The organism is Streptomyces sp. NPDC042638, from assembly GCF_040647235.1.
GTDB classification, from domain to species: domain Bacteria; phylum Actinomycetota; class Actinomycetes; order Streptomycetales; family Streptomycetaceae; genus Streptomyces; species Streptomyces rameus.
Genome location: NZ_JBEZBT010000044.1, coordinates 1 through 57,671 on the forward strand (window position 1 = coordinate 1; position 57,671 = coordinate 57,671).

Annotated in this window: 45 protein-coding genes and 2 pseudogenes (1 of these 47 running past the window's edge); 19 read left to right on the forward strand and 28 right to left on the reverse strand. The window is 72.2% G+C overall.

Features of this window, described 5'->3' with window-relative positions; all coding sequences use genetic code 11:
* Positions 1–238: 238 nt before the first annotated feature.
* From AB0B40_RS28290 to AB0B40_RS28305, 4 genes and pseudogenes are all read right to left on the reverse strand, one after another.
* Entirely contained in the window at positions 239–1,321 is a 1,083-nt protein-coding gene (locus AB0B40_RS28290; RefSeq protein WP_362266241.1) for a CapA family protein, read from the reverse strand.
* A gap of 753 nt (positions 1,322–2,074) precedes the next feature.
* Positions 2,075–2,667: pseudogene (locus AB0B40_RS28295) on the reverse strand (extracellular solute-binding protein); the annotation flags it as partial.
* A 66-nt stretch (positions 2,668–2,733) separates the two neighbouring features.
* Positions 2,734–3,501 carry a polysaccharide deacetylase family protein gene (locus tag AB0B40_RS28300; protein WP_345059244.1) on the reverse strand — a complete coding sequence of 256 codons (768 nt, stop codon included), beginning with the start codon at positions 3,499–3,501 and terminating at the stop codon, positions 2,734–2,736.
* A gap of 496 nt (positions 3,502–3,997) precedes the next feature.
* Positions 3,998–4,153: a DUF6131 family protein gene (locus tag AB0B40_RS28305; RefSeq protein WP_189301413.1), complete on the reverse strand. Its 156-nt coding sequence runs from the start codon at positions 4,151–4,153 to the stop codon at positions 3,998–4,000.
* A gap of 533 nt (positions 4,154–4,686) precedes the next feature.
* On the opposite strand from AB0B40_RS28305, the gene AB0B40_RS28310 reads away from it, so the two are divergent.
* Complete coding sequence (locus AB0B40_RS28310) at positions 4,687–5,562, forward strand: SGNH/GDSL hydrolase family protein (RefSeq protein ID WP_362266243.1); 876 nt, start codon at positions 4,687–4,689, stop codon at positions 5,560–5,562.
* Between the two features lie 27 nt (positions 5,563–5,589).
* Here the strand turns inward: AB0B40_RS28310 and AB0B40_RS28315 are convergent, their stop codons facing one another.
* Together AB0B40_RS28315 and uppS are read right to left on the reverse strand one after the other, a co-directional pair.
* Positions 5,590–7,092 carry an oxygenase MpaB family protein gene (locus AB0B40_RS28315; protein ID WP_362266245.1) on the reverse strand — a complete coding sequence of 501 codons (1,503 nt, stop codon included), beginning with the start codon at positions 7,090–7,092 and terminating at the stop codon, positions 5,590–5,592.
* Positions 7,089–7,886, reverse strand: coding sequence for a polyprenyl diphosphate synthase (uppS, locus tag AB0B40_RS28320; protein ID WP_362266247.1), 798 nt, complete (start codon positions 7,884–7,886; stop codon positions 7,089–7,091). Before uppS ends, AB0B40_RS28315 begins: the two co-directional genes overlap by 4 nt.
* Before the next feature lie 645 nt (positions 7,887–8,531).
* Here uppS and AB0B40_RS28325 point away from each other — a divergent pair.
* On the forward strand, positions 8,532–9,014 hold the full coding sequence (locus AB0B40_RS28325; RefSeq protein WP_345059256.1) for a carboxymuconolactone decarboxylase family protein: 483 nt from the start codon (positions 8,532–8,534) through the stop codon (positions 9,012–9,014).
* Between the two features lie 144 nt (positions 9,015–9,158).
* Here AB0B40_RS28325 and AB0B40_RS28330 read toward each other — a convergent pair whose 3' ends face one another.
* From AB0B40_RS28330 to AB0B40_RS28355, 6 genes are all read right to left on the reverse strand, one after another.
* Positions 9,159–10,040, reverse strand: coding sequence for a DMT family transporter (locus AB0B40_RS28330; protein ID WP_362266249.1), 882 nt, complete (start codon positions 10,038–10,040; stop codon positions 9,159–9,161).
* Positions 10,041–10,172: 132 nt separating this feature from the next.
* Entirely contained in the window at positions 10,173–11,921 is a 1,749-nt protein-coding gene (locus tag AB0B40_RS28335; RefSeq protein ID WP_362266251.1) for a glycosyl hydrolase family 18 protein, read from the reverse strand.
* A 306-nt stretch (positions 11,922–12,227) separates the two neighbouring features.
* Positions 12,228–12,503 carry a DUF4190 domain-containing protein gene (locus tag AB0B40_RS28340; protein WP_362266253.1) on the reverse strand — a complete coding sequence of 92 codons (276 nt, stop codon included), beginning with the start codon at positions 12,501–12,503 and terminating at the stop codon, positions 12,228–12,230.
* 2 nt (positions 12,504–12,505) lie between these two features.
* A complete protein-coding gene (locus tag AB0B40_RS28345) occupies positions 12,506–12,670 on the reverse strand; it encodes a hypothetical protein (RefSeq protein WP_345059264.1) in 165 nt (54 codons plus the stop codon).
* Positions 12,671–12,953: 283 nt separating this feature from the next.
* Complete coding sequence (locus tag AB0B40_RS28350; RefSeq protein WP_362266255.1) at positions 12,954–13,235, reverse strand: hypothetical protein; 282 nt, start codon at positions 13,233–13,235, stop codon at positions 12,954–12,956.
* Positions 13,236–13,607: 372 nt separating this feature from the next.
* Positions 13,608–14,258, reverse strand: a complete 651-nt coding sequence (locus tag AB0B40_RS28355) for an NAD(P)H-dependent oxidoreductase (RefSeq protein WP_345059268.1) — start codon at positions 14,256–14,258, stop codon at positions 13,608–13,610.
* A gap of 144 nt (positions 14,259–14,402) precedes the next feature.
* On the opposite strand from AB0B40_RS28355, the gene AB0B40_RS28360 reads away from it, so the two are divergent.
* The gene (locus tag AB0B40_RS28360) at positions 14,403–14,822 is read left to right on the forward strand and encodes a helix-turn-helix domain-containing protein (RefSeq protein WP_362266257.1); all 420 of its coding nucleotides are present in this window, start codon (positions 14,403–14,405) and stop codon (positions 14,820–14,822) included.
* Positions 14,823–14,952: 130 nt separating this feature from the next.
* On the opposite strand, the gene AB0B40_RS28365 is transcribed toward AB0B40_RS28360, so the two are convergent.
* A complete protein-coding gene (locus AB0B40_RS28365; RefSeq protein ID WP_345059272.1) occupies positions 14,953–16,431 on the reverse strand; it encodes a glutamate--cysteine ligase in 1,479 nt (492 codons plus the stop codon).
* Between the two features lie 407 nt (positions 16,432–16,838).
* Here AB0B40_RS28365 and AB0B40_RS28370 point away from each other — a divergent pair, with 407 nt between their 5' ends.
* Positions 16,839–17,954, forward strand: coding sequence for a LacI family DNA-binding transcriptional regulator (locus tag AB0B40_RS28370; protein ID WP_345059274.1), 1,116 nt, complete (start codon positions 16,839–16,841; stop codon positions 17,952–17,954).
* A gap of 28 nt (positions 17,955–17,982) precedes the next feature.
* Here the strand turns inward: AB0B40_RS28370 and AB0B40_RS28375 are convergent, their stop codons facing one another.
* The 4 genes and pseudogenes from AB0B40_RS28375 to AB0B40_RS28390 all read right to left on the reverse strand — a co-directional run bounded on the left by AB0B40_RS28375 (position 17,983) and on the right by AB0B40_RS28390 (position 22,977).
* Positions 17,983–18,693, reverse strand: coding sequence for a sulfite exporter TauE/SafE family protein (locus AB0B40_RS28375; RefSeq protein ID WP_345059276.1), 711 nt, complete (start codon positions 18,691–18,693; stop codon positions 17,983–17,985).
* A 293-nt stretch (positions 18,694–18,986) separates the two neighbouring features.
* Positions 18,987–20,357, reverse strand: a pseudogene (locus AB0B40_RS28380) (amidohydrolase family protein); the annotation flags it as partial.
* Positions 20,358–20,410: 53 nt separating this feature from the next.
* A complete protein-coding gene (locus AB0B40_RS28385) occupies positions 20,411–21,874 on the reverse strand; it encodes a solute carrier family 23 protein (RefSeq protein WP_362266259.1) in 1,464 nt (487 codons plus the stop codon).
* Positions 21,875–22,179: 305 nt separating this feature from the next.
* Positions 22,180–22,977: an SAM-dependent methyltransferase gene (locus tag AB0B40_RS28390; protein WP_362266261.1), complete on the reverse strand. Its 798-nt coding sequence runs from the start codon at positions 22,975–22,977 to the stop codon at positions 22,180–22,182.
* 853 nt (positions 22,978–23,830) lie between these two features.
* Between AB0B40_RS28390 and AB0B40_RS28395 the strand changes: the two genes are divergently transcribed.
* Positions 23,831–24,535, forward strand: a complete 705-nt coding sequence (locus tag AB0B40_RS28395) for an SDR family oxidoreductase (protein ID WP_345059280.1) — start codon at positions 23,831–23,833, stop codon at positions 24,533–24,535.
* Between the two features lie 39 nt (positions 24,536–24,574).
* Here AB0B40_RS28395 and AB0B40_RS28400 read toward each other — a convergent pair whose 3' ends face one another.
* The 4 genes from AB0B40_RS28400 to AB0B40_RS28415 all read right to left on the reverse strand — a co-directional run bounded on the left by AB0B40_RS28400 (position 24,575) and on the right by AB0B40_RS28415 (position 34,857).
* On the reverse strand, positions 24,575–29,224 hold the full coding sequence (locus AB0B40_RS28400; protein ID WP_362266263.1) for a hypothetical protein: 4,650 nt from the start codon (positions 29,222–29,224) through the stop codon (positions 24,575–24,577).
* 52 nt (positions 29,225–29,276) lie between these two features.
* Positions 29,277–31,556, reverse strand: a complete 2,280-nt coding sequence (locus AB0B40_RS28405) for a hypothetical protein (protein WP_362266265.1) — start codon at positions 31,554–31,556, stop codon at positions 29,277–29,279.
* 1,090 nt (positions 31,557–32,646) lie between these two features.
* Entirely contained in the window at positions 32,647–33,684 is a 1,038-nt protein-coding gene (locus tag AB0B40_RS28410) for a hypothetical protein (RefSeq protein ID WP_345059286.1), read from the reverse strand.
* A 387-nt stretch (positions 33,685–34,071) separates the two neighbouring features.
* Entirely contained in the window at positions 34,072–34,857 is a 786-nt protein-coding gene (locus AB0B40_RS28415; protein ID WP_362266267.1) for an SDR family oxidoreductase, read from the reverse strand.
* Between the two features lie 160 nt (positions 34,858–35,017).
* Here AB0B40_RS28415 and AB0B40_RS28420 point away from each other — a divergent pair, with 160 nt between their 5' ends.
* Together AB0B40_RS28420 and AB0B40_RS28425 are read left to right on the forward strand one after the other, a co-directional pair.
* Complete coding sequence (locus tag AB0B40_RS28420; protein WP_345059290.1) at positions 35,018–35,671, forward strand: TetR family transcriptional regulator; 654 nt, start codon at positions 35,018–35,020, stop codon at positions 35,669–35,671.
* Positions 35,672–35,983: 312 nt separating this feature from the next.
* The gene (locus tag AB0B40_RS28425; RefSeq protein ID WP_345059292.1) at positions 35,984–37,435 is read left to right on the forward strand and encodes a WGR domain-containing protein; all 1,452 of its coding nucleotides are present in this window, start codon (positions 35,984–35,986) and stop codon (positions 37,433–37,435) included.
* Positions 37,436–37,505: 70 nt separating this feature from the next.
* Here the strand turns inward: AB0B40_RS28425 and AB0B40_RS28430 are convergent, their stop codons facing one another.
* The 3 genes from AB0B40_RS28430 to AB0B40_RS28440 all read right to left on the reverse strand — a co-directional run bounded on the left by AB0B40_RS28430 (position 37,506) and on the right by AB0B40_RS28440 (position 40,520).
* Entirely contained in the window at positions 37,506–38,228 is a 723-nt protein-coding gene (locus tag AB0B40_RS28430; protein ID WP_345059294.1) for a peptidase E, read from the reverse strand.
* A 112-nt stretch (positions 38,229–38,340) separates the two neighbouring features.
* Positions 38,341–39,924: a glycerol-3-phosphate dehydrogenase/oxidase gene (locus tag AB0B40_RS28435; RefSeq protein ID WP_362266269.1), complete on the reverse strand. Its 1,584-nt coding sequence runs from the start codon at positions 39,922–39,924 to the stop codon at positions 38,341–38,343.
* Positions 39,921–40,520, reverse strand: a complete 600-nt coding sequence (locus tag AB0B40_RS28440; RefSeq protein WP_345059298.1) for a TetR/AcrR family transcriptional regulator — start codon at positions 40,518–40,520, stop codon at positions 39,921–39,923. Before AB0B40_RS28440 ends, AB0B40_RS28435 begins: the two co-directional genes overlap by 4 nt.
* 106 nt (positions 40,521–40,626) lie before the next feature.
* Between AB0B40_RS28440 and AB0B40_RS28445 the strand changes: the two genes are divergently transcribed.
* The 5 genes from AB0B40_RS28445 to AB0B40_RS28465 all read left to right on the forward strand — a co-directional run bounded on the left by AB0B40_RS28445 (position 40,627) and on the right by AB0B40_RS28465 (position 47,568).
* Entirely contained in the window at positions 40,627–42,219 is a 1,593-nt protein-coding gene (locus AB0B40_RS28445; RefSeq protein WP_362266271.1) for an FAD-binding oxidoreductase, read from the forward strand.
* 33 nt (positions 42,220–42,252) lie between these two features.
* On the forward strand, positions 42,253–43,134 hold the full coding sequence (locus AB0B40_RS28450) for a diacylglycerol kinase family protein (protein ID WP_362266273.1): 882 nt from the start codon (positions 42,253–42,255) through the stop codon (positions 43,132–43,134).
* A gap of 116 nt (positions 43,135–43,250) precedes the next feature.
* Entirely contained in the window at positions 43,251–43,619 is a 369-nt protein-coding gene (locus AB0B40_RS28455) for an NUDIX domain-containing protein (protein WP_345059304.1), read from the forward strand.
* Between the two features lie 333 nt (positions 43,620–43,952).
* Positions 43,953–44,915 carry a Dyp-type peroxidase gene (locus tag AB0B40_RS28460; RefSeq protein WP_362266275.1) on the forward strand — a complete coding sequence of 321 codons (963 nt, stop codon included), beginning with the start codon at positions 43,953–43,955 and terminating at the stop codon, positions 44,913–44,915.
* A 109-nt stretch (positions 44,916–45,024) separates the two neighbouring features.
* Complete coding sequence (locus tag AB0B40_RS28465) at positions 45,025–47,568, forward strand: ATP-dependent Clp protease ATP-binding subunit (RefSeq protein ID WP_362266277.1); 2,544 nt, start codon at positions 45,025–45,027, stop codon at positions 47,566–47,568.
* 47 nt (positions 47,569–47,615) lie between these two features.
* On the opposite strand, the gene AB0B40_RS28470 is transcribed toward AB0B40_RS28465, so the two are convergent.
* Entirely contained in the window at positions 47,616–48,098 is a 483-nt protein-coding gene (locus AB0B40_RS28470) for a GreA/GreB family elongation factor (RefSeq protein ID WP_345059311.1), read from the reverse strand.
* 157 nt (positions 48,099–48,255) lie between these two features.
* Here AB0B40_RS28470 and AB0B40_RS28475 point away from each other — a divergent pair, with 157 nt between their 5' ends.
* Entirely contained in the window at positions 48,256–48,399 is a 144-nt protein-coding gene (locus tag AB0B40_RS28475; protein WP_345059313.1) for a hypothetical protein, read from the forward strand.
* Positions 48,400–48,415: 16 nt separating this feature from the next.
* Here the strand turns inward: AB0B40_RS28475 and AB0B40_RS28480 are convergent, their stop codons facing one another.
* Positions 48,416–48,787: an STAS domain-containing protein gene (locus tag AB0B40_RS28480; RefSeq protein WP_345059314.1), complete on the reverse strand. Its 372-nt coding sequence runs from the start codon at positions 48,785–48,787 to the stop codon at positions 48,416–48,418.
* A gap of 307 nt (positions 48,788–49,094) precedes the next feature.
* Between AB0B40_RS28480 and AB0B40_RS28485 the strand changes: the two genes are divergently transcribed.
* Positions 49,095–50,030 carry an urea transporter gene (locus AB0B40_RS28485; RefSeq protein ID WP_362266279.1) on the forward strand — a complete coding sequence of 312 codons (936 nt, stop codon included), beginning with the start codon at positions 49,095–49,097 and terminating at the stop codon, positions 50,028–50,030.
* Between the two features lie 185 nt (positions 50,031–50,215).
* Positions 50,216–51,934, forward strand: a complete 1,719-nt coding sequence (locus AB0B40_RS28490; protein ID WP_362266281.1) for an LCP family protein — start codon at positions 50,216–50,218, stop codon at positions 51,932–51,934.
* Positions 51,935–51,958: 24 nt separating this feature from the next.
* Here the strand turns inward: AB0B40_RS28490 and AB0B40_RS28495 are convergent, their stop codons facing one another.
* Positions 51,959–52,738, reverse strand: coding sequence for a DUF1206 domain-containing protein (locus AB0B40_RS28495; protein WP_362266283.1), 780 nt, complete (start codon positions 52,736–52,738; stop codon positions 51,959–51,961).
* A 255-nt stretch (positions 52,739–52,993) separates the two neighbouring features.
* Here AB0B40_RS28495 and AB0B40_RS28500 point away from each other — a divergent pair, with 255 nt between their 5' ends.
* The 3 genes from AB0B40_RS28500 (at position 52,994) to AB0B40_RS28510 (ending at position 55,514) form a co-directional block, all read left to right on the forward strand.
* Positions 52,994–53,665, forward strand: coding sequence for a HEAT repeat domain-containing protein (locus tag AB0B40_RS28500; RefSeq protein ID WP_362266285.1), 672 nt, complete (start codon positions 52,994–52,996; stop codon positions 53,663–53,665).
* A gap of 3 nt (positions 53,666–53,668) precedes the next feature.
* Positions 53,669–54,676, forward strand: a complete 1,008-nt coding sequence (locus tag AB0B40_RS28505) for a HEAT repeat domain-containing protein (RefSeq protein WP_345059325.1) — start codon at positions 53,669–53,671, stop codon at positions 54,674–54,676.
* Between the two features lie 175 nt (positions 54,677–54,851).
* Complete coding sequence (locus AB0B40_RS28510; RefSeq protein WP_362266288.1) at positions 54,852–55,514, forward strand: ScbR family autoregulator-binding transcription factor; 663 nt, start codon at positions 54,852–54,854, stop codon at positions 55,512–55,514.
* A gap of 298 nt (positions 55,515–55,812) precedes the next feature.
* Here AB0B40_RS28510 and AB0B40_RS28515 read toward each other — a convergent pair whose 3' ends face one another.
* Positions 55,813–56,634 (reverse strand): DUF1684 domain-containing protein, encoded by an 822-nt coding sequence (locus AB0B40_RS28515; protein ID WP_362266290.1) that lies wholly within the window; start codon positions 56,632–56,634, stop codon positions 55,813–55,815.
* Positions 56,635–56,958: 324 nt separating this feature from the next.
* On the opposite strand from AB0B40_RS28515, the gene AB0B40_RS28520 reads away from it, so the two are divergent.
* Positions 56,959–57,671: the beginning of an MMPL family transporter gene (locus AB0B40_RS28520; RefSeq protein ID WP_362266291.1), read on the forward strand. It continues 1,480 nt past the right edge of the window; 713 of the gene's 2,193 nt are visible here — the first part of the coding sequence; its start codon is at positions 56,959–56,961; its stop codon lies beyond the right edge, outside the window.

Consider the following 57,671-nt stretch of genomic DNA (forward strand, 5'->3'; position numbering starts at 1 on the left):
TCGACGGCCGGCTCACCGCCGGACGACGTTGAACAAAACCGACCGAGTTCCACCGATCGCTACACAGACCCGCCGGCGGCTCTGCTGGTGCTGCGAGGTCCAAGCGGGTGAGATGTCCCAGGCCCCCGGAGATCAACCAAAGGAAGCGACGGCTTACCGGCGATCGAATACCGTGGCCCTCCAACTGGAGCGCACGCACTCGTGTGGGGACTGCCAGGTCTCCGCCCGGCGGAGCCCTTTACGGGCGCTGAATCGTACCGTCCGCCGAGACGTGGGCGGCATGCGAGCCGAAGTCCTCCTCCGACACGCTTGATACAAGGTCGATTGCCTCCCCGCCCGGCTCCGGCGTGCCAGGCTCCACGATCTGGGTCGGGCGCAGCTGTCCGGACACGTAGGAGCCGTCGGCGCGGAGAGTGACCTGTAGCACGCCGCTGGTTGAGAGGGTGCCGCCGAGGCCGAGCACCTCGTAGGCGGCGAAGTTGCCCAGGCTGTAGGCGATCAGTCGGCCCTTGTAGAACTCCATTCCCCGCATCACGTGTGGGCCGCTGCCCACCACGAGGTCGGCGCCGGCGTCGATCACCGCATGGCTGAAGCGGTAGCTGTCGCCGCGGTCCTCGCCGAGGAAGTACTCGGTGCCGGGCTCTACGTGGGTGCGGTCCGAGCCCTCCGCGCCGGCGTGCATAGTGACGATCACAAGGTCCGCCATCCGCGCGGCGCGGGCGGTGAGCCGCTTTGCGGCAGGAATGTCCGTGAGGTCGTTCGCCCCTCGGTCGGGGGCGAACCCGATCAGTGCGACCCGGATGCCGTGTACCCGCTGGGTGGTGATCTGGCCCAGACGGCCGGTGAACGGCAGGTTCACGGATCGCAGGGCGGCGAACGTCTCGCGCCGCCCCTCCGCCCCGAAGTCGTCGATGTGATTATTCGCCACGTTCATGACAGTGAAGCCGGCCTTCTTGAACCAGCGGCCGTAGGACGGCGGAGTGCGGAACGCGAAGCAGTTCGGGCTGTCGTTGTCGTCGCACTTGCTGGGCCCGCCGGTGGTGAGTGTGCCCTCCAGGTTCCCGAGCACCACATCACCGGCGAGCAGGTCGTCGACAGAGTCGAAGAACGAGGCGCCGCCATCCGGCGGCAGGGCATCCGGCAGCGAGCCCATCACGACGTCCCCCACGGAAGTGATCCGCACGTTGCCTGTGGGGCGCGGCGGCGGCGCCGGTGCACCGGACGCCTTGATCTTGGTCGTGCGTAGCGGGACATCGGCGGAACCGAGAGAGGCTGCGCCCTCTGATCCGACACGGAACACGAACGCCGCGATGACCAACACGCCGGTCCCAGCGAGACCGAAGGCGAAAGGGAGGTGACGGCGTACCGCCGTCTGCCGCTCGCGCCGCTGCTGAGGGCGATGTCCGCCGGACCTGATCATCGTCTCATGCTACGAAGCGGGCGCCCAAGCTTACGCGCAGTGCGCTCCAACGGCGTGTCCCCTACGCCGTTGCCGCACGCGCTCGACGCCGTCTGCGCCGCCTCAGCGTCACGGCCGTCAGCCTGGCCGCAGAAGACACGGGTGTAGAGGCCTCATGCGTGAACCGGCTGCCGGTCCGGCGCAAGCAGACGTCAAGAGGGCAAGGAATTGCTGTCGTCCGGAAGGCGGCGGCCGATGTACGTTCCATGGCAGATGCGAGAGTTGTGGTGGGCAGCTGCCGCGGGCGCGATCGCTGCCGGTGCAGAGCCAGTGCGCACGTTTGCCCGAGCGTTATGGTCATGGGGCCGCCGGGACGGCGATGACTTCCAGGTCGGGTGCCTGGGGCGGGTCGGCGACAGACCGGTAGGCGCGTACCCCGGCGATCGCTCCGGCCCCGGAGGCACGACGAACAGCCGCCCTGTGGAGGAACCGTTGTGGAGGCTCAGTAGGATCGCGAGCCCGCCCCTCGGCGTGCGGCCCGCTCCGATCACCGCGACGGCACCCGGCTGCAGCGGAGGCTGCAGACTGACGACGTCGGCGACCCGGGCTCGGGCCTCCACGGCACTGGAATACGATTTTATCCTCGTTGAGTCGGACGGTGCAGCGGACTTCGAGTCCGCTGCCGGAGGCCAGTGCGCCGCCGTTGGCCCAGATGAACGGCATCGCGCCGTAGATGTAGGCGCCGCCGACGGCGAGGCCGTACAGATCGGGCTCGGCGGCCCGGATCCTCTTCGCGGTGGCGGTCAGTCCGGCCTGCGACGTCGCTACGCGCAGGCCGAGTTCGCGCTGGACGTCGGTCCGGTAGTACAGCGCCCGGATGCCGACGAAGTACGGCGCCCTGTACACCCTGCCGTCCACGAGTCCGCCGTCCCGCACATAGCCGGCGGTGTCGGTGTTGCCGTACTCGATGACGTCGGGTGCGGACCCCGGGTCGTCGAAGGCGGTCTTGACCCGCTGGGCGCGGGTCTCCACCGGGATGTACTCGACGGTGACGTGGGAGCCTTCGTGGGCTTTGCCGAAGTCGGCGAGGACAGCGTCGACGACGCGCTGCTTGGGCTGGTTGTCGACCTCCTGGAAGAGCCAGACGCGCAGGGTGCCGGTCTTCTCGTCCTCTCGGAGGGGGAGTTGCCGGAGGTCCGGGGCGCGCAGGCGGCGGCCGGGGCGGCGGCGAGCGCGATGAGTCCCGCACGGCGGACGGACAGGTTCATGGAGGGTTCCTCGCATGAGCGTTGCGGCATGCGCAATGACGGTTTCACTGCGTCCGCGGACGTGCGTCAGCGCACCGGGAAACCGAACGCGTACCCCTGCTGCTTCAGCCAGGGCAGCAGGGTGTGCAGCGCCTCCACCGTCTGGGAGCGGTCGCCGCCCGCGTCGTGGAAGAGGATCGTGGGACCGTTGGTCAGCTCGCCTTCGACGGTCGAGATGATCGCGGCGCTTCCCGGCCGCTCGAAGTCCTTGGAGTCGACGTTCCAGCCCAGGGGCCGCATTCCGTGCGAGGCCGCCAGCTTCCGGCTGTAGGGGGTGAAGGCACCGCCCGGAGCCCGGTAGTACATCGGCCGCACACCGCCCGACGCCTTGGTTATCTGCCGTTCCGCGTCGATGATCTGCTGCGACTGGTAGGCCTCGGGCTTCTTGTCCATGGCGGTGTCGTGCGACACCGTGTGGTCGCACAGCCGGTGACCGGCGGCCACCACCTGCCTGACCAGACCGGGGTGGGCCTCCGCCTGGGGGCCGACCATGCAGAAGGTCGCCTTCACGCCGTTGTCCCGCAGCACTTGGAGCACCTGCGGGGTCCAGGTCGGGTCCGGGCCGTCGTCGATGGTGATGTTGACCGCGTGCGCGCCCCGGTCGGAGGCGTGCACGATCTCCACGGACACCGGCGCCGCCTTCGGCGCGGTGGGCCGGGTGGACTCACCTGGTGCCGCCCCGCCGCTCTGCCCTGCCTGCGCCGTCCACACCGAGGTGGCGGCGGCCACCGCCGTGACTCCGAGCGCCGCAGCGACCACCCGGCCGTACCATCCCCGCCCGCCATGCCGCGCCATGTCCGTCCGCCCCCTGCTGTGTTGGTGGGTTCCCGTGCACCTGGCAGGACGGCGGGGTCGGAGCACGGGATCCGTCTGTTACGGATCACGGACAATTCCGGGGCGCTTCCGCGACAGTCGCGCTCCCGGGCGGGTCCGGAAACGGCGTTACAGACGTGGGGGGGTGGGGGAAACGGCGCGTCATGCGGGTGAAATACGGCGACACCCGCCGGTCGGGGGCGGAGCCGTACCCGGTGTGGGCCGGCCCGGAGTGACGGAAAGGGACAGCGCAGGCTGGTCGGCACCATCGGCGGCGGCACGTACCACCGTTCGGCCTCCCCCTCGATGCGCGGCGGCAAGGGCGTCTGTCAGCGGCACCTGCGCCTGACCGCACCCCGTGCCCGCAGGTGAACCGCGGCCCGCCGGAATCCGCCGACGGGCTACTGGCCCCCGTCCCCTTCCGGCCCACCCGCGAGGCGGGTGGGCCGGAAGGGGTCATTTGTCGCGGCCGGCTGCCTCACCAGTAATGGCGACGACCGGCGACCGCGTGCCCCATGGATCCCATGATCCACAGGATGGCTCCCACCACCAGCAGGATCACGCCGATGGTCCACAGGATCGAGATACCCGTGACGAAGCCGATGATGAGCAGGATGATGCCGAGGGCGATCATGACGTGCCTCCAGCTGGTAGTGGTGCTCCTGACCTACGAGTGCCCCCAATGCGGCCGGAATCGCATCCGGGGCACGAAAAACTTCGCGAATCGCAGCCGTCCGTGTTTCAAGAAGTTCGGTCCGCATTGTTGACTCGTCGTTTCGGCGGCCTCACATTACTTAGCGGTAGAACCCCGCGGTAATCCCGCGGCGGGTCTCTCGTCGCCGTCGTGCGTGCGCGGTCCGCCACGCCCCGCCGGCTCGCACGCCCCACGCGCACCGCCTACGCACGCCGGACCGCCTTCGCGCATCGGACGGTCCTCGCACGTGGGACCGCCTTCGCGCATCGGACGGTCCTCGCACGCCGGACCGCCTTCGCGCATCGGACGGTCCCCGCACGCCGGACCGCCTGCGCACGCCGGACGGTCCTCGTACGTCCCTGCCCCGACGGAGCCGTCTCGCTGTGGCGATGCCGCGCGCCCCGTGACACCGCGCCCGTGACGCCGCCATGCCCGTTCGTCCGTCCCGTGTCCCGCCCCGACGAGGGAGAGCCATGCCCGTTCCTGCCCTGCGCCGTGTCCTCGCCGCGACGTCCGCGGCCGTCGGTGCGCTGGTCCTCGGTCTCACCGCGGTCCCCGCCCAGGCCACCACCGCCCGTCTGGACTACGCGGCGCTGGGGGACAGTTACAGCGCCGCCTCGGGTGTCCTGCCTGTGGACCTGAGCAGCCCGCTCTGCCTGCGCTCCACCGCGAACTACCCCCGCGTCATCGCCTCCCGGACGGCGGCGCGGCTGACGGACGTCACCTGCGGTGCCGCCCAGACCAAGGACGTCACCGAGGCCCAGTATCCCGGCGTCGCCCCTCAGGCCGACGCGGTCACCGCCGACACCGACCTGGTGACCCTGACGATCGGCGGCAACGACAACGGCACCTTCATCAACGCCGTGACCGCCTGCGGCACCGCGGGCGTCCTCAGCGGGGGTCAGGGCAGTCCCTGCAAGGACAAGTACGGGACGTCCTTCGACGACCAGATCGACACCGACACCTATCCGGCGCTGAGGACCGCGCTCGGCAGCGTCCGCGCCAAGGCCCCGCACGCCCGGGTCGCGGTGCTCGGCTACCCGTGGATCACGCCCGCGACGGCCGACCCGTCCTGCTTCGCCAGACTGCCCCTCGCCACCGGCGACGTGCCCTACGTGCACTCCCTCCAGGCGCACCTCAACGCCGTGGTGCGGCGCGCCGCCGAGGAGACGGGGGCCACGTACGTGGACTTCTCCGCGGTCTCCGCAGGACACGACGCCTGTCAGGCCGTCGGCACCCGGTGGATCGAGCCTCTCCTGTTCGGCCAGAACGTCGTCCCGGTCCATCCCAACGCCCTCGGCGAGCGGCGCATGGCCGAACAGACCCTGAGCGCCCTCGGCCTCGGCTGACCGCGCGCCGGCCGCCCGGGCCGCGGCTCACGCGTCGCTGAACAGTGGGTCGTACGGGGACGAGCGCTCACGGCCCGACATGAAGGACAGGAAGTCCCGCACGAACGCGGGGCGGGTGTACGGAACCCCGGTGCCGGCCGTGTCCCGCCGGAAACCGCGGCGGAACAGTGCCCGGTACTCGTCCGCGTCGACGCGCTGGTCGCCGTCCGTGTCGGTGACGTCGAAGAGGACCTCGGCGACCCTGATCAGGGCCGGACCGGCGAGCGACGGCACGGCCTCGGCGTACTCCCGCGCGCTGACCCGTCCGTCGCCGTCGGTGTCGAGGGCCGCCTGGAGCTCGCGCCACCAGCCGGCGAAGGCGTCGTAGAGCCGGGTCTCGTCCGGCTCGTCCAGATCCAGACGGCCGGCGACCTCCCGGGCCATGGCGGCGAGGTCCGGCCAGTCCACATAGCCGTCCCCGGTCTGGTCGAGCACCGCGGCGAAGAACTCCTCGGCGCTGCGCGTACCGGTCCCCCCGCCGGGATCCGGCTCCGGCACGAGGGGCATGAGCAGCCGGACCAGGGCGCCGGCCCGCTTCATCCGGTCGCTCAGCGCGCTGATCGTCCGGGCCCGGGGATCGTCGTCGCCGGGGGAGAGGGCGAGCAGCTTGATGATGCCCTCGGGCTGGATCCAGCCGTCCGGGAGGAACCGGGCGAGGCCCGCGGCCAGATAGGCGCTCTGCATCAGCGTCTGGGCGCCGGGCGTCTCGGGCAGGCCCGCGCGCCGGCGGAAGGGTTCTGGAAGGGACGCCACAGTGATCACACCGATGACGGGACCGGCTACCGCGCGGCCGGCCGCCCACATGGTGGGCAGGCCGTTCAGCAGCGGCGGCGCGGGGAGGTGGTCGAAGAGCCGGTAGAGGATGACCCGCATCGCCTCCGTGTTCTCCAGCCGTTCCTCGACCACACGGTCGTAGTACGGCCAGAACTCCTGGAGTGTCGAAGGAAGATGGTCGGCGTCGCCGTCCAACGCGGCCAGGTAGGAGCGGAATTCGGCGTAGAGCCGCTCCATGACCTTCTGCTCCAGGGGCTGTCCGCTGAGGCGGCACATGGTCACGCTGCTCTCGAAGAGAGTCGCGACCACCCAGGCCCGCACCTCGGGGTCCATGGCGTCGTACGGCCGGTGGTGCGCGTCGGCGCCCTTCAGCCGCGCGTGCAGCCGGTTGAGCCGTGCCGCCTCCCTGTGCCGCACGTCGTCGTCCGGGCCGAACATGCGCTGCAGGCTCACCACCGTGTTGCGGAGCCGGCGCCAAGGGTGGGCGACGAACGTGGAGTTGTCGATCAGGGCCGCCCCGACCTGCGGGTGGGCGGCCTCCAGTACGGTCGCCCGGACGACGGCCAGCGCCCAGCGCGGGTCGTGGAAGAACGTGTGGAACCGGCTGTCCGGGCCGAAGAGGGATGCGTCGTCGTGGGCGGCCGGGCCGGGTTCCCGGTCGTGGTGATCGGCACCGGCGCCGGTGCCGGCGGACCCCTTGCTGCCTGAGTCGGTCACGGCCGTCCCTCTCCGTTCTCGTTCGGCGTCACGCCGCCGAAGCGGCGATCGCGCTGCTGATAGGTGTGCAGGCACTCCAGGAAGTGGGCCGCGCGGAAATCGGGCCAGAGGACCGGCGGGAAGATCCATTCCGCGTAGGCGACCTGCCAGAGCATGAAGTTGGAGATGCGCTGTTCCCCGGAGGTACGGATGACGAGGTCCACATCGGGTGTGTCGGGAAAGGGCAGGTGAGCGGCGAAGCTCCGCTCGTCCACGGCCTCGGCCGGCACCCCGCTGCGGATCAGCGACCGTGCCGCCGCCACGATGTCGCCACGGCCGCCGTGATCGAACGCCACGGTCAGCGTCATGCCCCGGTTCTCCTTGGTCAGCGTCATCAGGTCGGCGAAGTCCCGGGCCAGCGCCGCGGGGATGCGCGGATCCGCCACTCCGAGGAACCGGCAGCGGATCCCGCGCAGGTGCAGCAGCGGGGCGTGTTTGCGTACCACGCGGCGGACCAGCCGCATCAGGAAGTCGACCTCGGGGCCCGGCCGTTGCCAGTTCTCCGTGGAGAACGCGTACAGGCTCAGCCACTGCACACCGGCCGTCCGGGCCGCCTCGATCACGTCGATCACCGTCGCCTCCGCCGCGCGGTGACCCGATGTCCGGGGCAACGACCGCATCGCCGCCCAGCGGCCGTTGCCGTCCATCACACAGGCGACGTGCCGGGGCGCCCTCCGGCGCCCCCCGCCCTGCGGACGGCCCCGCTCCGGCCCGGGGAGCGCGGCGGAACCGTCGATGGCTTCCTCAAGCGTCACGCCTGCCCCCCCAGCAGCGACGAGCGGACCCTCCGCCACTTCACGGCCCTCTCGGCTGACGGGCCGGATCGTCTCCAGCAGAGTGTCAGGCACGGGCTGCGGAGACGGCGCAACGTCCGCGGTTCACCCTTGGTACTGCTGTCTGAGGGCGTGAGCGGACGCCGGATCCAGGGGTAAACCCGACCGGGACACGAATCCGTGCGACAGGGTGGTCGGCACCGGGCGTTCTCGGGTGGCCGGCCCTGGTGGACTCCGGGGGCGGTCATGACGCTTGCTTCCCCACGGAGCGACTGGCTCGGTCCGGTCAGGTGCGCCGGGTGTCCCCAGCGGGAGATCCACGTCCCCGTCGACACCACGCCGGTCTGCCGCACGGACGGCCTGATCGGGCGCCGCGGTGAGAGCCTCGACGCCGGTCCGGAGCGGTTTTCCGCAGTCCGCACGCGCGACCGCCGGGCTCGGTGCCCACGACGTCTGCGCCCTGTTCCTCCAGGTGCCGGGCACGGAGCTGCCGGACGACCGTGCCCTGCTCGTCGTCCGCTTTCCCGCCCATCGCGGGTCTGCCGGCGAGGCGCTGATCCGTCCCTCCCGCGGTCCCGACGGCATGATAGTTTCAAGTTCAACAAAATTGAGTCGCAGGAGACCAGGTTGACCAGTCCCGTCCCGGCCGGCGCCGCCCGGCCGGTCTTCATAGACAAGCAGAGCCCCAAGGCGTACCACGCACTGGTGCAGACATCCGAGGCGGTCCGCACGGTCGCCGCCGACGCCGGGCTGGACCGCGTCCTGGTGGAGCTGGTCAACCTCCGGGTCTCACAGCTGAACGGCTGCGCCTACTGTCTGCACGTGCACACCCGGGCCGCGCTGCGGGCGGGCGACACCCCGCAGCGCCTCGGGGTGCTCGCCGCCTGGCGCGACACCGAGCTGTTCACCCCCGCCGAACGAGCCGCCCTGGCCCTGGCCGAGGCGACCACCGCCGCGGCCGATGCCGCCGCCCGGGACGCCGCCTACGCGATGGCGCGGGACGTGCTCACCGACGACCAGACGGCCGCGGTGATCTGGGTGGCCGTCACCATCAACGCGTTCAACCGGGTCTCGATCATGAGCCGGCATCCGGTGCGGGCCGAGCCGTGAGGCGGTGGCACCCCGCCGTGGGCTGACCCGCGGGGGCCGGCGCCCCTGGCCGGTCGCGTCGGGCCGGCAGAGGCCGGCGCCCTGCGCGACGCGCTGACCTCCGACCGGGGCGCGCCTGCGCCGGTCACCGCTCCCTGAGCGGCCTCACGTCGGCTGGCGCTGCTCCTCGGCCGGGACCGGCAGCACGATGATCCGGCCGACGGCCCGGCTGAGCAGTGCCACGCCCACGACGATCAGCAGGGCCCCGCACGCCTCGGGCACGAGCCACCACCCGGTACGGATCCGTTCGTCGAAGAGGGTGATGCCGAGGATCAGGCTCACCACCGCGTCGCCGATGGTCAGCGCGGGCTGTGCGGCGGCCAGTGGCCCGGCCTGGAGCGCGTTCTCCAGCAGGAGCACGGCGGCGGCGCCGGCGAGCGCGAAGCCGTACGTCTGCCAGGACCGCAGGAACGCCGTGAAACCGTGGTCGGCGAACGTGCCGCTGGCCGACTTCAGCAGCGCGGCGGTCAGGGCGTTGCCGGTCGCGGAGGCGGCCGCCAGCAACGCGGCGCGCCGGGCCGGAGCCCGTCCCCGGCCGGCCAGCAGCACCGCCACGGCCATCGCGCCGACGCACAGACACACGGCCGGGATCCACCGGACGAGGGGCGCCTGATCGGTCGCGCCGTGCGGGGCCGCGGCGATCAGCAGAACGGCGAGACCCGCCACGCAGCCGCCGACGCCCCACCAGCCCGAGCGCGGCAGCCGCCGGTGCATCAGCGGGGCGGCGACGAGCAGCGCGAAGGGCAGTTCCAGGATGAACAGCGGCTGGACCAGTGCGAGGGGACCGTTGACCAGGGCCAGGCTCTGGAACAGGGCGGCGCAGACGACGCCGGCCATGCCGATCATCCAGAACGGCCGGTGCACCAGCTCCGCGAGCAGCCGGAGCCCGCTGCGGCTGCTCGCCGAGGCCGCCTTGCGCTGGAACGCGGTGCCCACGGCGTTGCTCGCCGCTCCCGCGACGGCGAACACCGCGGCGAGTTCGATCACGGCCATCTCCTGCCTGCGGCAGACCTCCCGGAGGAGTATCGGGCTCTCTCAGCGTACGGAAGGCGGCGCCGCCGTGCCGCGCGGCCGGCCCCGCCCGGTGGTTCCCGGGCGGGGCCGGCGGCAGAAAGCGGATCAGGCGACGGACAGGTCGTCCGCGAAGACGGCACCCTGGCCGTACCAGCCGTGGACGTACACGGTGACCGTGCCCGAGTCGCCGGTGGTGAACGGCACCGTCAGCTTCGACCACGACGACGCGGAGGCCCAGGAGCTGGCAGTCGCGCCACCGCTGACGCCGAGGTAGGCGTACGGCCCCTGCACCCAGCCGCCGAGCGTGTACGACGTGTGGGGCTTCAGGGTGAGGGTCTGGGCGCACTGCCCGGTCTGCGCGGCGGACGGTGCCGTCTTCAGCGCGTGGCCGCCACCGTGCGCCGGCGTGGACACCACCGAGGCACCGCTGTCGCAGGTCCAGGGTGCGAGCGAGCCGGTCTCGAAGTCACCGTTGGCGAGGGTGGCGGTGCCGCCCGAGCCGTTCACGGTCAGGGTGAACGTGGCGCTGTGCCTGGTCGCGCCCGCGGTGCCGGTGACGGTCAGGGGGTAGGTGCCGGGCGCCGCGGAGGCGCCGGCCTTCACCGTCAGGGTGGCCGTGCCGCCCGCGGTGACCGAGGCCGGGCTGAGCGTCGCGGTCACCCCGCTCGGTGCACCGCTCACCGCCAGGTCGACGCCCTGGGCGCTGCCCGCGGTCACCGACGTCCGCACGGTCGCCGTCGTCGAGCCGCCGGGGGCGACGGAGGCGGTGGCGGGGGAGAGGGAGACCGAGAAGTCGTTCGCCGGGGGTGTCGTCGTACCGCCGGTGAAGGGCGCGAAGGTGTGCGTGAAGTACCAGGTGTCCTGGGCGATGCCGGAGCAGGTGTCGGAGGCGGGGGAGCCGGGGCAGCCGCCGTTGTCGCGCTGCAGGGCCCAGAAGGACAGGGTGTTGACGCCCTTGGCGACCGCCCAGTCGTACACGGTCGTGGCGTCGGCGGTGGTGAAGGTCTCCGCGGGGCCGTAGTCGTCCACGCCCGGCATCTCGGTGACGCCGATCATGTTCCACAGCTGGGTGTCCGACAGGTTCGGGTACAGCCCGGCGAGCTGGTCGTGCAGCCCGCTCGCCGCCGTCTGCGTGTCGGTGGCCATGTGGTGCGTGGCACCGTCGTAGTAGTCGAACGTCATCAGGTTGACGACGTCCACCTTGGCGCCCGCGGTCTTCGCGCTGCGCAGCACGGCGAGTCCGCTGTCGGCGAGTCCCGTCGTCGTGGTCGGCAGGGTGTAGGAGAACTGCACCGACCGGCCGTTGGCGGCGGCCCAGTCCTGGACCTTCTTGATGGCCTGGTTGCGGCGGTCGACACCGGCCGTGTCGGTGAGGGAGTTGTCCTCCACGTCCATGTCGAGCCGCGAGACGTCGTAGGTGGTGATGATCTTCTCGTAGGCGGCGGCGATGGAGTCCACGTTGGTGCAGCTGTCGGCGATCTCGGTGCCGCCGTTGTCGGCGGCGTATCCGCCGAGGGAGGGGATCACGTCACCGCCGCGCGAGCGGATGGTGGTGAAGTCGGAGCCGAAGACCGAGGCGGCGACCGGGGTGGCGGTGTCCCCGTTCCAGTACGGGGTGCACGAGCCCTTCTTCTCGGTCTGGAGGAAGGCCATGGTCAGGTACTTGGCGCCGGAGGCCTGGGCGAGCGCGGCGGGGCTGTCGCCGTTGTAGGCCTCGAAGTAGGGGGCGAAGACGTGCGCGGGCAGCGGGGTCGCCGCGTGCGCGGCGCCCCCGAAGCCCAGGGCGAGTCCGGCGGACGCGGCCAGTGTGGCCACGCCGGTGAGCAGGGCGCGTACGGATCTCGGACGTCTCATCGGGAACTCCCGGTTAGCGAACGACAGGCGAGAGAACAGGGGTCGCGCTGTGCAGCCCGGCCGGGGCTATTGGTCTAGGCCATGATTGGTCTGGACCATCTGACGGTCAAGGTGTGCGGGTGGGCTTTTGCACGTTCATGGGAATCGACCGTGCTCGGCCCGGCCGCTCTCCTGACGGAGTGTCATGACCGGGGTGCGGGCGCGCGCTTCGTTCGCTGTGCCCGTCGAGACCGACGCCCTCGGGCCCGCGCGGGGGCCCGAGGGCGTCGGATGCCGGGTGTCCCGGGTGTCCCGGGCGGGGCGCGGTCAGCCGCCCCAGACGGACCAGGACGTCGTGCCGTGCACGGACATCAGGGCGGCGAGCGTGACCAGGTCCGCGATGCCCAGCCCCAGTCCGAGGAGCGCGCGGAACCGGCGTGGTGTGTCCCGGCGCAGGGCGATGACCGCCAGCGCGATGGCGATGGGGCCGAGGACGAGGTTGAGGACGAGCAGGCCGACGAGTCCGAGCACGAAGGAGGCCACGGCCATGCCTTCGGTGTCCTGCCGGCCCGTCCGGCGTGAGGGTGGCGCGGTCAGCCGCATCGTCAGACCCTCCTCGTCCGGTCGCGGCGCCGCCGTTCGCGTCCCGCGAAGACGAGGAGCCAGACGGCGATGAGCGAGCCGAACAGCAGGGTGACGGCCCAGGGGAGATAGGCCGCCGAGCCCACGACGACGCCCAGCAGGAGCAGTGCGACCACCAGGAACAGCACGCTTACCTCCTCGGGGCGGGGGCGGGGGCGGGGGCGGGGGCGGCGGCGGCGGACGGCGGATTGCCGGCCTGGCTGTGCGGCGGCTTCTGTGACCACATTGTCAACGCGTTCATGACACCGCGGGTTACCCGTGAGCGCCCGTCTCACGCAGCAATCGCGCACCCGTGGCGCGGTCCTGACGGTCCGACGGTTCTCGCATGAGTGCCTGAGGGAACGCCGACAGCGCCCGGGGGCGGGTGAGGCCCGCTTCCCTGGGTGCCGCCCCCCGTGCCGCCCGGTCCCCTCAGGTGGCGCGCGTCCCACCGCCCCGCCGGATACGGCCCAACAGGTCCCGGTGGTAGGCCGCGAGCCGGCCCGCCGGCACCGGGGCGGGGCTGCCGGAGAGGGTGTACCAGGTGTCATCGCCCGAGTGCTGGATGGCGACGCGCACACTGATGCCGTCGGCGCGCAGGATGGTCGCGACGGTGAGGTCACCGGTGATGACGCCGACTTCGTCGGTCATCGCGCCGCCGGGCCCCGCCGTGACCCGGTCGACGTAGCTGCTGACGCTGGGAGGGTTGTTCATGGGGCGCAGGTTTCCATCACCCTGACCGGAGTGTCCCGCACCGCGCGGGTGTCGTGCGCGCGTGTCGCCGTGTCGGGCGTGCGGCGGGGCGCCGGCGGCCCTTTCGGAACCGGGGGAACCGGTACGCCACCGCGCGGACGGCTGATTCCCCCCCGCACCGCTTGGGGACACCGTGCCCGTGCCCGTGCCCGTGCCCGTGCCCGTGCCCGTGCCCGTTGACGGTCGCTCGGCGGCTCGGACCGGGGCGCCCCCCTGGCCCGAAGACGGCCACGCGTGCCGCGGGTGCCGGTGAGCGTGGGTACGGAGGTGTCCCCGGGGCCGCATGCGGGCAGCCCCGGGGCTGGGGGTTGGGGCTCGGGGCCGCCGGGGCGGTCAGGCCGCGACGCGCTCCGCGAGCTGCCGCGCCCTGGTGGCCGCGGCCTCGAAGGCGCGGTCGCGGGAGGCCTCGGCCAGCGGTACCAGGTCGGCCATCGCCGGGTTCTGCGACGCCATGGTCAGCTCCGGGACGATGAACTCCAGGTCCAGGCCGAGGCCGCCGGCGAGAACGGCCTCGAGGTAGTTCTGTACGTACTCGTACCCCTCACGCGGGGTGCCCGGCGCGTAGGAGCCGCCCCGGCTGGCGACGACGGTGACCGGGGTGCCCTTGGCGGACGGGTTCTCGCCCCCGGTGCGGCCCATGAGGATCACGTTGTCCAGCCAGGCCTTGAGGGTTGAGGGGATCGTGTAGTTGTACATCGGGGCGCCGATGAGGATCGCGTCGGCCTGCTCCAGCTCCTCGATCAGCTTGACGCGCTCGGCGAAGAGGGCTGCCTGCTCGGGAGTGTGGGCGGACTCGGGGACGAAGCCGGCCAGGTGCGCGTCGGCGGTGATGTGCGGAACCGGCTCGGCCGCGAGGTCGCGGTAGACGACCGTGCCCTGCGGGTGCTGCTCCTCCCAGTGCTTGCGGAAGGCCTCCGTCACGGCGCGGGAGGCCGACGCCTCGGTCGGGAACACGGACGAGTCGATGTGCAGCAGGGTGGCCATGAGGTCTCCGTAAGGGGCTGTGTGAGCAGAACAGGGGGTGCGGCCGCACGGCAGGAGTGCGGGCTCATTTTTCGTACTGGACTACTTTTAACACATGGACTTACTTTTTTTCATCCCCCTACGGCGGCGTAGTACCCTGGGGCCATGGCGGCGGAGGAGAACCACGACAGTGCGGCGTGCAAGAGGGTGGACGACGGCATCACCCGTGTCTTCGAACTGCTCGGCAAGCGCTGGAGCGGCCCGATCGTGGCCGTCCTGGTGGAACAGCCCGCCTACTTCGCCGACCTCCGACGGGCCGTCCCCGGCATCAGCGAACGCATGCTCTCCGACCGGCTCGCCGAACTCGGCGCGGCCGGCCTCGTCCTGCGCGAGGTCGACGAAGGGCCCCCGCTGCGCGTCTCCTACCGGCTGACCGAAGCCGGTGCGGCCCTGGAACCCGCGCTCCGCGAACTCGCCGAGTGGGCGAAGTCCCACCTGCCGGACGCGGCGGCGTGCCCCGAGACGGCCCTGGAGCGACAGCACCAGGCGGAGCCGCACGCTGTGGACGCGCGGTCGCACGCCTGACGCCGACCCGGCGGGCGCCATGAGGCCGGCGCACACCCGACCCGGGTTTCACCCAGGGGGAGTCCGCGGAGAACCGCGTCTCGGCATCCGACCGTGCGGTCACCTCCCCGCGCGCCCCGGGCGGGCCCGGTCAGTCGACCGGCCAGGTGTGCACGGGCGCGTTGAGGTGCATGTAGTCGATGTACAGCTGGGTCATCCGGCGCAGCGCCTCCTGGCGGCCGGTGCCCGTGGTGGCGTCGATGTGATGGAACATCTCCTTCTGCCACACCGCTCCGTTGCGCGCGGTCACACACCGCTGCTCGATGACGCCGAGCAGCGGCTCCCGCCATGCCGCGTCCATCCCGGAGCGTTCCAGGCCCCGGTGCGCGAGCGGCAGCAGCCGCCGCAGCACCAGCTCCGGCACCGGGACCTCACCCGTCCCGGGCCAGTACAGCAGCGCCTCGATACCGTTCCGGGCGGCGGCGTGCAGATTGTCCTCGGCAGCAGAGAAGGACATCCGCGACCACACCGGCCGGTCCTCCTCCACCAGGGCCCGGGTCAGCCCGTAGTAGAAGGCGCCGTTGGCGAGGGTGTCGGCGACGGTCGGGCCGGCGGGCAGTACCCGGTTCTCCACCCGGATGTGCGGGCGGCCGTCGGCGACGGCGTAGACCGGCCGGTTCCAGCGGTAGATCGTTCCGTTGTGCAAGGTGAGTTCGGACAGTTCGGGGATGCCGCCGCGGCCCAGCGTCGCCACCGGATCCTCCTCGTCGCACAGGGGCAGAAGGGCGGGGAAGTAGCGCAGGTTCTCCTCGAACAGGTCGAAGACGCTGTTGATCCACCGCTCCCCGAACCACACCCGCGGCCGTACGCCCTGCACCTTGATCTCCTCCGGACGGGTGTCGGTCGCCTGCTCGAACAGCGGGATCCGTGTCTCGTGCCACAGCTCCCTGCCGAACAGGAACGGCGAGTTGGCCGCCAGCGCGACCTGGACCCCGGCGATCGCCTGCGCCGCGTTCCAGTAGTCGGCGAACTCCTCGGGCGCCACCTGGAGATGGAACTGCGTGCTGGTGCACGCCGCCTCCGGGGTGATCGTGTCCGCCAGCGTCCGCAGCCGGTCGGCCCCGTCGATCTCGATGCGCAGGTCCTCGCCGCGGGCCGCGAAGACCTGGTCGTTGAGCAGCCGGTAGCGGGGGTTCTCGGACAGCGCCCCCTCACCGATCTGCTCCTGCCGGAGCGTGGGCAGGATCCCGACCGTGATCAGGCGGGTGCCCACCGACCGCGCCCGCTGGTCGGCGTGGTTCAGGGCGGCCCGGATCTCCGACTCCCACGCGTCCGGACCGCCCGCGACCAGCCGCCGGGGCGGGACGTTGATCTCCAGGTTGAACCTGCCCAGTTCGGTGGACCACGCGGGGTCGGAGATCGCCTCCAGCACATCGCTGTTGCGCATCGCCGGCTCGGCGTCGTCGTCCACCAGGTTCAGCTCGATCTCCAGGCCCACCTGGGGCCGCTCCGCGTCGAAATGCGACTCGCGCAGCATCTGCGCGAACGCGTCCAGGCACTCCTGCATCTTGATCCGGTACCGGCGGCGGTCCTCGCGGGTGAAGACGAGCGCCGGGACGTCACGCCCCATCGGCCCTCCAGGTCCCCTCGGCGGACACCTCTCCACCCAGCGTCGCATCCTCGCGCGACGGCCACCAAGCGGATGCCCTCCCGGGCGCGCACCTGCGCACACGTCGTCGCGGACGCCACGAGGGCCACCCGGCGGCCCCCGCCGCACTCCGCCCGCGCAGGCCGCCCCCCGCTGGAGGCCGGGCCGCTGGTGGGCGTCGTGCGCGGCCGGGCCACCGGTGGACGTCGTGGGCGGCCGGGCCGCCGGTGGATGTCGTGCGAGCCCGTGACGCTGGTGGATGTCGTGCGAGCCCATGACGCCGGTGGACGCCGTGCGCGGCGCCCGACACACCGAACGAGCCCTCCCGCGCCCGGAAACCGGCCGTCACCCGGTGGTTCACCGGTCACGGCTGTTGGGAAGATGGGCGCATGACCATCTCGCGCGGCGCCCGCCGGCCCACCATCGCCGATGTGGCCGAGGCCGCATCGGTGTCCCGGACGACGGTGTCGCACGCCCTCAACGGCATCGGCAAGGTGGATCCGCGGACCCGCGAGCGCATCAAGAAGATCGCCGCCGAGCTGGGTTACCGGCCCAATCTGCGCGCCCAGCGGCTGCGCCGCGGCGAGGCGAGGGCCATCGCGCTGGCCTCCTCGATGCCGTTCGCGGTGGCCGGCGGCCCGTCCCGGCTCGGCTTCTACATGGAGGTGGCCGCCGCGGCGGCCGAACGGGCCCTCGTCCACGAGTACGCGCTGGTGCTGATCCCGCCCGTGCAGTCCGGATCCGCGCTGTACACCGTCGACATCGACGGCGCCATCGTGGTCGAGCCCGCGGCGGACGACGCGGCCGTGGCCCAACTGCGCGAGCGGGGGCTGCCGTACGTCACCCTGGGCCGGCCCACCGCGCCCGACGACGACGCCCCCTACGTCGACCTGCACGGCGGCCGGGTCGTCGAACTGCTCCTGGACCACCTGCGCGCCCAGGGCGCCCGCCGCCCCGCGCTCGTCGTCGGCGCGGGCACCCGCCACTCCTCGGTCGACGCCCGCGCCGCCTACGAACGCGCGGCGGAGGCCCACGGATGGACCCCGGTCATCGCCACCGCTCCGGAGGACGGCGGCGAACAGGCGGGGTACGACCGGTGTGCCGCGCTGCTCACCGAGCATCCCGGCGTCGACGCCCTGTGCGTGCTCGTCGACGCGTTCGCCGTCGGTGCGGTACGGGCGGTGCGTGACACGGGCCGCCGTGTCCCCGACGACGTCATGGTCGTCACCCGCTACGACGGTCTGCGCGCCCGCACCTGCGAACCCCCGCTCACCGCGGTCGACCTGCGCCTGGACCGGGCCGCGGCGGACGCGGTCGAGCTGCTGCTCGGACGGCTGAGCGGGCAATCCGGCGGTCCCCGCGGGGAGCCGACGGCCGACACCGGTACCGGCGTGGTGACCGAGGCCGGTGCCGGCCCCGCCGACGACGCGAAGGGCGCCGGGCGCGGGGTGCCGGCCCCCGGGCCACGGCTCGTCGTCCGTGCCTCGTCCCTGCGGCGGCGGTAGGGCGGGGCCCGGCGTCCCGCCCTACGGCTCAGCTGCCCGCGATCAGGACCACCCCGGACACCAGGGCGAACGCCAGCACGAAGGCGCGCATCCTCCTGGCGTCGACGCGCTCGTGCACCAGACGGCTCAGCCAGGCACCCGCCGCGAGCGCGGGCAGCAGCAGCACCGCCCAGCCCATGTCCGCCGCCCGGCCCCGGCCGGTGGCGAAGAGCAGGGCCAGCGAGGCGACTTCGCCGACCAGGAAGCAGACGGCGACCGTCGCCCGCAGCTCGGCGGGCGGCCGGTGCTGGTAGACGAGGGCGAGCGGCGGGCCGCCCACACCGGTCGCCGTCTCGGTCAGCCCGGTGACGACACCCGCGCCCACATAGGCGCCGCGCCCCGGCACGAAACCGGGCACGACGAGGCTCACCACCGCCGCCAGCACCGTGGCGGCGCCGACGACCGTCCCCAGGTCGCCCTCCGGTACGACCCACAGCAGCGCGAGACCCGCCGGGGTCGCCGTCAGCCGCGCGGCCGTGATCCAGCGGGCGCCCCGCAGATCGAGGCTGTGCCGCTCCCGCCAGGCGACGTACAGGTTCAGCGGGATCATCGAGGTCAGCACGAACACGGGCAGCAGTCCGGGATCGAGCAGACCCGCGACGGGCGCCACGATCAGCGCGAAGCCCAGCCCGCTGGTGCCCTGCACGAACGCCGCCGCCGCCACGGTCAGGGCCAGTACGGCGAGCATCCCCCCGGTCACGCCGAGCCTCCGGCGGAACCGGCCGGGGTGGAGGCGAGGCCGGGGGTGGAGGCGGTGGCGCCGGCTGGGGCGGGGGCGGGGGCGGGAGGCGCGGTCGGACGCGGCGCGGGGTGGCCTGCCGAGGCCGTTGCCGCTGCCGGTGTCTCTGTCTCTGCCGTTGCTTCTGCCGTTGTCTCTGCCTCTGCCTCTGGTGGCGCCGCTCTCGTCGCCTCCGCCGCTGCCGGCCCGGGCTCCGCCGTCACCGGCGCCGGGTGTGCCGGCCGCGTGGACCCCGCCTCGCGCCACGCCCGCACCGATGTCGGATGGGCCCGTGTCACCTCGGCCCGTCCGACCACCCGCCGGGCCAGTTTCGCGGCCCGGCGGACCAGGGCCGGGCCGTCCCAGTCCGGTGGCCAGCCGTGCCACAGCCGCAGCCGGCCCGCGACGAACACGGCGGTGAGCTGGTCCCGGTTGCCGCGCCGGACCAGCTCCCAGGGGAGGTCCCAGGACGGCTGCATCTCGGGTCCGCTGACGTCCACGAGCAGGAAGTCGGCGGCATGGCCCACGGCGACCCGCCCGGTGAGCCGGCCGAGCCCGACCGCGTCCGCGCCGCCCGCGCCGGCCCGCTCCAGCCAGGTCCAGCCGGCTCCGCAGGACGAGTCGCCACCGGCCAGACCGTAGGTGAGCCGCTGGGCGGACTCGGCCGCGTCCGCGAGGCGGAAGCCGTCGCCGCGCGTGCCGTCCGTGCCCAGGCCGAATCTGATGCCGCGTTCGGCGAAGGCCGTGGCGGGAGCGACCGCGTTGCCCTTCCAGGCGCTGGCGACCGGGTTGTAGCTCACCGCGGCACCGGTGTCGGCGAGCAACGTGACCTCGGCCGGGGTGAGCAGCGTCGCGTGCGCGGCGAGCAGTTGCGGACCGAGCGCGCCGACCCGGTGCACATACTCCAGGGGCCGCATCCCGTACCGGACGAGAGAGCGTTCGACGGCCACGAGGTGCTCGTTCACATGGATCTGGACGACGGCCCCCGCGGCGGCGGCCAGACGTGCCGTGGCGGCCAGCGTCGGCCCGGTCGCCGCCTCCGGGACGGACACGGCGAGCGAGGGGTGGACCAGGTCGTCGTCGCCGTAGCGGGCCAGATGCCGTTCGGCGGCGGCGAGCACGGCACGGGAGTCGGCGTCCTCGCCGGTGCCGTCCGCGGCGTCGTTGCAGACCAGACCCAGCACACAGCGGATGCCCGCGTCCCGCGCCGCCGAGGCGAGGACGTCCACGTCGACCCGGGCGCGGGTGCCGGACTCGGCGACCGTGGTGAATCCGCCGCGCAGCGACTCCAGGACGGCCAGTTTGGCGGCGACGTACGCCGACTCCTCGTCCAGCGCCCGCTCCAGCGGCACCCACACCCGGCGGAAGATCTCCGAGGGCTCCCCGAAGGCGAGGGCGCCGCCGAAACTCTGCGTCAGATGGTGATGGGCGTCGACGAAGCCGGGCATCAGCACATGTCCGGACAGGGGCAGGGGCGTCAGCGAGGGGTGTGTACGAACGACCCGCTCGACCGGGCCGACATCGCGGAACACGCCGTCCCGTACCACCACCGCGTGCCCGTCCAGCGGGCCGTCGGGGGTCAGCGTCACATCGGGGACCAGCAGCAGCGTGTCGTGGCGCAGCCGGTCCGGGGTCAGCTCGGTCATGGTTCTCCGTGGTTCGGGCGGACGGGCGGGCTGTCGTCGGTGCCGGGGGTGGTTCACGCGCGGGCGGCCGTACCGGGCGCCTCGGCCGGTACGGCGGTGGCGGCGACGGAGGGGGCGGCGGCGGTCCCCCGGCCCAGGTGGTGGAAGAACACGTTGAGGACGGCGGCGGTCAGAGCGCCCACGGCGACCCCGCTCTCCAGCAGGATCCGTACGCCGGACGGGAAACCGGCGTACACACCGGGCACCAGGACCGGCAGGAGCCCCAGCGCCAGCGCGACCGCGCACGTGAGCGCGGCCGTGTGGTCCTCCAGCGACGCCCGCCCCAGCATCTGCACGCCCAGTACGGTGATCACCGCGAAGACGGCCATCGCGGCGCCGCCGACCACCGCCGAGGGCATGACGCTGATGGCCCGGGCGACGGGGGTGAGGAAGCCGAGGACCACGAGCACGGCGCCCGCGGCGGCCGTGACGTACCGGCTGCGCACCCCGGTGACCCTGACGATGCCGATGTTCTCCCCGCTGGTGACCATCAACGGCAGCCCGAAGAAGCCGCCGAGCAGTGAGGTGAGGGCGTCCCCGCGGACGGTGCGCGGTACGTCCGACCGGATGTCGATGTCCTTGCCCACCGCCTCGGCGTTGATGACGGTCTGCCCGGTCGCCTCCGCCATGGACGCCAGGCTGTACAGCATCAGGGGCAGCGCGGCGACGAGGTCGAAGACGGGCGTGCCGAACGGCAACGGTTGGGGCACGCCCACCAGTTGGCCGGAGAGCAGGGCACCCGCGTGCACCTGGCCGGTGAGGCAGGCGAGAGCCGTGCCCGCGGCCAGTCCGAGCATTACCGCGAGCCGGCGCAGTACTCCGCGCAGCAGCCGGGTGAAGAGCACGATCAGGCCGATCGTGGCGAACGCGAGCCCCAGCCGGGCCGGGTCCGCGAAGCCGGGCGCCCCGGGCTGCCCGGTGACCAGCAGCGCACCGACCTTCACCAGGTTGACCCCGACGATCACGATCATCGTGCCGATGACCAGGGGCGGGAAGAACCTCAGCAGCCGCGTGAACACGGGCAGGACGAGGAACGTGAACGCGGCGGTGAGGAGCACGGCGCCGGTGGCGGTGCGCAGTCCGTGCTGCTGCGCGATGGACATGAAGAGGATCAGTGGCGCGCCGCCGGGCAGCATCACGAACGGCAGCCGGGGGCCGAACTTCCACGGCCCGAGGGACTGGATCAGCGATCCGACGCCGGAGAGCAGCAGGGCGGCCGAGAGCAGATCTACGGTGACGCCCGGGTTCAGCCGGAGGGTGGCGCTCATCAGGAAGATCGCGGAGATCGGTGTCGCCGCCATGACGAGGACGTGCTGGACGCCGAAGAGCAGGATCCGGCCGAGGGGCCGGGACTCGTCGACCGGGTGCTCGGCACCGGGGGGGACTGGACGCGGGGACTCGGGTACGACGGGATACGGGGACTCGGGTACGACGGGATACGGGGACTCGGGTACGACGGGATGTTCGGGACTGGACACGCGCGGGCTCCGTTCGGCTCGCTCGGCTCAGGCTTCGACGATCCGGCCGTGGACGGCGGCCAAATCGATTTGGCCAATCGATTCGGCGGTCAGTATGGAGGTGCCACGGGGGTGTCGGTCAAGGGGGCGGACACGGTCGGCCTGATGCCTCGTGATGGAGGGAGACGGCAACGCCCCTTCGGACGCGCCGGCCAGGTTCGCCGTGATCATGGGGTGCGCGCCGGGTCAGCCGATGCCCACGTTGGTCGACCCTCCGAAGGCTGACCCACGCTCAACCAGGGTTCCGGTCGGCCGGAGTCAGGCGGTCAGGTGGTCTTGCGGGCCACGCCGCCGTAGAAGCCGATCTCCTCGGACCGGGGCGGCGGCGGGGCGTCCGGACGCCAGAACGGCACCTGGGCCAGGCCCGGTTCGAGGAGTTCGAAGCCGTCGAAGAACCGCTCCACCTCGGCGTGGCCGCGCAGGTTCAGGGAGGCGGTCGCCTTGGTGTACACGGCCTGGGCGGCGCTGCGGTCGGCGAAGTCGCCGGTGGCGTGCGAGAGCACCAGGAAGCTGCCGTCGGGCAGCGCGTCGCGCAGTGTGCCGACGATCTCGGCGGGCCGGTCCGCGTCGGAGAGGAAGTGCAGGACGGCGACGAGGAGCAGGGCGACCGGCTGGCCGAAGTCGATGAGCCCGCGCACGTCGGGGTGGTCCAGGACGGAGCGCGGGTCGCGCAGGTCGCCGAGGACGATACGGGTCGTACCGGAGCGGCTGAGCAGGGCGTTGCCGTGCGCGGCGACGATCGGGTCGTTGTCGACGTAGGCCACGCGGACGTCCGGCGCCAGCGCCTGGGCGACCTCGTGCACGTTCGGCGACGTGGGCAGCCCGGTGCCGATGTCCAGGATCTGGCGGACGCCGGTGCCCACGACGTGGCGGACGGCGCGTTGCAGGAAGGCGCGGTTCGCCCGTACGCCGATCCGCGCCTCGGGCGCCGCCGCGGCGAGTTCGTCACCCGCCCGCTGGTCCACCTCGTAGTGGTCCTTGCCGCCCAGGAGGTAGTCGTAGATCCGCGCGGGATGCGGTCTGCTGGTGTCGATGTCCACGGCCCCGAAGCCGTCCCCCGTCACGCTGCGCTCCTCTCCACGGCCGGCCTGCCCCGGATGCGTACCGGCCGAGCACAGCTTGCCATACCAACTCGCCTGCCGGGTTCGGCACTTCCGGCGGGCGGCGGGCGGACGGCGGGCCTCGCGGGGCGACTGTCGCTCACGGGGCGACCGCCCGTCGGACCAGCGGCGGTGTCCACGTTCCCCCAGGGGTCGCCCCCCCCGGGCCTCGCCTGGCCGGTCATCGGGGTCCCGGTGGGTCGTCCGCGGTGCTCCACCTGGCCGGTCCTCGGGGTCTCCGGGGTGGCCCCCGGGGCCGTTCTGGGTGGTCGTCGGGGTCGCCGAGGGTGGCTCGCGGCGCTTCACCCGGCCGGCCCTCAAGGTCCCCTGGGGTCGTGTCCCGGTGCATCGCCTGGCCGGCGTCGGGAAACCGGTGTCGCCCGCCTCGCTCGGCCGACCTCCGGGGTCGGTCGCCCCGGGGGCTCAGGCGGCCCGCGCCGGTTCCGGGGTCCCACGGCCGCCCGCGGTGCCTCACCCGGCCAGTCCTCTCCGGATGGCCCGCAGGCGCCCGTCGTCGGAGGGTGTGAACAGGGTCGGTGGTCCGGGTGTGTCCGCCGGTCGTCCCCACGGACCGGCACGCCGCCCCGGCCGCCCGAGCGGCGGCGGGCCGACCGCAGGGGCGGGGAACGGTCAATCCATGCGCTCGGGCCGTTCCCCGCCCCGTCGTGCCCCGGCCGCGGGTGACCCCGTCGGCCGGCCCGTCTGTGCGGGAAGGCGTTCCCGAATCCTCGGCGTGGGAAGTCCGCACGCGCTTGCCGTTGGAAACCGATCGGTTTACGGTGGGGGAAACCGATCGGTTTCCGACTCTGGAGGCGTCATGACGTCGATCAAGAACTCTGTCGCACTCGTCACCGGCGGCAGTCGCGGGCTGGGCAAGGCGCTGGTCGAGGAGCTGTACGCGCGTGGCGCCGCCAAGGTGTACGCCACGGCCCGTGACCCGCGCAGCGTCACGCATCCCGACGCCGTACCCCTCGCGCTGGAGGTCACCGACCCCGGGTCCGTCGAGGCTGCGGCGGCACAGGCGCAGGACGTCACCGTCCTGGTGAACAACGCCGGCATCTCACTCGGCGCGCGCTCCTTCCTGGACGCCCCGGTCGACGACGTGCGCCGGGAGTTCGAGACGAACTTCTTCGGGCCGCTGCTCGTCACCCGGGCCTTCGTGCCGATCATCGAGCGCAACGGCGGCGGACACCTCCTCAACGTCCACTCCGTGCTCTCCTGGGTCGGCGTCGCCGGCTCCTACAGCGCCACCAAGGCGGCCCTGTGGTCGCAGACGAACTCGCTGCGGCTGGAGCTGACTCCGCGGGGCATCGGAGTGACCGGTCTGCACGTCGGCTACATCGACACCGACATGGCCGCGGACGTGGACGCGCCCAAGTCCAGCCCCCAGGGCGTCGCCGCGCTCGCGCTCGACGGCGTGGAGGCGGGGGCGTACGAAGTGCTGGCCGACGACATCAGCAGGCAGGTGAAGTCCGGACTGTCCAAGGACTTGGCGGCGCTGTACCCGCAACTGGCGGCCTAGGGGCTGTCGTTTCGCCCAAGGGCGCGATGAAATGACCTGTCAAGGACCGTCATGGCCACCGTGCCCGCCGCGCTCACCGCGCTCACCGCGCTCACCGCGCTCACCGCGCTCACCGCGTCCGCCGCGCCCACCGTCGTCATCGTCGTCGTCGTGACGGTCCCGGTCGTCCCGCCCCGGCGGGAGGCTGACGGTGTCGCAGTAGATGACCGGCCCTGGGGTCGTGGGCGGGGTGGGGCCGTCGGCTCGGATGCCCTCGGTCTCGATGACCATCAGGCGCAGTGGCCCCCCGCGTCCCACGGACGGTACCGGGACCTGACCCGTGTAGAAGGGCGTCCGGGAGGACTCCGCGTCGATCGAGGTGAGTACCGTGGCGGTGTCCTGGAGCGTCACCCAGCCGAGGTCCTCGTCGGCGACGGCGCTGTTCCGGCGCTGCAACGTGGCTGTGATCTGCGGCGGCGGCGAGTCGGCGGGGTTCCAGGAGGGGCCGGTGACGCTGACGGACAGCGACTCGCCGGGCCTGACCGTCAGTTCCCGGTCGGGCAGGACGCGCACCAGGTCGGCGAGGACGGCCGACGAGATCTCGGCTCCGGGGATCGAATCCGGCTGGTAGCGGACCAGGGAGAGCCGGACGAAGGGCAGGCAGGCGTCCCCGGTGTCGATGTCGAGGTCGCAGAACCAGCGGCCACCCCTGTCCCCCGTCTCCCCCGTCTCCTCCGACGTATCCGACTCCGCCCTGTCCGCCCTGTCCGCCCCGCCCCCCATGTCCTCCGCGTCGAACTGCGGGGCGAAGCCGACGACCGTGACGGCGAGCGGACCGGAGGAGGTGCGGAGGGTGAGATTCCCGGACCGCCGCACCGCGTTGGTGAACGTGTCCGCGGTCGGGGCGAAGACGGACGCGGAACGGTGGATGGGGTCACGGCCCATCAGGGTGGCCCAGGAATCCCGAACGGAAGCCGTTTCACCCCCCGGAGGCTCACCGAGGACCACGCCGAGCAGCTCGCCGTCGCCGGAGGAGAACCAGTGACGGTCGAGGAACACCCGGACACCGCCGCCCCGTCGGCGGTGGATGATGGTGCCGGACGGTCCGTCGACGTGCTCCAGGGCGAGGGTGGGTACGCAGTACAGCAGCCGTGGTGCCGTGGGCGCCGCGCTGCTCGGCACCGAGTGCTCCGTCGCCTCTCCCCGTATGGTCAGCGCGCTCTCGCCGGGCGCGGCGAACTGCGGCGGGAAGTAGTCCGCGAACCTGCTGCCGGCCACCGGGCGGTAGTTCACCTTCCGGTGTTTGGTGTCGCCGAACTCGTGCTTCGCGGGTCCGGGCGGGATCCTGAGCACATCCGCCTTCGCCTTGTCCTCGGCGGTCGTGGCCGTTTCCTCGAGCGTCTTCGCCTGGTCCGTGGCCGCCTTCGCCGCGTCCTCGGCCGCCTTGGTGCTGAAGGTCAGGATGCCGTTCTGCAGGACGGCCGGGTCATTGCCGGGGACGTCCTCCCGGCTCAGCCTCGCCGTCAGCAGGTCGAACACCGGGACGGCCATTTCCCGGGTAGCGCGGCCCGTGGGCCCGGCGTCCGTCACCTCGGTCCACTCGGCGACCAGGTCGATCCGGTCCGTACTGTCCTCGTCCAGTGCGATGGTGCCGGCGAGGTGCTCGGCGGTGGCGTCGGGGGCGCGCGGCGTCGCCGTGGGTGACAAGTCCAACACCGGTTTGCGCAGAGGCCGTTGAACCGCGTGGACGAGCGTCAGCTCCTGGTAGGGCGTGAACATCCAGTGCCGGCCGGCCGCGGCCAGTTCCATGACGTGGTCGGTTCTCCGCAGCTCTGCCGCTTGCCTCGCCGCCGCGTCCGCCGCCGTCTCCGGCGCGAGCCCCGGCGCCGGCGTCGGCACTTCCCGGCACCACGAGGCCATGCCCATGACCTTCTCGTCGAAGTCGATCGCGGAGCACAACCGGACGGTGGCCACGGCGCCCTTCTGCAGCGACACCGTCAGCACCCTGGACGCCTCGTCGAAGCGAGGCGGCTCGGTGCCCTCGGCCAGCCTCAGCCGGAAGGACCTGGGGTGGTGCCACACATCCCCGTCCCAGGGAACCACGAAGGGCTTCCCGGCAGGCATGCCCGGCAGGTCGAGGAGGACGGCTCCCGTGCCGAACGGATCCCGCAGATAGGGCACGTCGACCTGGTCGCCCGTGTGCAGGGCGGTCACCGCCGGGTTCCTGGGGTCCGCCGCCGGGGACGGGATCGGCTCCAGGCGCACACCCGGAAGGGACGGATCGTTCAGCGAGCCGCTCTCCCGTCCGGCCAGCTCGTAGACCGCGTCCTGGGCACGCTGATCGGTGGAGCCGATGGCCTCGTCCAGCAGGCCGTGCCACTCGACACAGCGCAGCGCCGCCTTCGGTGCCACCACATGGCGTTCGTCGACCCCCTGGTACGGGACGTGTCCTTCCACGGTGACCAGCCGCGACCGGTTGAAGTCCGCGGCGTACTGCTCCGCTGAACTACCCGTGTCCCCGGCGTCGGCGGCTCCGTGATCAACGGCGGCTCCGGGGCCTGCGGCACAGTCGACCGCGAAGCCGCTCTTGCGGCCGAGTTCGGTGAGGGACCGACAACCGGGATCTCCGTCGGCGTCACTCCCCCTGAGCCCCTGTGCCCGCTGCTCGGCGGCGTAGGCGTCCCTGGTCTCGTCGAGGAAGACCCCGTCCACGCCGTGCGGAAGGCTGTGGCCCTGGGCGACGAGGGCCTCCTGGACGGTGCGGACGTCGCCGTTGGTCTCGCCGAACCGCACATTGGCCAGGATGACCGTCACCTGACCCGGCGGAGGGCCGGGGGGAGCAGTCGGGGGCGGTCCGGACCCCGGGCTGCTCCGGATCACCATCCGGAAGGCCGACGCGCCTTCCCCGAGCGGCAGTCTGGGGGCCACGGCGGGCGCGGGGACGGCCTCGTACCTCTGGAAGACCAGCGGCCCGTCACCGGGGAGGGCCAGGTCCTTCTGGTCCATCAGGGCATCGGCCTCCGCCAGGGTGGGGCCGTTGCCCGCCAGGTCGACGGTGCGCAGCCGCACTCGGTACTGGTGGCCGAACCGCAGTCTGGGCAGCGAGCCGGGCCGCACCTTCGACGTGATCTCCAGCGGCAGTGCCGTCATCGCCTTGTTCGTGACCTCGACCGGCTGGTTGGGGGGCCGGTTGGCGTCGGCCGATCCCTCATCGATGTCCAGAACCAGGCCCGGGCGGGACGCGGACAGCGACCATCCGTCCCAAGTGACCAGCTGTTCGGGCACGAAGGGCTTGTCGTCACCCATCTGGGGCGGTGGGGAGATCAGGGCGGCCTGGAAGAAGCCTTCGTCGGAGGCGGTGAGCAGGAGTGCTCCGCCATTCTGCTGCCGGTACTCCACCTCGCGCTCGTGCAGCGAGAACCAGCGCTGCCGTTCCTCGTCCCAGACGTCCATCCGATGGCCGCGGACCAGATCCTCGGCCACCAGCTCGGGGGCGGGCGGGGGCGGAGGTGCGGCTCCTGGGGCCTGCGGGTCCCGCGCCGCGCCCCTCGCGTTCGCGAGCACTTGGTTGAAGGCACTGTCGTGGTCGACCGCCCGGTCGAGCTCCTCCTTGAGGATCTTCGGCCGGTTGTCCCTGACCAGCGAAATCCCGTGGGTCCGCACCGGTGACAGGCCCTCTGCGTCCGCCGGTCCCTCGGCGTCCGAGGAGGCCGGCGCCCTGAGGTGCGACGCGATCTTGAGCGCGGCGCCGTCGATGTCGGCCTGTTCGAGGGAGAAGTCCTCCTCGGGCAAGGCCACCAGGCCGCGGGACGGTGGCGCCAGCGGGTCGGCTGCCGTACGGGACTTGGCTCCGGGGACGAAGGCGTGGCGGTCCGGGAGGAAGACGTAGAACGTGTGGGGTGACACGTCGTGCGAGTCCGCGTGCGGTTCGGTCCAGTGGGGAGTGACGGTCAGGAACCGCTCGCCCGAGGAGACGGGCAGCCGGTCGGCCGGCAGGAGGAAGTCCAGGACCAGTCCGAGGCGCCGCAGCAGCACCGGGTGGTCGCCGAGCGAGGTGAGCATCTGGTGGAAGTCGGGATGCGACAACTCCGTCGGCGGCAGTCGGGAGGGCTCCTCACCGGCCAGCGTGGGCGGCCTCGGCATCGTGTGGAAGCCGACCAGGGGAGCCAGTGCGTCGGCCATGGCCCTCTCCGACGCGACGCCGCCGCCTGGTGCGACGGTCCTGAGCGAACGCAGCGTCTCCCCTGGCCCGGGCGGTCTCTCGGGCGACATCTTGGCCGCCTCGGCGTAGGTCTGCCTGGTGAATTTGCCGACTGTCCTGGCCGAGTAGGTACGGCATTCATTCATGTTCGTGCTCTTGAAGACGAACAACTCCAGCGGAGTGTCCTTGTTGAAAAGCTTCTTCCACAGGTTCCCGTCAGGAACCGGCCCTTGCGGATCGAGCTGTCCGGTGAAGGACGTGGACGAGGCGGAAGCGTCTTCCCCGGTGGCGAACTCGAAGGTCGCCCCCTGGACCCTTTCCGGCCAGCTGACGAAGTCGGGGAAGCGCTCGAGCGTGCTGAGATCCGGCTGGCCGGGCGGCTGACCCTCCTGGGGCTTGTCGGTCGTTGTCAGCCGGGGGGCGACGAACACCGACACCCGGACCTGGGTCCCGTCCTCCGAGAGCCCGGCGGGGAGAACGGTCCAGTTGATGTGCTGTTCGAACGGCATGGTCGTCTCCCTCGCTCACAGGGCTCGCAGGGGCTCACAAGACCGTCGGGTCTTACGCGGCGAACGCCGCGCAGTACTCGTGCCAGTGGTGGGGCAGGACGCAGTCGGCGAAGGCGGGGTCGCCCGGCGCGCCGGAGAAGCTCCGCTCGAGCTCGAGCGAGACGGACTTGCTGAAGAAGGCGATCCGCACGCTGACCGTGAGAGTGCCCTTGCCGCGGACCACCGACTCGTGACCGTGTTTCTCGTATGCGAGCTCGAGATAGAACTCGACGGACACCGTGATGATGCCCAGCACGCACAGGAACCCGTTGCACCGCAGGTACCCGCCCAGGGAGACCCTGTCGGCGGCTGCGTCGAACTCGAAGTGGATGCCCGCCATGACCGACACGCCGCCACTGGCGACACCGAGGTCCAGTGCCGCGCTGCCGCCGAACTCGATGGCGCCCTCGATCCGCTGTACGCCTTTCGCGTCGACCAGCATGGAGAAGTAGCCGCCGCCACCGAACAGGGAGACGGCGACGTTGAAGGGATGCGTCCGCTCGGAGACCGAGAAGCGGAACGAGACCGGATTGCCGTCGAAGGGGATCACCAGCTCGGCGCCCAGTGAGACGTTCGAGAGGCTGAAGACGCCGACACCGATGGCGGGAAGCGCGAGTCTGTAGCCCGCACGGACGCCGCTGGGCTGTACATCGATGTACGCGCCGCCGCCGAAAGCGTCGGCGGGCAGGGCGCTGCGCAGACTGTTGATGAATTCCAGCTCGTTCCTGAATTCCAGTTCCAGACCGGAGGCCGTGACATCGGGTTTCCTCCCCGGCCCCGTCCTGAAGCTCAGGTCGGCGATCTTCACTCGGACCATTCCGCTGAAGTCCAGCGCGAAGTTGGTCAGTCTTCCCTCCACGGTGGCCTTGTCGACGGCGTCTTTCGCGCGGACGGTCCGGGCATCCAGGGTCAGCACCGCACCGGACACATCGAGGATGTCCTTGGACTGGTCGCCCGGCTGTGCGTCCGGCTTCCCCAACGTGGTCTTCCACACGTAACGCAGTTCCTTGCCCTGCCCGTCGGCCAGGTCGCGGATACGTAGCACGGGTGTGGGCAGCAGGCCGTCGGGGGCGCGCAGGATGGCCTCGATCTGGTCGTCGCCGAGCTGCCGCAGAGTGCCGAGGCTCTCCTTGGCGATGTTCTGCAGGTACCGGCTGAGGTCGATGAAGCCGAGCAGTTTCGCCTTGCCGAAGGCCGCCCTGATGTCCTTGAGGTCAAGGGCGCCGACGACTTCTCCGGCTTGGCCCGTCTTGAAGACGTTCGGAATGACGCCCGCCTGGCTGGTGATCAGCTCGACCGCGGCGTTGGGGCTGGCGATTCCGCCGGCCTTCGCCGCCCCGAAGGTGAGGCTGACTGCCTCCTTCAGATTCAGGTACGCGCCCGCCGGATGGTTCTCCATGGTCTGCTGGAGGAACGTGTCGTTGAACCCGACCGCGAGGTAACCGGCGTTCGGAGCGAACTGCTCGACGGCCGGAACACGTACCTCCGCGGCGGATACATGGGGCAGTCCGACCACGGGGTGGGCCGCAGGACCCGTGACCCCCAGCCCGAAGGTCAGCTTGCCGACCGCGTGGCTCGTGCTGCCGGGAGCTCCGGGCGGTGGCTGCGCCAGGGCGATCACCTGGCCGCCCATCGGCCGGTTCATGCGGCTCATCAGCTTCCGGTCGACCGTACTCGGATTCGCCGCGTTCAGGTCTCCCGCGTACAGATTCTTCAACTGCGCTTCCGCCGTGGCCTTGTCCAGACCGTCGGGGACGTACACCAGCGGCATGGTGAAGCTGACCTTACGATCCTCGTGATCCGTGCCGATCAGGGTGAACTCGTAGTCGTCGCCAGTGCTTTGGACGGCCACCCAGAAAGCATCGCTGTCAGACACCGGCTGCCGAAGCGGCGGGGTGACACGGTCGGTGATGCGCAGCGCACGGAAGGGCATCTCACGTCCCGCGTGCGTGAAACCGGTATCCGATCCGTAGGGGAGCTCCGGCTGCTTGACGATGACGCGGTCCTCTCGTTGGAGGTAGGCGACGATTCCGTCGTTCGGTCGCGCGACGAACACCCGTCTGAGCTCCGACTCGAGCTGGGCCTCATGACCGGTGCACAGGTGGCCGCGGCTGACGACGCGTACGTACTGGTCACGCCCCAGACCTGTGATGTGGTCGTATGACAGCAGATTCGGGAGGCGTCTGCCGAGTTCTTCGAGTCGGCTCCGCGAGGTCGGCGACAGCTGCTCCCAGGCGCCGTGCAAGTGGGCGGATGCGCCCAGAGGCGTGACGATGAGGTGCTCGGCGTGCAACGGCGCGCTGGGCACCTCGATGGGCGGGCTGCCGCCCCCGGGCCGGGCAGCTCGGCCCGGCTGGTGAGGGTGACGACGTCCTCCAGCTTCTCGATGGTCAGCGGGTTGTTCGCGGTCGGTCCACTCCCGTTCGGGACCGTCGCGAAGGCCCTCAGCAGTACGTCACCGTCCCGTGCGCCGTGCAGCCGGGCGTGCCACAACGCGGTGCGGCCGTCCACTGGTTGGGGCTCCCGCACACCCACCCAGTCCACGGGCTCGTCGTAGGTGATCAGCAGCCGGGTGGGGAACTCGATGACGCTTCTGGGGATACCCTGGAAAACCGTCGATCCCGCCGCGTCGGGGGCCCGCAGGCCCTCCGGCACCGTCATCGGCACCAGACGCGCCCAGTCGAGCAGCGACGCCAGTGACAGTTCCAGGCCGTCGATGTCCGCCGGTACCGAGAAGGCCAGCCGGGTCGGGCCCGTGGTCGCCGCCTCCATGGGACGAAGGGCGGCGACGACGGTGTTCAACGGTGCGGGAACCTCCTCCAGCACATGCTGCGGCGGCAGCCCGACGAGGATGAGGGTGGGCGCATCCGGAACCCGCCGCACGAGGCGGCGGCCGTCGAATCTCAGGTTGACGAGGTCTATGTCGGCGACGAGCATGTCCGCCGGCCGCACCACCCGGAACGGCCCCTCCGCGACGTCCTCGTCGTGCGGTTCGGGGTGCGGGGGCCCGTCGGGGCCGGGGCCCGGGTCAGGAGGAGGCCGCCTCCAACCTCCTCCTCGGTCGCCGCCGAAGCCCCCGCCGGGGTGACCATGATGGTCGTCACCGTGGTCGCCGCCGTGGTCGCCGCCAGGATGGTTCCGCATTTCGCACCACAGGCGCAGCGTGACGGAAGGAGGGGGATCGAAAGACATGGTGAACGCCTCATGGGAGGTCGTGAGAGGCAGGAACCGCGGCGACGCCGCTCACCTCTCTTCCATGCTCACTCCGGTGGAGGATCCCCGCCACCGGGCTGCGGCACGAGGGCTGTCGCCCCGGGACACACGAGGAGCGCGAGCCCTTCGCATGGGGAGCGACTCGGCCGGCATACGCACAGGCGGCCGCCTCAGGGAAAGAGGAATGCCGCGATCGCGGCGTCGAATACCTGGGAAACCGGTTTGAGAGACGCGTTGTTGGCGAACGCCAGGTTCTGGAAGAGGAGGACGAACCGGCTTCCCGTGGAGTTCTCCCGGACGATCGCCGCTTCGGATGCCACCGTCTGCTGACTGGGAGTACCGGTGTGGACGGAGCCGAGGCCGATCTTCGATTGCAGCAGCCGGAACTGCACGGTCGGGTCACGGTCCAGGAAGGTGTGCCCGCGCTCCACGGCCTTGGTCAGGAGATCCCGCATGGCATCGTCGCTCGTTCCGTCGACCAGGGGCGCGTCGCCGGCCAGGAAGGTGAACAGCCGGGCCATCTGCCGGACGGACGTTCCCTGCGCGGTGGGCGTGTCGTTGACACACGGGATGCGCTGGGGCGGAAACCCGTTGGCGTAGTCGCCGCACAGCCACATCCCGTCGGCGGTCCGGGGCGTGTCGGTGGCGGTTTCGTCGAAGAATCCCGCGGTGGCGGCCCCTTCGGTGAGATAACCGAAGCCGGCACCGTGCACCACGGCGCCCGTGGCCACATCGTCGCCGTCGGCGATGGAACCGGTGAGACTGGTCTGGAAGTTCGTGGAGAACGTGACCGTGGAATCCGCCTGCGTCGTGAAGAGCTTGTCCCACTGGGGCAGTATGAACCCCGTGAGGTTGACGCCGGTGAGCTGTGCCACGCGGACGTCGTTGATGATGTCGTCGAATTCGCTGTGCAGAAGTGGGACGACGTCGCCGGGCTGAGGTTGCTTTTCGGCGACGAGTTCGTTGGCGGCTCGCAGAAGCTCGAAGGACGCCCACATCGACGTCGCCTTGAGCAGGCTCGCGGAGAAATGGATTTCTCTCTCGAGCTGTCCGGCGAAGCCGTGGGGCGCGGAGTCATTGAGCGCGACGATGCCCAGGGGCACGCTGCTCAGCCCTTGCGGGGCGGCGGCCAACGCGGTGTCGAGTGCCTGTTGCAGAGCCGCGTCAGGGGCGAGCAGGTCGGACTTCAGGTCGGGGAAGATCGCCATGGTGAGCTCCAGGGTCCGGCCGGTTCCGGGGAGACAGGATCCCGGCGGCGAAGACCTCGGGAGCCCGTGACCTCGGCCCCGGAGCGACCGAGAATCCTCGTCGCCGTACCACCTTCGCCTGTACCTCCATGGTGGCCCCATCGGGGCCGCCCCCGCATCCGGATGGGGCGTGGACCACGACCGCTTCCGACCGGTCGGGCGGACGCGGTCCACGTCGGCCGACGCGCCCCGCACCGCGCCGCCGGAGAAACGGCAAGTGGGCCCGTGGGTAGCCGCGTTGACCTGACACCTGACCCGCCTGACAGCTGACCCCTGCCTCCGACCCGGAGCGTGAGGTGCGCGGGGTGCCGGGTGCCGGGTGCCGGGCCCGCGCCAGGGCCGGCGGCGTCAGAAGTGCGTGCCGCCGTCGACGCGGATCTCCGTGCCGGTGATGAACGCGCCGTCCCGGGAGCCGAGCATCGCCACCACGGACGCGACCGTCTCCGGGCCGGCGAACCCCTGGCCCAGGGCGGGGGAGAGCTTCGCGAACAGGCGCATGTCGGCATCGGCGGGCAGCCCCGGCCCGCTGCTCTGCCCGCTGGCGCCGCTGCCGTCGGTCATCCCGCTGGAGATGGAGCCGGGCTGGACGGCGGTGAACCGGATGCCCTGACCGGCGTACTCGGCGGCGAGCGCGTGTGTCATCGACTGGATGCCGCCCTTGCTCGCCGCGTACGCCGCCATGTAGGGATGCGCGAACGCGGCCGACGTGGAGCTGAAGTTGACGACCGCCGCGTCCTGGCCCGCCAGCAGGGCCGGTATGGCCTCGCGGGTCACGAGGAAGGTGCCGACGAGGTTCACCTGCAGTACGCGGGTGAACTCCGCGAGGCTCGTCCGGTGGGTGTGCGAGGAGCGCAGGATCCCGGCGGCGTTGACGAGCACGTCCAGGCCGCCGAGCGAGCCGGTCGCGGCGGCGGCGCCGGCGCGAACGGAGTCCTCGTCGGAGATGTCCATGACGAGGGTGGTGAGGCGGTCCCCGTGCGCGGCGGCCTTCTCCGCGGTGTCCAGCAGCCCCCGTTCGCTCACGTCCGCGGCCACCACGCTGCCGCCCTCGGCGAGGATGCGCAGCACGGTGGCCTGGCCGATGCCGGATCCGCCTCCGGTGATCAGCACGCGGCGGCCTTCGTAGCGGTTCATGTGTTCTCCTGCCCGGCCCGCCGGTGACACGGCGGGGTCTGTGCGACGCCGGTTCCCTTGCCGTCCGGCGTGCCGATGTCTTCACGTTACGCCGAAGTGGCACGTTTTGCCATCACGGCACTGCATGCCGGTCCTCGCCCCCGGGTCGTACCCTTCTCGGGTGAGCACCAAGCCGTCCTCCTCGCTGACCGAACGCCGCAAGGCCGCGACCCAGCTCGACATCGCCCACGCGGCGGCCGGGTTGTTCGCCGAGCGGGGGCCGGACGCGACCACCGCCGAGGAGATCGCCCGGCACGCGGGCGTGGCGCTGCGGACGTTCTACCGTTACTTCCGCTCCAAGCAGGACGCGGTGAGCCCCCTGCTCGCGGACGGAGCCGACCGGTGGCGGGCACTGCTGGAGGCGGCCGAGCCCGGTGCCGGACTGTCCCGGGCCCTGGAGGCGGCGGTGGAGCGGTCGCTGGCGGCGCCGGACGAGGAGGCTGCCGAGGCGCTGCTGAGGACCCGGGGGCTGCTGCGGGCGGCAGCGGACGATCCCGCGTTGCGCGCGGTGTGGTACCGGGTGAACCAGGAGTCCGAGGAGCGGCTTGTCCCGGTCGTCGCCCGGCTCGCGGACGGGCGGCTCGAAGCGTTGCAGGTGCGCCTGGTCGCAGCGGCGGCCACGGACGCGATCCGCATCGCTCTGGAGACCTGGTCCGGCACGGGAGCCGGTGTCACGGGCGAGGGCTCCCCGGCCGCGCTCGCGCTCCGGTGCCTGCGGCAACTCCTGGGCGGGATGGACGCGTTGCGGCCGGCGGATGACGACAGGGCTGACTGATCGTTCCGGTATGACACCGCGTCGTCCGAGGGCCCGTGGCCCGCGCCGCGCACCCGTGAGGAGGACGTGACACCGCGTCGCCTGGAGCTGCCCCAGGGACAGTCCTGACGGATGCGGGCCCTCGTCCTCCGTCCGGTCCCGCGGCCGCGCGAGGACGCGGTCCGGGCGGGTGAAGGCGTCAGGCCGTCCCCCCGAGCGGCCCCCGCCGGGCCGGTCCCCGTCCCGGCGCGATTGTCAGTGGGTGCCCCTACGGTGAAGAGCAGTCGAGGACCCGCCGGAACGGCCGCGGGTCCGATGGGGGAGGGGTCTGTCATGTCCACGGCATCCGCGGGGTCGACGACGTATCTGGAGCTGTCGCAGGAGGGCGGCGGCGCCCACAAGTTCTACGAAGTGACCGTCGACGGCCAGGTGGTGACGGTGCGGTACGGCAGGATCGGCGCCGACGGGCAGACGCAGACGACGACGTTCCCTAGCGCGGAGAAGGCCCGGGCCGCCGCGGCGAAGAAGGTGGGCGAGAAGGTTCGCAAGGGGTACGCGCCCGCGGTCCGGGGGCAGCGTGCGCCCCGTGCGGTGACCCGCCGTCAGGTAAGCTCGGCACCCTCCACCGCCCGTGCCGTGGCACCGGTGCTGTGGCGGTTCCGCACCGGCTCCGCCGCGTTCGGCATCCATGTGGACGACGACCGCTGCTGGGTGGGCAACCAGGCCGGTGACGTCTACACGCTGGACCACGAGGGCGCCGTCCTGGCCCACTTCGGCCTGCCCGACGGCGTGAAGTGCCTGGTCGCGGACGATTTCTGGATCTACGCCGGGTGCGACGACGGCAAGGTCTACGACCTCTCCTCCAAGCTCCCCTTCGCCGCCTACGACATCGCCGCCGACGTCGACATCTTCTGGCTGGACATCCACGAGGGCGTCCTCGACGTCTCGGACCGCGACGGCCGGCTCACCGTCATCGACCACGAGGACGAACACCAGTGGTCCCGCCGCAGCCCCGGCGAACACGCCTGGATGGTCCGTGCCGACGACCGGGCCGTCTACCACGGCCACCACCGGGGCGTCACCGCCTACGCGCCCGACGGCGGCGGCGAGCTGTGGCACACCCCCACCAAGGGCGGCGTGCTGTTCGGCTGGCAGGAGCAGGACGCGGTGTACGCGGGCACCGCGCACCGAGTGGTCCAGCGGCTGTCGAAGGCCACCGGCGTCATCGAGGCCACGTACACGTGCGACAGCGCGGTGTACGCGTGCGCCACCTCACCCGGCGGCCGGTTCGTCTTCGCCGGCGACGCGGCCTCCTCCGTCTACTGCTTCGACCGGGACGGCAGGCGGCTGTGGAAGCTGGGCACGGGCAGCGGCTCGGCCCTGTCCATGCAGTACCGGGACGGGCGGCTGTACCTGGTCACCACCGACGGTTCGCTGGTGTGCGTGGACGCGAGCGAGGCGGCCGTCGCCGCGGCCCGGCAGGGCACGGTCCCGGTGGCGCGGGACGTCAAACTCGCCGCCGCCCTGCCGACGTACGCTCCGGCCACGGCCGTGGACGCGATGGCCACGGTCACCCAGGCGCCCGCCGGAGCGGTGGTGGTGGAGTGCGTCCAGGAGGCCGGCCGGCTGCGCGTGCACGTGCTGTCCGACGGCTACGACACCTCCTGGAACGTCCAGTTCCCCCGCGCGATACGCCGGCCCGGCGCCCGGTACGTCGTCGACGCCCTGCACCCGGCGGCGGGCGGCTTCTACCGGGTCCGCGGCGACATCAGGCGCCTGCTCTGACGCCGCGTCACCTGCCTCACCGCCTCACCCGCCCACTGGCCTACGCCCGCTCGGCCCCGCTCACGCCCGCTCACGCCGTCGTACCGAGCGGGCGGCAGGGCACGGCCCTCTCGTCGGCGGTGCCCCGGCCGTCCGGCTCCACCCGGTACAGCCGGGCCCCCGGCCGCCGGGCCACCGCCTCCTGGAGCCGCCCGTCCGTGAACAGCGTGCCCACGCCGTCCTCCAGCGCCCAGCCCGCGGGCAGCGCACCGGTGGCCACGGCCCGCCGGTAGGAGGGGCGACGGCCCGGTTCGCTGTCGTAGTGCGGGCACACCGACCCGGGCAGCAGGCCCAGCCCGTCCCGCAGGACCGCGAGCGGACCGAAGGAGTCTGTGTGCGAGGCGCCGGCCCAGCAGTTGGCACCGGCACTGATCCCGCACAGCAGTGTCCCCCGGTCGTACGCCTCACGCAGCAGCCGGTCGACCCCGTGCACCCGCCAGACGGCCAGCAGGTTCGCGGTGTTGCCGCCGCCGACGTACACCACGTCCTGCGCGAGCAGGAACGCGCGCAGCGCGTCGTCGTCCAGTTCCCGTCGGAACAACGGCAGTACGGCGGGCTCGCAGTGGCGGGGCCGGAAGGCGTCCAGGAACCGGTCGACGTAGCCGGGGGCGTCACCGCTCGCCGTGGGCAGGAAGCACACCCTGGGGCGGGGGCCGCGTGCGCGGGCGAGCAGCCAGTCGTCCAGGAGCCCGTCCTCGTCCGTGGAGAAACCTCCCCCGAGGAGCACCAGACGACGGGCGGGAACAGTCACCACGTACTGCCTCCTTCAGCGGACGGGCGGAGCGGGATGTGCTGAAGGATCCCGGGACGGTGAGCCCGCCGCAATCGAATACCCGCCCCTGCGGCCGGCGGCGCCCCGCAGCCGGTCAGGGGCGCGCGGTCGCCGTCCGCTCCAGGATCTCCCGTGCGACGGGAAGCACCTCGGTGCGGTCCTGGGGTACCAGGCCGATCCGGGTGCGGCGGTCCAGGAGGTCGGACTCGTCCAGCGCCCCCTCGTGCCGCAGCGCCCACAGGAGTTCGGCCCGGGTGACGGGGTGGCCGGCCAGTACCGGCTCGGCCAGGGTGGGGTCCTCGGCCGCGAGTGCGTGCACCGCCACGGCCTCGGTGCCGTAGCGGCGGACCAGCCGGCGGGGCACGGGCAGTGCGCGCAGCCGTTCGGGGGCGGCGGCGCCGACCAGCGGCAGCGCGGCGGTGGGGGAGGGGCCGGTGCGCAGCCCCCTTGCCCCGGCGGCGGCGTCCACGGCGTCCTGGGCCATGCGCCGGTAGGTGGTGAGCTTGCCGCCGACCACGGTGGTGACACCGTCCGGCGAGGTCAGCACGGCGTGCCGGCGCGAGACGTCGGAGGTGCGCACCGGCCCGACGGCCCGGCCGTCGTGCGCGGAGGTGTCCAGCAGCGGGCGCAGCCCGGCGAAGGCGCCGGCCACCTCGTCCCGGGACACGGGGATGTCCAGGACCGATCCGAGCACGTCCAGCAGGAAGCCGATGTCCGTCTCGGGGACCTCGGGCACGTCCGGGACGGGGCCGTCGACCGGCTCGTCGGTGAGCCCGACGTAGACCCGGCCGTCCCCTTGCGGCAGGACCAGGACGAAGCGGTTGGTCTCCCCGGGGACCGGCACGTGCACTCCGGCCGGCAGGGCGCCGAGCCGTTCCGAACGCAGGACCAGATGGGTGCCGCGCGACGGGCGGATCCGGATGCCGTCGGCGAGGGCGCCCGCCCACACCCCGGTGGCGTTGATCACGGCGCGTGCCCTGATCTCGCCCTCCTCGCCGGTGAGTTCGTCGCGGATCCGGGCGCCCGAACCGGTCAGCTCCAGTGCCCGTACCCGGGTCAGGACCCGGGCGCCGTGGGCGGCGGCCGTCCGGGCCAGGGCAGTGACCAGGCGGGCGTCGTCGGTCACCTTGCCGTCCCAGGACAGCAGCCCGCCGCGCAGCCCGGACGCGCGGACCGCGGGCGCCAGGTGCCGGGCCTCCGTCGCCGACAGCCGGCGCGGAGCGGGCAGGACCTGGCGCGGGGTGCGGGCCGCCAGTCGCAGCATGTCCCCGGCCCGGAACCCGGCCCAGGCCAGCGAGGCCTGGGCCCGGGACACCAGCGGGGTCAGCGGCAGTACGAACGGCTGGGCGGCCACCAGGTGCGGTGCCGTACGGGTCATCAGCACACCGCGTTCGACGGCGCTCTCGTGGGCGACGTCGAACTGCGCGGAGGCGAGGTAGCGCAGCCCGCCGTGGATCAGCTTCGAGCTCCAGCGGGAGGTGCCGAAGGCCAGGTCGTGGGCGTCCACCGCGACGACGTCCAGTCCGCGGGCCGCCGCGTCCAGCGCGGCCCCGGCGCCCGTGGCGCCGAGCCCGACGACCAGGACGTCGGCCACCCGGCCGTCCGTGGCCTCGGCCAGTTCCCGGCCGCGCCGGTGTGCGCTGAGGGACGAGCCGGGCGCGGCCTCGGTGTGGCTCATGGCGTCAGGGTCCTCTCCAGAAGGGTGCGCAGCTCGCCGAGGAACGCGCCGGAGTCCAGCTCCGGATCGTCCTCGTCGGTCATCGTGCGCAGGGACAGGGTGAAGGACTGCACGGTCAACAGCAGGGCTCGTGCCTGCCGTTCGGTGTGGCCGGGCCGTACGGACCCGTCCGTGTGGCCCTCGCGCAACGCGTCGCCGAGCAGCGCCAGCAGCGCCTCCTGGCTCGCGCCGCGCCGGTCGAGCACGTACGGCAGGAGCAGTTCCGGGTCGACGTCGACGATCTTGCGGAAGAGCGGATGCGACCGGAAGGCCTCGACCCCGGCGACCAGCCCGTTCACGATCCGGGTGCGCGTGCCGACACCGGGCGCGGGTTCCGGTATGGCCCGGGTGGCCACGTCGACCCACTCCCGGGTCATCAGATCGCCCACCAGGGTCTGCAGGTCCGGCCAGCGCCGGTAGAGCGTCATCCGGGAGACACCGGCGCGGCGGGCGACGTCGGCGAGCGTGGTGCGCCGTACCCCGACGGCGAGCACACAGTCGCGTGCCGCGTCGAGCACGGAATCGCTGTCCGAACCGTTGTGACGAATAGGCGTCATGTGTCACAGTGTAACGCCCTGGGGTCGGGACGGAAGCGGTACGGCCCCCGAGACGGCAGCCGAGCCGCGCGAACCGAGCACACCGACCTGTGAGGACGACCGTTCAATGGACATGCTGTGGAACGGCTGGGGCGACCCGGCGAAGGCGGCACCGCTGCCCGAGACGGTGACCGGGCTGCTGCGCGACCTGCTCGGCGTCAAGCCGCACAGCACGCCCACGCCCGGCCTGGAGGACATCCGCCTTCCCGGCGGCGCGGCCGACCCCGCCGCACTGGAGGCGCTCGCCGAAGCCGTCGGCGGGGACGAGCACGTCCGCACGGACGCGGAGAGCCGCGTCCGGCACACCCGCGGCAAGTCCACCCCGGACCTGCTGCGCATCCGCGCCGCCGACTTCAGCGACGTCCCCCAGGCCGTCGTCCTGCCCGGCGGCCACGACGAGGTCCTCGCCGTCCTGCGCGTCTGCGCCGCGCACGGGCTGGCCGTCGTCCCCTTCGGCGGCGGCACCTCGGTGGTGGGCGGACTCGCCCCGCAGCGCGGCGCGTTCGTCGCCCTGGACCTGCGCCGCATGAGCGGTCTGCTCGACCTCGACCCCGTCTCCCGCACCGCCGTCCTCCAGCCCGGCCTGCGCGCACCCGAGGCCGAAGCCCTCCTCGCCGAACGGGGCTACACCCTCGGCCACTTCCCCCAGTCCTTCGAGTGGGCCACCATCGGCGGCTTCGCCGCCGCCCGCTCCAGCGGACAGGCGTCCGCCGGATACGGCCGCTTCGACGAGATGGTGCTCGGTCTGACCGTCGCCACCCCCGAGGGCACCCTCCGGACCGGCCGGGCCCCCCGCTCCGCCGCCGGACCGGACCTGCGCCAGCTGATCCTCGGCTCCGAGGGCGCCTTCGGCGTCATCACCTCCGTCACCGTACGGATCCGCCCGCTGCCCGAGGCGCGGGTGTACGAGGGCTGGCGGTTCGCCTCCTTCGAGGAGGGCGCCGCCGCACTGCGCCGGCTCGCCCAGGACGGTCCCCGGCCGACCGTGCTGCGCCTGTCCGACGAGACCGAGACACTCATCGGCCTCGCCCAGCCCGACGCGATCGGCGCCGGCCTGGCGGAGGGCGGCGCAGGCTGCCTGGCCATCACCGGATACGAGGGTACGGCCGAGGACACCGCGCACCGCCGGGAGCGGGCGGCGGCGGTGCTGACGGAGTGCGGCGGCACCCTGGCCGGCACCGAACCGGGTGAACGCTGGGCGCACGGCCGCTACTCCGCGCCCTACCTGCGCGACGCGCTGCTCGACGTGGGCGCCTTCGCCGAGACGCTGGAGACCGCGGCCTTCTGGTCCCGCATCCCCGACCTGTACACGGCCGTCCGCACCGCCCTGACGGACGCCCTCACCCAGGCCGGCACCCCGCCCCTGGTCATGTGCCACATCTCCCACGTGTACGAGAACGGCGCCTCCCTCTACTTCACCGTCGTCAGCGCCCAGGGTGAGGACCCGGTGGCCCACTGGACGCCCGCCAAGCACGCGGCCAACGAGGCGGTGCTGGCCGCCGGCGGCACCATCTCCCACCACCACGGGGTCGGCACCGACCACCGCGACTGGTACGTCCGCGAGGCCGGCCCGCTCGGGATCGCGGCCCTGCGCGCCGTCAAGGACCGCCTGGACCCCGAGGGGCTCCTCAACCCCGGCGTCCTGCTGCCCACCGACTGACCCCTGATCCCACCGCCTGCCGGAGGCACACCGATGCGCCACTTCACCGCCGTCGTCAACCCCACAGCGGGCGGCTCGACCGGGGCGGCGACCCTGCTCCAGCTGGCCCGGCTGCTGCGCGGGGCCGGCGCCGGGCTGGAGACCGAGTACAGCCACAGCCTCGCCCACGCCCAGGACATCGCCCGCAAGGCCGGCGAGCGCGGCCGGATCGTCCTGGCCGTGGGCGGCGACGGCATCGCCGGCGGCATCGGCGGCGCGCTCAGCGGCACCGGCACCGCCCTCGGTCTCGTACCCGCCGGGCGGGGCAACGACTTCGCCCGCGCACTGGGCCTGCCCGCCGACCCCGACGCGCTGGCGGACATCCTGCTGCACGCCGAGCCACGGCCCGTCGACACCATCGAGGTGGAGTCGGCCGTCCACCCGCGCACCGTGGTGCTGGGCAGCGTGTACGCCGGCGTCGACGCGGTGGCCAACCGGCACGCCAACAACGCCCGCCTGCTGCGCGGCGCCGCCTCCTACTACGCCGGCGGTCTGCGCGCCGTCACCGGCTGGCGGCCGGCCGACTACCGCGTCACCGTCGACGGCGAGGAACACCTCCACCGCGGCTACACCGTCGTCGCCGCCAACTCCCCCTACTACGGCTCCGGCCGGCTCATCGCCCCCGGCGCGCGCGTCGACGACGGGCTGCTGGACGTCGTGCTGATCCGCGAGGCCCCGCGCCGGCTGTTCTTCACCCTGATGAACGAGCTGAAGACCGGTGCCCACGTCCGCCGCCCCGAAGTGCGCGTCCTGCGCGGCCGGGAACTGCGCATCGAGGCCGACCGGCCCGTCCCCTACGGCGCCGACGGCGAGGTGGACGCCACCCTCCCGGTCATCGTGCGGGTACGGCCCGGCGACCTGCCGGTGCTGTACTGACCCCGCGTGAACTCCCGCCGACGCGCGAAGCCGTGGCGTCTGCCACCGCCTCACGGCGCATCACCGGCTCACCCCTGGGTAGGCACCAGGAGGTTCCTGGGAGGGGTGACGGGCCGATGACGCTGGAGCAGGCCGAGGGCGTGATACGGGCGGTCGTCGTGTACGACGGGCGGCTGCTGCTGGTACCGGAGGGGGACGGCTGGGGACTGCCCTCGGGCACCCCGCAACCGGCCGAGACGGCCACGGCCGCCGCGGCGCGCGTCGTCTACGAGGTCACCGGCTACCTCGTCGACGGCACGGAGCCACTGCGACCGCGGGAAGCGGCGGGGGAGACGGCCGTGGTGTGCCAGCTGCTGAGCGAGTCCCCCTCCGACGGGGGCCGCTTCGCGCCGGAACGACTGCGCTGGGCACCGATCGCGGAGACCGCCGGCACGCCGTTGCCGGCCGGCGTGCGCCAGTACCTTCAGGGCCACACACCGGTGTGAACCGGCGGACGGCCCGAGCGGACTCGGCCGACCGCGGTGGACGCGGCAGCCGCCGGTCCCGCTCGTGCCCCCGTCACGGCCGACGGTCGACACGGACATCACCTGCGCCGTGCGGTGCCACCGACCGCGACGCCGTACCGTACGGGCCCGGCACGGCGCCCGTACGGTACGGCGTCCCCCGGCCTTCCGAGCCGCCGTACGAGCGCACCCCGGGCCGGTCAGGGCTCCGCGCGGACCACAGCTGAGCGTGCCGCCCCCGGGGTCGTTCGACCTGCCGAGCGGGCGGAGGCGCGCGATGCTGGTGCGGAAGACACCTCAGGAGGCGGATGCGCTGTGTCCGAGCCCCAGCCCGTCGTCGCTGTACCGCCCAGGGCCGCCGTGTTCCTCGTGGTCACGATCGCGCCCGGGGGCGAGGAGCGGGTCCGGGAACTGCTGGAGGACGTCTCCGGCCTGCGCCGATCGGTCGCCTTCCGTGAACCGGCCGAGGAGCTGAGCTGCGTCGTCGGCATCGGCTCGGCGGCCTGGGACCGGCTGTTCAGCGGGCCCCGGCCACGGGATCTGCACCCCTTCGTCCCCCTGACGGGACCCCGTCACCGGGCTCCCGGCACCCCCGGCGACATCCTCTTCCACGTCCGTTCCCAGCGCATGGACCTCTGCTTCGAACTGGCCCGGCGGCTGGGAGACCGTCTGCACGGCGCGGCCACGGTGGTCGACGAAGTGCACGGCTTCAAGTTCTTCGACGAGCGCGATCTGCTCGGCTTCGTGGACGGCAGCGAAAATCCCGAACGGCAGCCGGCGGCCGACGCCGTTCTCATCGGGGACGAGGACCCGGAATTCGCCGGCGGCAGCTACGTGACGGTCCAGAAATACCTGCACGACCTGACGGCCTGGGACGCTCTGCCGACCGAGGTCCAGGAAAAGGTCATCGGGCGTACCAAGCTGGCCAACATCGAACTGCCCGACGACGTGAAGCCCGCCGATTCCCATGTCGCGCTCAACACCATCACCGACGAGAAAGGGGACGAGCGCAAGATCGTGCGGGAGAACATGCCGTTCGGCACTGTCGGGAAAGGGGAGTTCGGTACCTACTTCATCGGTTACGCCCGTACCCCGGACGTGACGGAGGAGATGCTGCGGAACATGTTCCTGGGACGCAGCCCGGGGCAGCACGACCGGATCCTCGACTTCTCCGTGGCGGTCACGGGCTGCCTCTTCCACGTGCCGACCCTGACCTTTCTCGACGATCTCCCGCCCTCCCCCTCGGCTTGCGGTGCCGTCCGCACGGGGGTTGAGTGATGAAGGACCCCTCGCGGGCCCCCGGCCCCAGCCGCCTTTCGTGCTGCCCGGCTTTTTCCCGGGGACTCCCTCACGGGGATCGCCGACCCCTCGCGCGCCAGGAGCTGTCATGTCGATGTCGTTCGGTGCACCGTTCGGTTCGTCAGACCCCTTCAGCGAGCTGCTGAATCGTTTTTTCGGTATGTCACCCGCCTCCTCGCCCCCCGCGGTGCAGCGCGTACCCATCGGCCGCCTGCTGACCGAGTCGGCGCAGGAGCTGCTCAACCTGGCCGCCCACCGGGCCGCGGAGGACGGCACCTCCGACCTCGACACCGAACACCTGCTCTGGGCGGCCACCCAGGTCGACCCCTCGCGCCGGCTGCTCTCCCAGGTCGGCGTGGACCCCGACGTGCTCGCCGCCGAGCTGGCCAAGGTCCTGCCCCGCGAGTCCGGCGAGCCCTCCGCACAACCCGGCCTGACCCCCGCGGCCAAACGAACGCTCGGCGCCGCCTACGCCCGGTCCCAGGCGGCCGGCGCGTCCTACATCGGTCCCGAGCACATTCTCAGCGCCCTGGTCGGCGACAGCGACACGGGCGCGGCCCGGATGCTGCGGGCCGAGGGCCTGGACACCAAGCGCCTGGCCGGTCTCGCGGAACAGGCGGCGGCGCGCGCGGAGAACGCTCCCGCCGAGCGGAAGCAGCCTGCCACGACACTGGACGAGTTCGGCCGCGACCTGACCGAGGAGGCCAGGGCGGGCAGACTCGACCCGGTGGTCGGGCGTGGCGGAGAGATCGAGCAGACCGTCGAGATCCTCTCGCGGCGCACCAAGAACAACCCCGTGCTGATCGGGGAGCCCGGCGTGGGCAAGACCGCCATCGTGGAGGGGCTCGCCCAGCGCATCGTGGCCGGCGAGGTCCCCGACACGCTGAAGGACAAGCGGGTCGTCTCGCTGGACCTGTCGGGCATGGTGGCCGGGGCCCAGTACCGGGGGCAGTTCGAGGAGCGGCTGAAGAAGGTCATCGAGGACGTCCAGACGGCCGGCGGCGACATCATCCTCTTCATCGACGAACTGCACACGGTCGTCGGTGCCGGTGCCACGGGTGAGGGCTCCATGGACGCGGGCAACATGCTCAAGCCCGCCCTCGCGCGCGGGGAACTCCACGTCGTGGGCGCCACGACCATCGACGAGTACCGCAAGTACATCGAGAAGGACGCCGCCCTGGAGCGCCGCTTCCAGCCGGTGATGGTCCCGGAGCCCACCGTCGAGGAGACGGTGCTGATCCTGGAAGGTCTGCGCGACACCTACGAGGCACACCACCAGGTCCGCTTCGACGACGCGGCGTTGGTGGCCGCGGCCGAGCTGTCCGACCGGTACATCAGCGACCGCTTCCTGCCCGACAAGGCGATCGACGTGCTGGACCAGGCCGGAGCCCGGGTACGACTGCGCGGCGCGGGCCGCTCCACCGAGATCGTCAGCCGTGAGGACCGTATCGCCAAGCTGCGCCGGGAACTCGAACAGGCCGTCGGGGCGGAGGACTTCGAGAAGGCCTCGGAACTGAAGCGGCAGATCGCCGAGGTGGAGGGCGAACTCGCCGGCATCGAGGAACGCCGCGAGGGTGTCGTCTCCGTCACGGCCGACGACATCGCCGACGTCGTCTCCCGCCGCACCGGCATCCCGGTCTCCCAGCTCACCGCGGGCGAGAAGGAGAAACTCCTGCGGCTGGAGGAGGAGATGCACGCGAGGATCGTCGGCCAGGACGAGGCGGTCACCGCGGTCTCCCAGGCCGTACGCCGCAACCGCGCCGGCATGGGCGACCCGAACCGCCCCGTGGGGTCGTTCCTCTTCCTCGGCCCGACCGGCGTCGGCAAGACCGAACTCGCCAAGACCCTCGCCGCCCTGCTGTTCGGCAGCGAGGACCGCATGATCCGCTTCGACATGAGCGAGTTCCAGGAGAAGCACACCGTCTCCCGACTGGTCGGAGCGCCTCCCGGCTATGTCGGCTACGAGGAGGCGGGCCAGCTCACCGAGAAGGTCCGCCGGCAGCCCTACAGCGTGGTGCTCTTCGACGAGGTGGAGAAGGCCCACCCCGACGTCTTCAACACGCTGCTGCAGATCCTGGACGACGGACGGCTGACCGACGCCCAGGGCCGCACCGTCGACTTCCGGCACTGCGTCGTCATCATGACGTCCAACATCGGCGCGCACCGCATCCTGGAGCACAAGGGCGATGTGTCCGGACTCAAGGACGAGTTGATGGACGACCTGCGCACCCGGTTCCTGCCGGAGTTCCTCAACCGGATCGACGACATCATCATCTTCCACGGCCTGACCGAGGACGACCTGAGCCGCATCGTGGACCATCTGCTGGACCGGAGCAAGCACCGGGTGCGCGCCCAGGGCCTGGGCCTGGAGGTCACCGAGGCCGCCAAGAAGCTGCTCATCGCCCACGGTCACCAGCCGGAGTTCGGCGCACGGCCGCTGCGCCGCACCATCCAGGCGGAACTGGACAACCGCATCGCCACCCTCCTGCTCAGCGGCGAGGCCGATCCGGGCGACACCATCGTCGCGGACGTACAGAACGACACGCTGCACTGCTGGGTGCGCAAGAACGATCCGGGCGCGTCGTCGGACGCCGGAGCACCGTCCGGCGCCGGGACACCGGCCGCGACCTGAGGCCGCCGCCTGAGCGGGACCCGCGCTGTCACGGGGCAGCACTCCCGTCACGAGGAGGCGGGGGCGGGACCCTCGCCGATCGACTCCACGACCGCCGTCGCCGGGCCGTCCGGAGTGCCGTAGCGCACGGTGTCCCCCGGCCGGTGTCCGAGCAGCGCGTGGCCGAGCGGGCTGTCGGCGGTGACCAGCGTCTGGTCCAGTGCCTCGGCGACCTCCGCGACCTGGAGCGTCTCCACCGAACCGTCCGGGAAGCGCACGGTGACCGTGCTGCCCACGCCGACCTGATCGGTGGGGGCGGGCCCGGCCGTCCGCGCCTGGCGCAGCCGGGTGGTGATGTCCTCGATCCGGCGGTCGAGGCGGTCCAGTTGGTCGGCGCGGCGCAACTCGTCGGCCTGGTCGGCCTGGTCGCCCACCGAGGGGGAGTCGTGGAGCGTCCCGGCGACCAGCCGGCGCTCGTCCCGCAGATCGGCCAGTTCCTGCTCCAGCGCGCGGCGGGCCTGCGCGCCGATCGGCTCCGGATCACCGGTCATGGTGTCTGCCTCCTCTGCGTCAAGCGGGCGAGCGAGCGGGGAGAGCGGGGAGCGGCAGCCGGACCGAGACGAAGAATCCGGCATTTCGCATCATAAGCTGACCACTTGCGCTCGTGGCTTGCGGTGGAGCGGAGGGTGGTGCGGGGATAGTGTGCGTATGTCCATATTGCCGGATGTGCGGACGCTGTCGACGCTTCGTCCGCGACTGTGCAGGGAGGTGTCCATGTCGTCGAAGCGACGCCGGAAGAAGAAGTCGCGCCGCAAGCACGCGGCCAACCACGGCAAGCGCCCGCAGTCCTGACCCGGGCGGCAGCCCCTCAGCCCTCCAGTGCGTCGCCGACGCTGGGATAGCAGGCGAGGAGAGGGGTGAGGCCGACGATCTCCAGGGTGCGCAGGACGGACCTCTGCACGCCCGCGAGGCGCAGCCAGCCCGCCGGACCGTGCGCCTGATGGCCGGCGATGAGGGCGTTGATGCCGCTGGAGTCCATGAACGGCACGCCGCTGAGGTCCGCGACGGTCCGCCCCGCGGGAACGGGGTCCGCGGGCGCGAGGGCGTCGCGCAGGACGCCCGAGGTGTGGTGGTCCACCTCGCCGGTCACCGTGACGACGGTGACCCCGTCGACGGTGGCGCGGGTGACCGACAGCCGACCCGGTTCCGCCTCATCGATCATGCCTGCGCTGTCTGCCACGCCCACGCGTCCTTCGTCCACGCTCGCCGGTCCCTGGCCTTCCCCCACCGGGAGGCTGCCCCGAATCGCGCCGACGATGCGGTACGGCAGGGAGGAGCCGGATCCCCGCGGCATCGTCCGCCGCCGCCAGTCGGCCCGCCTCCCCGAGGAGCCCTGAACGGTACGCGACCTCGACAAGCGAGTATCGTATGCCGGAAAATGCATGTCGCACTGTGGAACACGGTGGGGGCTTCGCGTGGGTGAGGGGGCGGGCGTGCGACGGTCGGACGGTGCCCGGTGGTGGCGTCGGGGACACGCGGTGGGCGCGGTGCACTTCGGACGGCCACTGCTGCGCGGCCCGGCCCAGGTGATGTTCCTGGCCGACGCGCGGACGGGCGCCGTCTTCTGCGCCGCGCTGGCGACGGCGGACTGGCGGTACGGCGTCTACGCCCTGGGCGGCGCCACCCTCGGCAGCGGCACCGCACGGCTGCTGCATGTGCCCCGCCAACGGGTGGAGCAGGGACTGGAGGGCTTCAACTCCTGCCTGCTGGCCCTGTGTTTCGCGGTGTTCCTGGGCGTGGACCGGCTGTCGACGGCACTGCTCGCCGTCGTGGGCTGCGCCGTGGCCGCGGTCGCCACGGCGGCCGTGGTCCGGCTGCTGCGCGTGTGGCACCTGCCGCCGCTGACCCTGCCGTACTGCCTGCTGGCGAGCGCGGTCACGGTCGCCGCCCCCGGCTTCCGGCGGCTCTGGCCGCACGGCGACAGCCTCGCCGCGCTGCCCCGCGCCGCGTCCGGTCCGACCGCGCCGCGCCCGGGTGACCTGTGGCGGGCGTTCTTCCGCAACGTCTCCCAGGTCTTCTTCCTGGACGAGTGGTACGTGGGCGCGCTGCTGCTCGCGGGTCTCTTCCTGGCGAGCGGGGTGGCGGGGCTCGTGGCCTGTGCCGGCAGCGCCACGGGCGTCCTGACCGCCTGGGCGCTCGGCGCGCCGACAGCCCGGATCGCCGACGGCACGATGGGCTACAACGCCGTGCTCGTCGCCCTCGCCCTGTGCGGCGTGTTCCTGGCCGCGGCGCCGGCCACGCTGCTGTACGCGCTGCTGGGCGCCGTGACCGCGACCGCGGTGACACCGGCCGTCGCCCATCTGCTCGCCCCGTCCGGCGGCCACGCGTTCACCTGGCCGTTCGTGCTGACGACGCTGGGCTTCCTGACCGCGGCCCGCTCCTTCCCCCGGCTGACCGGCCGCATCCCCGTCCCGGCCGCGTAAGAGGGGGTTCTCAGGAAGGACACGTAGACTCCCGCTGCCCTGCCGTCCGGCTGCGCGGCACGGTGATGACCTGCCTCACCTGTGAGTCGAGTGTGGATCTGGGCTGTTCGGGTCACGTGTTTGTTAGATTGCGCAGCTACCGCATCAGATGTCACGCAGGCCCGACCGTTCAGGGGGAGTGGGATATGAGCGACCCGTGGGACGGTCCGGCCGGACAGGCCATACGCAGCCGCGGCACGCGTGTGCCCGAGCAGCGCACGGCCGAGCCGGACGAGGCGCGTCCGCCGGGCGGCCGGGCCGCCGCGCGGGTGGCCTCGCGTACGCGCGGCGGGAAGCGGACCAGCCGGACCCGGCCGACGGGCCGTGCCAGGAGACTGCTGAGGACCGCCGCGATGTGCCTGTCCGGCCTCGTCGTGGTCACCGCGGGCGCGGGCTGGTGGTTCTACCAGCACCTGGACGGCAACATCCACAGCCTCGCGCTGGACGGCAAGGGCGGCACGGAGAAGGCCGACGCCTTCGGGCGCACTCCCATCAACATCCTGGTCATGGGATCGGACGGCCGTACCAGCGAGACGGACTGCAAGCTCGGCGGCGGCTGCTCCACGACCGGTGTGCAGACCGGCAGCAACGCGGACGTGCAGATGGTGCTGCACATATCGGCGGACCGCTCCAACGCCACCGTGATGAGCATCCCCCGCGACACCATGACCAAGGTCCCGGCCTGCAAGGACGGTGAGTCCGGCCGGTCCACCGCCGGCTACTACGGCCAGATCAACAGCGCGCTGCAGTACGGGCCCGCCTGCCAGGTGGCCACCGTCCACCAGCTCACCGGCATCCCCGTCGACCACTTCGTCAAGCTCGACTTCTCCGGCGTCGTCAAGATGTCCGACGCGGTCGGCGGCGTTTCCGTGTGCGTCAGCGACGACGTCTACGACACCTACTCCCACCTGAAACTGTCCAAGGGCACCCACACCCTCAAGGGCGTCGCGGCCCTGGAGTTCGTCCGGTCCCGGCACGGCTTCGGCGACGGCAGCGATCTGGGCCGTACGGTCTCGCAGCACATCTTCCTCAGCGCCATGATCCGCAAGTTCAAGAGCGCCGGCACGCTCACCGACCCCACCGCGGTCTACCGGCTCGCCGACGCCGCCACCAAGGCGCTGACCGTGGACGACGGCCTGGGCAGCGTGAAGAAGCTGATCGCGCTGGCGGACGACGTGAACAAGGTCCCCACCGGACGGATCACCTTCGCGACGATGCAGACCGCGCCCGACCCGGCCGACGGCGACCGTGTGGTGGTGGGCCCGGGCGCGAAGACCCTGTTCGCCACCATCGCCGACGACCAGTCCCTGACCACCGGATCCGGCAAGAAGTCGGCGGCGGCCTCCGGGACCGCCAAGGCCACCGCGAAGGCCACCGTCACGGCTTCCGCCGCGCCCCCGTCCGGCATCGCGGTGACGGTGGAGAACGGCACCGGCATCACCGGCCGCGCCTCCGTCGTCGCGAGCGCGCTCACCGGCCAGGGCTTCGGCTCCGCCACCACGGTCAACGCCCCCAGCCTCGCGACGGCCACCGCCCTCACCTACGGCACCGGACAGCTGCCCGCGGCCCGGACGGTCGCCAAGGCGCTCGGCCTTCCCGCCTCCCGCCTGAAGCAGGGCACCGGCAGCGGCCTGACCCTGCTGGTCGGCAGCGACTGGCCCAGCGGAAGCAGCTACCCCGCCGCGTCCACCGCCTCGCCCGCCGACACCAGGGCCGCCGTCTCCCAGGCCCACGCCTCCACCGCCGACCAGGCCAAGACCTGCGCCAAGGTGAGCCCCTACAAGACGGTCACGCTCGACGGCGTCCCCATGACACCGGCACAGGCGTACGCGGCGGCGCGGAGCAAGCCCGACTCCGACGCCTGAGCACGGGCTGTCGGGCGGCCGGCCTCAGAGCTTGCGCCAGCGCGCGACGCACCAGGAGAAGAGACCGAACGCGGCCAGGCCGAGCGCGACCAGGGCGAGCAGCCAGGGTCCGGCCGGCAGGTCCCGGAACCCGCGCAGGGTGTCGTCCATGCCCCTGGCTTCCCCCGGCTGGTGCCGGACGGCCGCGACGAGGGCGAACACACCGGCCGCGGCGAAGACGACACCGCGGGCCGCACCGCCGGTGACCCCGAGGAAGTCGACGACGCGCCGGGTCCTGGCCGACATGGCACCGATCCGCAGATCCTCGCGGAACTTCTTCAGTACGGCCCGCACCGCCATCCACACCCCGGCGATCAGCACGCCGACGCCCGCGGCCCCGACCAGCCACTGGCCGCCGGGCCAGTCGAGCACCCGGGCGGTGACATCGTCGGTGTGCCGGTCGGACGAACCGCTGCCGCTGCCCCGGTCCCCGGCCGCGTACGCGAGCACGGAGTACGATACGAAACAGTAGAAGACGAAACGGAACAGGGCGGCCGCCCGCCGGGACAGTTTCGAGCCGTCGGGGCCCGCCCCGCCGAACACCGCCTCCGACAGCCGCCACAGCGCCATCCCGGCCAGGCCGATGCCCACGATCCACAGCATCGCCGACCCGAACGGCTTGCCGGCCAGTTCGTCCAGGGCACCGCCGCGGTCGGCCTGGTGACCGCCGCCGGCACCGCCGAAGGCGATCTGCAGGGCGATGACGCCCACGAGTACGTAGATCAGCCCGCGCGCCGCGAAGCCCGACCGGGCGGCCACGGACATCGCCGTACTGTCCGCCGCCCGGTGCGCCCGGCCTCGTCCGCGCAGTGCCCATGACCGTGCATCCATACAGGGCCGGTGCCCCCGCCACCGGCTCCGACACCTCCTCGCGGCTGTTCCGTGGCACCGCCCGTGCAGACACCCACCCGGCGCACCGGTTTCACCGCAACCGGATCCCGCTCCGTGCGCGTAGGTCGTCATCCCCGCTTGACCTTGACACCGTGACAAGGCCTTCACTGTGGCGAGGAGGTGGTCCCGATGACCATGGCGGAAGAGGACACGCACATCACACGCGTTCTCCGGGGGCTGGAGCACACCAGCTCGTCGGTCCGGCTGCAGGCAGCGCTGGCGGTCGGCACGACCCCGGACGCGGGGTTCGTCGCCAAGCTCGTCGAGCGATGCGCGATCGAACCCGACTTCTCCGTGCGCGAGACGCTGACGTGGGCACTCACCCGCCACCCGGTGGCGAGGACGCTCCCGGTGCTGCTCGCCGAAGCCCGCTCGGAGCGCGCGCAGGCACGGAGCCAGGCGTTGCACACACTGTCCAAGATCGGGGACCGGCAGGCATGGCCGGCGATCACACCGGCGCTGCTGTCCGACCCCGACGACGAGGTGGCCCGGAGCGCCTGGCGGGCAGCGGTCGTACTCGTGCCCGAAGGTTCCGAGCACGGGCTGGCCGTACTGTTGGCGGCACAGCTCGGGCGCGGTGAACGCGAGACGCAGCTGAGCCTGAGCCGGGCGCTGATCGCGCTCGGGGAGGTGATGTTGCCGGTCCTGGGCACCGCGACGACGGATCCCGATCCTGGGGTGCGCGCGCACGCGGTCGCCACGGAACGGCTGTGGCGCGACCCGGATGCCGGATTCGAGTTCGCGATCGAGGAGGCGAAGCGTGTCGTCGCCCTGGACGGGGCCGGCCGGAAGGGGCAGTAGGCGTTGTTGATCGGTGATGTCGCGCGACGCTCCGGGGTCAGCGCCCGCATGCTCAGACATTACGAATCGCTCGGTCTGGTGCGGCCCACGGGGCGTACCGGCTCCGGCTACCGGGAGTACTCCCGCGAGGACATCCGGCGAATCTTCCACATCGAGAGCCTGCGGTCGTTGGGACTGTCGCTGCGCGACGTCGGACGCGCACTCGACGACCCCGGCTTCGCGCCCGCGGAACTGGTCGACGGCCTCATCCGCCGGACACGGGACCGCATCGCGGCGGAGACGGAGCTGCTCACGCGACTGTGCCGGATCGGTGCGGCGGAACCCGCCGGCTGGGAGGACGTCCTGCAGACCGTCGCGCTCCTGCAGGCGCTGGGGTCGAAGAGCGCGGGAGCGCGGCAGCGCGCGGCCCTGTCCGCGGTCGAGGAAGTCTCCGTGCCGGTGGAAGCACTGGTCGAGGCCGTGCTGAGCGAGCCGGAACCGAACGTCGCCGGTGCCCTTCGGTGGGCTCTGGCGCAATCCGGCGAGGAGGGGCCGGCACTGCTGGCCGAGGGGCTCCGCTCACCCGCGGCCGAGGTGCGCGAGCGTGCCGTACAGTCCCTCGCCGAGATTGCGAACCGCGAGGCGACAGCACTGCTGCAGGGCGCCCTCACGCACCCCGACACCGTGGTCCGCAGGTACGCGGCCCTGGCGCTCGGAGCACGTGGAGCGGCCGACGCGGTCCCGGCGCTCATCGACGTGATCGTCGAGGGGAGGAACGACACCGACGCAGCCGACGCGCTGAGCACGCTGGCGCGTGATCCCGCGCTGGCGGAGCAGATCGCCACCGGGCTCGTCGGCTGCCTCGCCCGGGGCGACGTCGGAACGTCCGCACGCCGACGGCTGACGCAGGCGCTCGCGGACATCCCGGGAAGCACCACCTCACGTGCCCTGGCGGAGCTGTCCCATGACGAGGACCGGGCCGTCGCGCTCACCGCGAGGTACCTCCTGAAGCTGCGCGACGCACGACAGTGAGTCCCTCCTGACGCCGGTCGTCGCCGACGTGTTGCGGCCCGCTCTTCCCGGCCGGGTGTCCCTTGTCGGCCGCATGTGCCAAGTCGCGTGAACTGCCCTACTGGGCCGCTCAGTTGACTTTCCGTACGGTATGGTACGAGCTGGTTGGTTTAATTTTCAGCTTGCGGGAGGGTTCGTGGCTCAGCAGGAACGAGCTGTCCGGACCCGACGCGCTGTTCTGGAAGCCGCCGCGGCCGTCTTCGCGGAGCGCGGATACGCGGCGGCCACCATCGCCGAGATCCTCGGACGAGCCGGCGTGACCAAGGGCGCCCTGTACTTCCACTTCGACTCCAAGGCGGACCTCGCCCGGGGTGTGCTCCAGGAACAGTTACGGACCGGGTACCACCTTCCCCGGGAACTGAAGCTGCAGGAGTGGGTGGACGCCGGCATGACCCTGGCCAAGCGTCTGCCCCGCGAACCCCTGCTGCTCGCCGGCGTCCGGCTCTACGCCGACCTCCAGGGCCGCGACGCGCCCGACAGCGCCTGGCCGGCCTGGGGCCGGCTGACCTCGTGCGTCCTCGCAGAGGCCAAGCAGCGCGGTGAGGTACTCCCGCACGTGGTGCCCGAGGAGACCGCACAGGTCTTCCTCGGCGCCTGGATCGGGGTGCAGTTCGTCTCGCAGGCCGTGGCGGGCTGGTCCGACCTGGACGACCGGACGTCGGCGCTCTACGACCACATCCTCCCCGCCATCGCTGCCCCGGCCGTCCTCTTCCGGCTGGACACCGCGCCCGATCTGGGCACCCGTGTGATCGCCGAGGCCCAGCACCGGTCTGCGGCCCTCGCCTGCGTCCCCGGCTGACACCGGGCGCTGCGCCCGGTTCCCGTGCCGCGCCGCGTCCGGGGCGGTGCGTGGACCGGGCGCGCCGGCCGCCTCGTCCTCGTGAACCGAACCGCCGGGACGGTTTCCGGAGAGGGCCGCACCTCACGTGGTACGCGGGTCCGCGGATTGGGCTCACGTCGTACGCGGGTCCGCGGACTGGGCCGGCTCGGGTCCGCGAGGAACTTCCGCAGCGGAACGGGGGAAGACGAGCGGCGCGGCCCGGTCGGGCGCGGCCCGGTCGGGTGCGGACCCGGTGGCCGGCTGATGCCGGCTCAGGTCAGGGCTGTCCGCCGCGCTCCAGCGGGATCCGCTCGCCGGCCTCGATCGCGACCGGCAGATGGTTCCCGGCGGGCGGCAGAGGACAGGTCGCCAGGTCGGTGTAGGCGCACGGCAGGTTCCCGGCCCGGTTGAAGTCGAGCGTCACCGTGCCTCCGGGGCCGGGCGCGGCGGTCTGCAGGGAGCGGTTGGCGGCGTACGTCGTCACGCCCGAGGTGCTGTCGGTGAACAGCACCATGAGGCCACCGGGCTCCTTGCCGTTGAACGCGGTGAGGCGGTGCCGAACGCCCGCCAGCTCGAACTCGACCTGGCCGGGGGAGTCGTAGACGTGCTCCAGTCCCTCCACCGCCGCGCCGACCGTGACCGGCCGCGGCTCCTCGAAGGGCAGGAAACGTGCGGTGACGACCCAGCGCGGGTCCGGGGCGTAGGCGGGCGTGCGGCGGAAGGAGGTGCGCAGCGTGCTGTCCGGGTGGCGGGGCCGCAGGATGTCGTGGCCGCCGCGCCGGGCCACCTCGAGCCGGGCGTCGCCCCAGTCGGCGTAGCGGCTGTCCCGTTCGGGGACGATCCCGAAGCCGTACCGGCCGCGCACCACCGCGCCGTCCACGGTCAGCTCCTCGCCCTCGGCCAGTTCGACCACCACTCCGTCGGCGGTGACGGACCAGGAGCCGGGAGCATCCTCGAAACGCGCCGGTTCGGGGCTCAGCCAGTGCAGGCCCGTGATGGCCAGGAAGCCGTGCGGTCCGGCCAGCGTCTCCTCCTTGGCCCGGTGCCACTCCTTCCACTCCTCGACGAAGCGCGCCCGGTCGATGTCCTGGACGTTCATGTCAGCTCCCTCGGTACGGCGCTGTGTGTCGTGTCCCGTGCTTCCCTCAACGCCCGTGCCCGCGCGGTTCATCCCGGCCGCCGGACGCCACCTGTCCGCGAGTCGTTCACCTGCCGGAATCGTGATCGCCGTGCGCTATGGGGAGGTTTGTCCGCGGTGCCGACACCGGGCATAACCCGTGGGAGGTTGCGCCGCGCGGTCACTAGGATGTGAGGCCAAGACAACCATGCGACCGGTCCGTTCGACGCGTGCCGGTCGGGGTCGCCGATGCCAGGGACCGCTCCCCGGGCTGCGGTGATCTTCCTTCCCAGGAGGACCCTCCGCATGTTCCGACGAATAGGCAGCGCCGTCGTCCGTCATCCCGTGTGGACGATTGTGGCGTGGCTGATTGCCGCGGTGGCGATTGTCGCCACCGCTCCGAGCCTGCCCTCGAACAGTGACGAAAGCAGTTTTCTACCCAAGAGTTATGAGTCCATCAAAGCGGCGGACCTCCAGGAGAGGGCGTTCCCCAGCGCCTTCACCCCGTCCGCGATCGCGCTCTACCAGCGCACCGACGGCGGCAAGCTGACCGCCGCCGACCAGAAGGACGTCGCCCGGATCACCTCCGAACTGGGCAAGAAGCACATCGACCAGGTCCAGAAGGTCGTCCCCGGCCAGCCGTCCAAGGACGGCAGGTACGCCATGACCCTGGTGCAGATGGACAGCAAGAACGCCGGTCAGCCCAAACAGGCCGACGCGGCGAAGGCGTTGCGTGAAGAGGCCAAGAAACTGGCCAGGGGCACATCCCTCGACGTGAAGCTCGGCGGTTCCGCCGCGCAGGCGCTCGACCAGCAGGACTCGTCCAAGCGCGGCCAGGCGTTGATCGGTATCGGAACCTTCGCCATCATCCTGGTGACGCTGCTGATCATCTTCCGGGCCCCGATCCTCGCCGTGCTGCCCCTGCTGCTGATCGGTCTGGTGTCCGCCGTCGCCAACGGCCTGATCGCCTACGCCACCAAGCTGTTCAACCTCCAGGCCAACAGCTCGATCTCGTCGAT

Bases quoted from the DNA above. Each gene is read 5' to 3' on its own strand.
- AB0B40_RS28300 (WP_345059244.1), bottom strand. From the start codon at position 3,501: ATGGCGCGGCATGGCGGGCGGGGATGGTACGGCCGGGTGGTCGCTGCG.
- AB0B40_RS28305 (WP_189301413.1), bottom strand. From the start codon at position 4,153: ATGATCGCCCTCGGCATCATCCTGCTCATCATCGGCTTCGTCACGGGT.
- AB0B40_RS28310 (WP_362266243.1), top strand. From the start codon at position 4,687: ATGCCCGTTCCTGCCCTGCGCCGTGTCCTCGCCGCGACGTCCGCGGCC.
- AB0B40_RS28335 (WP_362266251.1), bottom strand. From the start codon at position 11,921: ATGAGACGTCCGAGATCCGTACGCGCCCTGCTCACCGGCGTGGCCACA.
- AB0B40_RS28340 (WP_362266253.1), bottom strand. From the start codon at position 12,503: ATGCGGCTGACCGCGCCACCCTCACGCCGGACGGGCCGGCAGGACACC.
- AB0B40_RS28350 (WP_362266255.1), bottom strand. From the start codon at position 13,235: ATGAACAACCCTCCCAGCGTCAGCAGCTACGTCGACCGGGTCACGGCG.
- AB0B40_RS28355 (WP_345059268.1), bottom strand. From the start codon at position 14,258: ATGGCCACCCTGCTGCACATCGACTCGTCCGTGTTCCCGACCGAGGCG.
- AB0B40_RS28360 (WP_362266257.1), top strand. From the start codon at position 14,403: ATGGCGGCGGAGGAGAACCACGACAGTGCGGCGTGCAAGAGGGTGGAC.
- AB0B40_RS28365 (WP_345059272.1), bottom strand. From the start codon at position 16,431: ATGGGGCGTGACGTCCCGGCGCTCGTCTTCACCCGCGAGGACCGCCGC.
- AB0B40_RS28370 (WP_345059274.1), top strand. From the start codon at position 16,839: ATGACCATCTCGCGCGGCGCCCGCCGGCCCACCATCGCCGATGTGGCC.
- AB0B40_RS28395 (WP_345059280.1), top strand. From the start codon at position 23,831: ATGACGTCGATCAAGAACTCTGTCGCACTCGTCACCGGCGGCAGTCGC.
- AB0B40_RS28400 (WP_362266263.1), bottom strand. From the start codon at position 29,224: ATGCCGTTCGAACAGCACATCAACTGGACCGTTCTCCCCGCCGGGCTC.
- AB0B40_RS28410 (WP_345059286.1), bottom strand. From the start codon at position 33,684: ATGGCGATCTTCCCCGACCTGAAGTCCGACCTGCTCGCCCCTGACGCG.
- AB0B40_RS28415 (WP_362266267.1), bottom strand. From the start codon at position 34,857: ATGAACCGCTACGAAGGCCGCCGCGTGCTGATCACCGGAGGCGGATCC.
- AB0B40_RS28425 (WP_345059292.1), top strand. From the start codon at position 35,984: ATGTCCACGGCATCCGCGGGGTCGACGACGTATCTGGAGCTGTCGCAG.
- AB0B40_RS28435 (WP_362266269.1), bottom strand. From the start codon at position 39,924: ATGAGCCACACCGAGGCCGCGCCCGGCTCGTCCCTCAGCGCACACCGG.
- AB0B40_RS28440 (WP_345059298.1), bottom strand. From the start codon at position 40,520: ATGACGCCTATTCGTCACAACGGTTCGGACAGCGATTCCGTGCTCGAC.
- AB0B40_RS28445 (WP_362266271.1), top strand. From the start codon at position 40,627: ATGGACATGCTGTGGAACGGCTGGGGCGACCCGGCGAAGGCGGCACCG.
- AB0B40_RS28450 (WP_362266273.1), top strand. From the start codon at position 42,253: ATGCGCCACTTCACCGCCGTCGTCAACCCCACAGCGGGCGGCTCGACC.
- AB0B40_RS28455 (WP_345059304.1), top strand. From the start codon at position 43,251: ATGACGCTGGAGCAGGCCGAGGGCGTGATACGGGCGGTCGTCGTGTAC.
- AB0B40_RS28465 (WP_362266277.1), top strand. From the start codon at position 45,025: ATGTCGATGTCGTTCGGTGCACCGTTCGGTTCGTCAGACCCCTTCAGC.
- AB0B40_RS28470 (WP_345059311.1), bottom strand. From the start codon at position 48,098: ATGACCGGTGATCCGGAGCCGATCGGCGCGCAGGCCCGCCGCGCGCTG.
- AB0B40_RS28475 (WP_345059313.1), top strand. From the start codon at position 48,256: ATGTCCATATTGCCGGATGTGCGGACGCTGTCGACGCTTCGTCCGCGA.
- AB0B40_RS28490 (WP_362266281.1), top strand. From the start codon at position 50,216: ATGAGCGACCCGTGGGACGGTCCGGCCGGACAGGCCATACGCAGCCGC.
- AB0B40_RS28495 (WP_362266283.1), bottom strand. From the start codon at position 52,738: ATGTCCGTGGCCGCCCGGTCGGGCTTCGCGGCGCGCGGGCTGATCTAC.
- AB0B40_RS28500 (WP_362266285.1), top strand. From the start codon at position 52,994: ATGACCATGGCGGAAGAGGACACGCACATCACACGCGTTCTCCGGGGG.
- AB0B40_RS28515 (WP_362266290.1), bottom strand. From the start codon at position 56,634: ATGAACGTCCAGGACATCGACCGGGCGCGCTTCGTCGAGGAGTGGAAG.